The organism is Catellatospora sp. NPDC049133 (assembly GCF_040648455.1).
In the GTDB taxonomy this organism is placed as follows: Bacteria; Actinomycetota; Actinomycetes; order Mycobacteriales; family Micromonosporaceae; genus Catellatospora; species Catellatospora aurea.
The window spans coordinates 115344-172457 of the sequence record NZ_JBEZDT010000020.1; the positions used below are offsets into that span (position 1 = coordinate 115344).

A 57114-nucleotide genomic window follows, 5' to 3' on the forward strand; every position below is an offset into this window, starting at 1 on the left:
TGGCGGACAAGGTCGCCGAGCTGCGCACGGTCCTGGCCACGCTGTCCGTCGAGCGCGTCAAGAAGCACACCCTCGCCCTGCCCGAGAACGCCGAGGCCGCCGACGCGCTCGCGCGGCTGCTGGAGGCGATCCGCGACCGCGCCGCCTCACTGCTGGGCGAGGTCGAGCGCGCCCGCGCCTGACGGCCGACCGGACCGCGGCGGCGGCATCCGTACACTGCCGCCGTGAGCCGGAAGAGCTTCTACGACCTGCGTTTCGGCGTCGCCCCGGGCGGCGCCCGCAAGGACGCCCACTACCTGCGCGGCACCATCGACGAGGTCAAGGCCGACCTGGCCGCCGAGCTCGCCGACGGCGGCAACCTCTACCTGCTCTGCTGGTACGGCGCGGACCTGGCGCTCGACGTCTACCAGCACGGCAGGCGCACCCGGTCGATCGACCTGCACCCGTTCGTCACCATCGAGGTCGAGGGCTATCCGCGGATCACGTTCACCGGGCCGGGCGAGCCGGTCGGGCACGACTTCGGCTCCGATGAGGAGCAGAGCGTCGACGACGGCAGCCTGTCGGACCTGTTCTTCATGGGCGCGGTCGAGCAGGTGACCACCGTGACCGTCGACTGGGCCGCCGTCGACGTGCCCGCGCTGCGCGGAGAGCCGGCCCGCCCCGGCGACCTAGTCATCATGGACGAACGGATGATCGAGGACGCCGAGGCCGACGCCGTCTGCGACGACGCGATGCCCGAAGCCGAAATGCGGTACGGCTACACCGACTTCGAGGCGTGACCCGGGCTCAGCAGGAGCCCCCCGGCGAACCCGGGGGCGGCGCGTTTTCAGCAGCCGCCCACGCCGCCGGCGGGTCACCGGGTGACGGTGACCGTGTACCTGCCGCTGGCGCAGCCGGTGACCTGCCAGCCGCCGGGCACCCGCGCCGACGCCGCGTCGGTGACGCCCTGGGCGTCCAGCCGCAGCGGCGCTTCGCCGGGCACCCAGATGTCGAGGCGGCAGTCGGACTCGGTGTCGGCCGTCGCGGTGAAGGTGAGGGTCCCGCTTGCGGGGTCGGCGGTGAGCTTGTCGAGACGGCCGGGGAACGCCCGCGGGTACGCCCTGGTCAAGGGCTGGATGAAGCCGGTGGGCGGGGCGATCGCGGCCCCGGTCGCGCAGTCGATCCGGGCGAGGTTGCCCGACGTCTCGGCGTCGGGGCCGGTCTCCGGCGAGCCGCAGCCCTGCTTCCACACCCAGAACGCGCCGCCGATGCCGAGCCGGTCCTGGGCCGCGCCGAAGCGGGTCACCTTCGCCCCGTCGACCGCCGGGTCGCCGAACCAGCCCCACTCGCCGGGCCAGTACGCCGCGCCGTAGGCCGCCGCGGCCCGCGCCGACACGGTCAGGTTCCGTTCGATCGAGGCGATGGTCAGCCCGAAGCCCTGGTCCATCGTGATCGATTCGCTGTAGGGGTGGGGTGCGAACACCGGCTGCCGGTCGTCGGTGAAGCCCGGCGGCGGTGTCACGTCGAAGGCCAGTCCCGACCAGAGCACGCTCGGCTCGAAGAAGACCAGGTGTGCGAAGCCCTGCCCGGCCTGCTCGGCCTCGCGGATCGCGGTGATCGCCGCGGCGTAGTAGCGGCCGAGCAGCAGCCCGGAGCTGATCGGCGGGTTCGCGCCGATGCCGGGCTCGTTGAGCAGGTCGTATCCGGCCACGGCCGGCTCGTTCGCGAACGCCCGCGCCACGAGGGCCCAGGTGCGGACGAGTTCGCTCTGGATGCCGTCCCGGTCGGTGTAGAAGTTGCCGAACGCGGTCGCGACCGCCGGGGCCAGGTCACGGGCCAGGAACTGGCAGTGCGCCGTCCCGTCGGTGACGGTCGCCCAGGCCGGTGCGCCGTCCCAGCCGGTGGTGGGGCTGGTGCCGCCGCCGCACTGCTCGTCCGGTTTGGCCAGGGCGTTGCCCCAGGCGTCCTGGTGCATGTCGAGCACGACGTAGACGCCGTGCGCCTTGGCCGACGCCACGGCCGTGCTGATCTGCTGCAGATACGCCTGGTCGAACTCCCCGCGCCGGGGCTGCAGCCGCGACCAGGACATGCCCAGGCGTACGACGTTGAAGCCCATGGCGGCGATCTGCGCGAAGTCGGCGTCGGTGAGCGGCTCGGTGGCCGGGATCGCGGGATCGCGCAGGTGGTAGTCGATCAGCTGGTTCACGTTGACGCCGCGCAGGATCACCTGACGGCCGGTGACGTCGCCGATGACGGGCACCCCGTCCGCACCCGAGGCCGGGAGCAGGTGCAGTCGCTGCATGCCCGCTGCCGCCGCCACCGGCGCGACCGGCCGCGGCGCGGGTGCGGTGTACGACCCGATCAGCAGCGGCAGCGCCGCCAGCAGCACCACGGCCGTCGCGACCACCGGCCGCCGCCGGGCCGGGCGGGGCACGCCGGCGAGCGCGGACCGCCACCGCTGGGCCGTGCCCGCGCCGACGGCGGCGATCAGCCCGACCGTGGCGCCGTAGCCGACGCCGGTTCCGGCGCTGAGCAGCGTCGTGCCGATCCACCAGCTGTCCGGGCCGTCGGCCGGCCCGGCCGGGGAGGACAGGGCGGCCGCGACAGCGCCGGCCACGCCGATGCCGAGTCCGGCCACGGTCGCCGCCGACCAGACCGTCACGGCCACGGCCGACGGCCTGTGGGCGGCGAGCCGACGCTGCAGCGCCCAGACCGTCACCCCGAAGACGCCGAGGAACACGACCAGTCCGCCCAGGTGGCCGACCGGCCCGGCGGACGCGCTGGGGGCGAGCAGCACGCCCGTGAACGCATACCCGGCCGGCCCGCCCCGCCACCACGACGCGCCGAAGGTGACCGCCGCGAGCGCCACCACCACGAACATGACCGCCACGGCCGTTGCGGCGGCGGGCGCGGACCGGTCCGGGTCGTCGGCGATGGCCTCGTCCTTCGGGCCGAACCGGTACGCGAGCGCTGCCGCGGTGGCGACCAGCGGGCCGACGAGCAGGAACTTGAGCGCCGCGAACCCGCTGGTGGCGAACGCGAACCGCAGCACGAGGCCGAACGGCAGGTGCGGACCGGTCAGCGGCGCGGCGGCGGCCAGACCGGTGACGGCGGTGGCCAGCGCGGCCGCGCCGACGACCGAGGTCCAGGTGAGCAGGAAGACCCACCATGCCGACCGCTTCGCCCGGCCCGCACCGGTCACGAGGATCGGCACGGCCGTGGCGGCGAGCAGGACCGGCAGCCCGACCAGCAGCGGAGCCCAGCGGTAGACCGCGCCGGTGCCCAGCGGCGGCAGACCGCGACCCCCCACCGGCGCCAGCAGGCCGGAGGGGTCCCATACGGCTCCTGCGGCGACGGCGGCGGCGAGCGCGACGGCCGCCGCGACGCTGGCACGGCGGGCGGGATGCGGCAGCTGCGAGCGCCGCGTCGTCGCGCTCGTCGGGGTGAGGTCGGTCATAGTGATCGGGAAGCGTAGTCACCGGAGATCGTCCGGCCTGCCCTCGATTCGGCCGGTCGCCGGGCACCGTCACGTCCGGCTACGCCACCGAACGGCTGAGGATCTTGTCAGCGTGCGGGGCCGACGCCGATCACACGCCTCGGCTCACCAGACCCCACGGCGAATCCGTGCCCGCCGGGCCCCGGGCCTGGCAGACCGACCCGAAACGTTCGTGGTGGTAGTCGAGGCGGTCGTTACGCTCGGCCTGCGGCACCCGCTGCCATGCGCCCTGGCTCTCGGTCCACCAGCTGCCGTCGGTCTTGGCGATGGTGTTGATCGTCGAGGACATCGGCGTGACGAGGCCTTGCTGCCACCGCGCCACCATCGCCTCGTGTGTCATTTCGGTCAATGCACTCATATCGGAACGCGAGGGTGGCAGGTTGTCGGCAGGCACTGTGGCGTTCCTTACGCAGGGGGCGGGGTTACCTCGAACTATGCGCTGCGCAGCGGCGAATGGGCAAGCGTTCCCAGGACGCGATGTGGTCTCACCTGCCGAAGACGGTCATCAGGGCCGAAACCGTTCCCTTCGTCGTCGCGTTCAGGAAAGCACGAGGGTCACGTGTGCGCCGGAGGCGTCGTGCACGAAGGCGACGGTCCCGCAAAGCCCTGCCAGCTGCCCGGTTCCGGAGCCGGGCACGATGTGCCCGAAGGCGTACGGAGCGTCGCCGTCGTCGAGCCCGCAGTGCTGGAAGACCAGGGTTCCGGTCCGGCCCTCGACCGCGCCGACGAACCGTTCGCAGGCCACGTAGCCGCGGCCGGCCGGGCCGGCCGCGGTGAGGACCTCGGCGACGCTCGTCCCGTCGACGACCCCGCGAAAGGTCTTGCGGACGACGACCCGGGCCAGGGCAGGGCCTTCGCCGGGCTCGTCGTAGACATTCGGTTCCCACCCGGTGACCTCGAACTGCGCGACAAGCGTCCGGGCGGCGGGAGCGGGGCTGGTCGACTTCGTCATGCCCGGACCGTACGGGCCGGTCACGTGGGCGTATTGAACAATCGCGCCAACCTTCGCCGGCGTGCTATGACGCGCGCAGCATCCAGTGCCCATCCGTGGTCCAGCCCAGCAGCCGGCGGCCTGTGCCGACCCGACCGTCCCGGTCGAACCTCGCGCCGCCGATGACCTGCGCGAGCCCGGTCACCGCCGGAGCGAGCCGGGCCCGGACGTGATCGGGCTGGGCGGCCAGCCGCTCGGCGGCGAACGCGGCGAACGCCGCCTGCTCGTCCCCATCCGACAGGGACAGGAAGAACAGCATCTGCCGCCACGCGTACGCCGCGTTCTTGACGGTGCCCAGCGGTCGCGGGTTGTGGTGCAGCCGTGCCGTCAGCCGCAGCACCGTGTGCAGGCACCGTCTGGCCAGCTCCGGCCAGGGCAGGTCCAGGTCGAGCTCGACGATGGTCGCCAGGTTGTGCGTGGTGAGGATCTGCGCCTGCTCGATGACGGTCCCGTTGGCAGCGACGCTGTGCCCGCCGGGGCGGCCGGCCCTTTCCCGGCACAGGTCGTCGAAGGCCCGCGAGGTCCGCGCGCCCTTGGCCGACCGGTCGCCGGCCTCGCCGAGCGCGGCGACCGCCGGATAGTCGACGTCGTAGTACCGCGCGTACAGGCTGCCTGCCAGCAGGCGGTCCGCGGCCTGGGTCGCCTGGAGGAACTTCGCCGAGAACCTGCCCATGAAGATGTCGGCCGCGAGCTCCTCGACCCAGGGCAGGTTCAGCTTCGCCTGCTTCGACAGCGCCGCCAGCTCACCGACGAGCGGGTTCGGCACGACCGTGGCCGGGAACCCGGCCACGGCGGCGCGGGCGAGCCTGGCCAGGGTGCGGCCGGCCTGGTCACGGGTGTCGCCGGTGTCGATCCGGGCGGACGCGACCGCCTGGACCCAGGGCAGCTCGGTGATCCGCACCTGGTGCTGCAGGTTCAGCAGCAGCAGCGAACGCCGGGCACGGAAGGCGTTGTGGGTGGCGTCCATCAGCACACGCAGCGCCGGATCCGGGTACGCCGAGGCCGCGGTCGCTGCCGCGAGCCGGGTGGTGAGCCCTGCCAGCACCTCTGCCGAGGCGATGACCCCGCGGTCGATCAGCTGCTCCGGGGTTCCGGCGGCGGCGCGGGCGACGATGCGGGCGATCGGTCGGGGCACCGGCCAGTCCGCGACCAGGCCGGCGAGACGGGCCTCGTCGGCGTCGACCGGGCGCACCGCGTGGTCGACGTCGCCGATGCCGCTGCCCTGGGGCAGGTCGGCCAGGCGCGAGGCGACAAGCTGCGCGAGCTGGTGGTGGCGGGGCAGCGCCGCCTCGCGGGCCTGCTGGTCACGCAGCGCCGCGTGTTCGGGACTGCCCGGACGGCCCCGCTTGCGCAGCATCCCGTCCACCACGACCTGGAGGCGACCGTGCTCGCGGGCGGTGAGCTCCTGCCCGGCGACCCGTCGCTGCAGCGCCGTGCGCATGGTGCCGATGCTGCTCTTGGCGCGGCGGTGCCTGGTGCACAGGGTGTGCTCGGCGGCGAGGTGCTCGTAGCGGTCGAGCAGCTGCGCGGCCCGCGCCGGCCAGTCCTGCGGGGTGACCGCGCCGACCGTGCCGCCGTCGGTGGTTTCGCACCACAGCGACAGCAGCTCGTCGGCGAACGGGTTCCACACCGTGAGCGCCTCGCGCATGGCCTCGATCGGCCCATTGGGTCCCCGCTGCTGCAGGGCGTGGCGGGTCTGCCCGGCCGTCTGCCGGAACACCACGTCCGGATCGGCGGCCCGCCGGTCGCTGGGAGCGGGGGTGAACTGGAGCCGGTCGGCGAACGGCGCGATCGTGTCCAGCACGTCCAGGGCGGCCTCGCGGTCTCCGGCGCGCAGCAGCCACACCACCACCGGCAGCGCCGCCTGCTCGGCGTACTCCATGCGGTAGCGGCCGCCGTCGAGCAGCTCCCCCAGCTCGGCCAGCCCGTCGTCGGTGAGCCAGGTGCCGAACAGCGCCCCGCGCTCGGCGGGCACACCCCACCGCTGGGCACGTTCGGTCTCGTCGGGCCGCAGCGGGCCGCCGGCCGCCGGCTGCCCGGTGGCGAAACCGCCGTGGACGACCTCCGGTGTCACCCATGCGGGCAGGCCCTCCACGGGCGTCCGCGAACCGATGTCCAGGCGGTCCTGCGCCATCCCGGCGAGCACCTCCTGCCAGCGCCGGACCCGCTGCTCGGCCCGAAGGCGGGTGGCCGGGTCCTCGTGCGTGCGGGCAGTGGTCAGGGCACGCGCCAGTCGGCCCAGCGGATAACCTGCGCCGATGCGGATGTCGGTGTCGCTCACGCCAGCGTGACGGGTCCTGCCCCCGCGCCCTCCGGGAGAAGCCCGGTGCTCTGCCTACTGAGCTACACGCCGATGCCGCGACACTCTACGCAGCTCACCGCGCTGCGCGCAGCCGAGATAACCGACGTGGTGCGCACCATCTAGGTTGGCTGCGTGCCAGGAGTCCGCGACTTCCCCATCGAGATCGAACACCCGGTCACCGACGTGCAGGCGTACCTGTCCAGCGCCGGCGGGGTGCGGCCGTATGCCCTGGCCGCTGCCGACTTCGAACCGCTGCCGGTCGGCGAGGACCGCACGGACGTGCTCGCGTTCGTCAACGAGGTGCCCGCCGACGAGCTGCCACCGCGGTTCGCGGTGGCGTTCGGCGAAGGCGCCATGGCTCAGCTGCGGCAGTGGTCCTACCGGGGTGTTCCGCCGTATGCGCTGCGCATCCGGCTACGCGACGCGCGCTGGCGCGAGCAGGAGTCCAGCGAAGCCGGATTCGGGTGGGCCGGCCGGCGGGCGGCACGCGAGGCTGCCCGGTGCATCGAGAACGACGCCCGACCGCGCGCCTATGTCAAACGCTGGCCGGCGCCCCGTACCGCCGCGTTCTCGCCGCCCGGACACTACCTCCCGCAGGGCTGGACGAGCCCGGTGTTCCACCCGGTCCGCGATGTGCACATCCGCCTCGTCACCGCCTCCGCCTGCGGTGTCTTCGCCATCGCCACCGCCGACTTCGAGCCGCTGCCCGCCGGATCGGACCTGCTCTTCGAATTCGAGTGCGAGCTCACCGACAGCCGCCTGCCCCACGAGTACGCCGAAGCCTTCGAACTCGGTGTGCACGAGACGCTGTGCGCCGCGGGCACCGGCCGGTTGCCGACCGCGGCGGTGCGCGTGCGCCTGCACGACGCGAAGTGGCACCCGGTCGATTCCAACGAGCGCATCTTCATCGAAGCGGGCCGCCGCGCCGCGGCCGAAGCGTTGCGCTGCCAGACCGAAGGCGGCTCCCCCGTCCCCGTGGACCACTGGCCGATCCGCGGCCCCAGACCGGCCGAAGCGTGAGCGGTCAACGGCCTTCATGGCGGGTACCCGGGTCGAACACGGGCCGCTACAGTGCCCGATCATGGACGCCCTCATCGTCTGCCTGTGGGTCTGCGCCGGCGTGTGCGCCGCGACGTGGCTCGCCTCCCTGATCACCGACGAGCACTCGTGGGTGGACCGGATCTGGTCGATCGTCCCGGTGGTGTACGTCGCCGTGTTCGCGGCCGCGGCCGACTTCGCCGACACCCGGCTGAACGTGCTCGCGGTGCTGGTGCTGCTGTGGGGCGCCCGGCTGACGTTCAACTTCGCCCGGCGCGGCGGCTACGCCCCCGGCGGTGAGGACTACCGCTGGGCGATCCTGCGCGCGCGGCTGTCGCGGTGGCAGTTCCAGCTGTTCAACCTGCTGTTCATCACGGTGTACCAGAACATCATCCTGCTGCTGATCGCCCTTCCGGCATACACGGCGCTGACGCACCCGAGCCCGTTCGGTGTGCTCGACGCCGTGCTCGCCGTGGTGTTCCTGGGGCTGCTCGCCGGGGAGACCGTCGCCGACCAGCAGCAGTGGGACTTCCACCGGCGCAAGCACGCCGAGCTCGCCGAAGGCCGGCAGCCGCGGTCGCGGTTCCTGCGCAGCGGGCTGTTCCGCTACTCGCGCCACCCCAACTACTTCTTCGAGCAGGCGCAGTGGTGGGTGGTGTTCGGCATCGGCGCCGCCGCGGCCGGTTCGGTGCTGCAGTGGACGGTCGTCGGCCCGGTGCTGCTCACCGCGCTGTTCGTCGGCTCGACGATGTTCACCGAGAGCATCACCCTGTCGCGGTACCCGGAGTACGCCGACTACCGGGCGGTCACCTCGCCGATCGTGCCCTGGCCGCCGCGCCGCGTCGGCACGTCCAGCGCTGCCGATCGGGCTTGACGTCAACCGGCGATGCGGACCCGCGCCACCGATCGCGCAGTCCTGGATCTAGATGATTTGTTGCCGCCGGGACGACAACAAATCATCTAGATCCAGCAACGGGCGCTGCTCCCGTGGCTCGCGGAGTCGTGTCCGGTCAGCGGAGACGTCGAGCCAGGACGATCACCAACGCGACGAACAGGACCGCAGCGCAGACGGCGACCAGGCTGAGGCCGCCGGTGAACGCGGCGTGCGCGACGTCCCGGAGCCGGCCGGCCGGTCCGGCGGGAAGCGTGGCGGCCGCGGCCGCGGCTCCGGCAACGGACTCGCGTGCAACGTCCGGCACTTCGCCGAATCCGGCCAGCCGGGCGTGGTAGACCCCTGCCGCGACCGTCCCGAACAGGGCGATGCCTACTGTGCCACCCAGATAGTTGCTGGTCTCCGACAGCGCCGCGGCCGACCCGGCCTGCTCCGGCGCGACAGAGCCGATCACCACGCCGGTGCCCAGCGCGAACAGCGGGCCGGTGCCGAACGCGATCACCGCGGCCCCGGCGACGACCGTCACCGAGCCGTCGGCCAGCGCCACCGGCAGGAAGCCGAGCGTGGAGGCGGCCAGGCCCGCGACGATCGCCGCGCCGGGAGACAACCACCGCCCGGTCAGGGGCGCGAGCGTGCAACCGGCGGCCATGGCCAGTCCCATCGGCGCGAACCACACGGCCGACGCCAGCGGCGAGAACCCGCACACGAGCTGCAGGTACTGCGTGGTGAGCAGGCCGACGCCGGCCAGCCCTGCGCCGGTGACGACCATCGCCGTCAGCACCGCGCCGACGGTGCGGTCGCGCAGCAGGTCGAGCCGCAGCAGCGGATCGCGCAGGCCGCGCTGGCGGCGGACGAACAGCACGGCGAACAGCGCGCCGACGGCGACCGCGGCCAGGGCGGCGGGCGCGTCGGCCAGGTCCGCGCCGAGCTGCTTGACGCCGTAGGTGAGCGGCAGGATCGCGGCCAGGGACAGCAGGACACTGGTCAGGTCGAGCCGACCCGCGTCGGGGTTGCGGGAGTCGGGCAGCGTCAGCGGGGCGGCGACCAGCAGCACGGCCATCGTCGGGGCACCGATCAGGAACACCGACCCCCACCAGTAGTGCGTGAGCAGCACCCCGCCGAGCACCGGCCCGAGCGCCGCCCCGGCGAACACGCACGTGGACCATGCGGTGATGGCCAGGCCGCGCTGCCGGGCGTCGGTGAACATGGCGCTGATCAGGCCGAGCGTCGACGGCATCAGGGTCGCGCCGGCAACGCCCAGCAGCAGCCGGGCCGCGATCAGCATCGCCGGGCCGGTCGCGTAGGCGGAGGCCACCGACAGCACGCCGAACGCCGCGGCGCCGATCATGAGCAGTCGTCGCCGGCCGATCCGGTCGCCGAGGGTGCCCATGGTGACGACGAACCCGGCCACCATGAGCCCGTACCCGTCGGCGATCCACAGCTGCTGCACCGCGCCGGCGCCGAGGTCGGCGCTCAGGTGCGGCAGCGCCAGGAACACCGAGTTGATGTCCAGCGCGACCAGCAGGGTGGGCAGCGCGAGCACCACCAGGCCCAGCCATTCGCGCAGGCCAGCCCGTCGGGCTCGGTCCAGGGACGTTATCGTGGCCATGGCGGCTCCTCCTCGTCGAAGCGATGTCGCGAGGAGGTCGGCACCGGGCGCGGATTCTTGCGCCCACGGCACGCAGAAATTTCTCCGGCGTATGTCAAGAACGCGCGGTGTGCTCCGACTGCGGGGTGACGGGACCGCCACGGACCCGCGGACCCCAGGAGGCCAGAAGTGAAGTTCCTGCTGCTGCTGCACAACAACCCGGCCGTGCTGAACGCGCTCACCGACGACCAGCGCACCGCGATCATGAACGGCCACGGCACCTTCATCAAGACGATCCAGGAATCCGGCGAGCTGATCGTCACCCAGGCGCTGGCCGATCCGTCCAACAGCGCCGTGGTGCGGGTGCGCGACGGTGTCCCGGCTGTCACCGACGGCCCGTACCTGGAGGCGAAGGAGTTCCTCGGCGGCTACTACCTGGTCGAATGCGCCGACCGGGACCGGGCGCTGGAGCTGGCCGCGATGATTCCCGACGCGGCTGTCGACGGGCTCGGCGTGGAGGTGCGGCCCGTGATGTTCTCCAGCGGGATGGAGATGTGACCGCCCGCACCGAGGACCTGCTCCGGGAACTCGCCCCGCGGGTCCTCGGTGCGCTCGCGCGCCGCTACGGGGAGTTCGACGCCTGCGAGGACGCGGTGCAGGAGGCCCTGATCGCCGCGTCGCAGCAGTGGCCCACCGCCGGGGTGCCGGACAATCCGCGCGCCTGGTTGAGCGCCGTGGCGACCCGGCGGCTGGTCGACCACGTACGCAGTGAGGTCGCCCGCCGCCGCCGGGAGGCGACCGCCGCCGCGCTGGCCGGCGCCCCCGTGGTCCCCGGCGTCGCCTCCGAGCAGGTGCCGGAGGCCGATGACACACTCACCCTGCTGTTCATGTGTTGTCATCCGTCGCTGACCCCGGCTTCGCAGGTGGCGTTGACGCTGCGTGCCCTGGGCGGCCTGCCGACGGCGCAGGTCGCGGCGGCGTTCCTGGTGCCCGAGGCGACGATGGCTCCGCGGATCAGCCGGGCCAAGCAGCGGATCAAGCAGGCGGGGGCCACCTTCGACCTGCCGCCGAAGTCGGAGTGGCACGACCGGCTGCAGGTGGTCCGGCACGTGCTGTACCTGATCTTCAACGAGGGGTACACGGCCAGTTCCGGCACGGAGTTGCAACGACCCGACCTGGTCGCCGAGGCGATCCGGTTGACCCGCTCGCTGCACCGGATCCTTCCCGACGACGGCGAGGTCGCCGGGCTGCTCGCGCTGATGCTGCTCACCGACGCGCGCCGCCCGGCCCGCACCGGCCCCGACGGGATGCTGGTGCCGCTGGCCGAGCAAGACCGCACCCGGTGGAGCGCCGACGTCGCCGAGGAGGGCCTGGCCCTGATCACCCGCGCGATGGCCACGTTCCCGCCTGGTCCGTACCAGTTGCAGGCGGCGATCGCGGCGGTGCACATGGAGGCCGCCAGTGCCGCGGAAACCGACTGGCCGCAGATCGCCGCGCTGTACCGGATCCTGGAAGGGCTGTCGCCGAACCCGATGGTCACCCTCAACCGGGCGGTCGCCGTGGCCATGACCGACGGGCCGCTGGCGGGGTTGGACCTGCTCGACACGCTTGAGGCCGACGAGCGCATGGCCCGGCACCACCGGCTGCCCGCCGTCCGCGCCCACCTGCTGGAGATGGCCGGCGACACCGCCGCGGCCCGGGAGGCGTACCGGCTGGCCGCGAAACGGACCGCGAGCCTGCCCGAGCAGCGCTACCTCACCGAACGCGCCAGGCGGCTCGGCTGAGCAGGTGCGTCTGCGGTGTACCGGCGGGTAGCGGCCGGGCCGGTTACCGTTGCCCGCGTGCAAGGGGAACCGGGAGCTGCGTTCGGATTCTCGGTGCTCGGCTCCATCAGGATCAACCGCGCCGGCGCCGAGCTGACGCTGGGCACCCGCCAGCAGCGCCTGGTGCTGGCGTTGCTGCTGGCCAGGGCGGGTTCACCGGTCTCCCTGGCCGAGCTGGTCGACCTGCTCTGGGACGAGCAGGCCCCGGCCAGCGCCGTGAACGTCGTGCACCGCCACATCGGGGAGCTGCGGCGGCTGCTCGAACCCGGTCTGCCCACGCGATCCACGGGCCGACACATCCTGCGCGAGCTGTCGGGCTACCGGCTGCGCGTCGACGAGCAGTCCCTCGACCTGCTGAGATTCAGGGCGCTGAGCCGCTCGGCTCGCCGGAGCCTGCAGGACGGCGACCCGGAGTCGGCGCTGCGGCATGGCCTGGACGGGCTGGCGCTGTGGCGCGGCAGGTGCGCCGCGGGCCTGGAACCGGCCTCGCGGCGGCATCCGGTGTTCCTGGCCGTGGAGGCCGAACGCGCCCAGACCGTACGCGAGGCCGCCGACGCCGCCGAGCGGTGCGGCCGGCTCGGCGAGGTGCTGGCGCCGCTGCGGCAGGCCGCCGAGCTGCACCCGCTGGACGAGTCGTTACAGAGCCGGTTGCTGCTGGCGCTGGCCGCCGACGGCCGGCAGGCCGAAGCCGTCGAGGTGTACCGGATGGTGCGGCGGCGGCTCGCCGACGACCTGGGCGTCGAACCGGGCGAGGAGCTGCGGGAGGCGTACGACCGGCTGCTGCACCAGCGCACCCGGCCGGTGCCTGCCGGTCCCTCGTCGGCGCTGCCCCGGCCCGCGCAACTGCCGCCGGACCTGCCCGCCTTCCACGGCCGCGACGAGCTGATCGCCGAGGCCCGGGCAGCCCTCGCCCGTCCGGACGGGCCGGCGGTGCTGGCGATCGACGGCATGCCCGGGGTCGGCAAGACCGCCCTGGCCGTGCACTTGGCGCACGAGCTGGCCGCCGGTTACCCGGACGGGCAGTTGTACGTCGACCTTCGTGGCCACGGCCGGGAGGTGGTGATGGGCGCGGACGAGGCGCTGCGCGGCTTGCTCGGCTCGCTCGGGGTGCCCCGGGACGGCATCCCCGCTGAGCTGCACGCCCAGGCCGGCCTGTACCGCAGCAGGCTCGCCGGTCGGCGGCTGCTGATCGTGCTGGACAACTGCCGTGACGCCGAGCAGGTCCGGCACCTGCTGCCGGGCGGCTCCGGCTGCCTGGTGATCGTCACCAGCCGTAGCCGGCTGGACGCCTTGCAGACCACGGCCGGCGCGCACCGGCTGCCGCTGGGCCTGCCGGGCGACGGCGAGGCTCGGGCGATGCTGCTGGACCTGCTGGGCGGGCACGGCCCGGCGGATCCGTCCGCGGTGGACGCCGTCGTGGCCGCCTGCGGGCGGCTGCCGCTCGCGCTGGCGATCGCGGCGGCGCGCGCGGCGAGCCGGGCGCAGACCTCGTCGGCGCAGCTCGCCGATGCCGGATCACCCACCGACCTGGACGGTTTCGACGGCGACGATCCACAGACCGGGCTGCGTGCCGTCTTCTCCTGGTCGTACGAGGCGCTGTCCGCCCCCGCCGCCCGGCTGTTCCGGTTGCTGCCGCTGCATCCCGGCCCCGACATCTCCGTCGCCGGGGCGGCGGCCCTGGCCGGGGTCCCGCCGCGGGTCGGGCGGGCGCTGCTCGGGGAACTGAGCCGCGCGCACCTGATCAGCGAGGATGCGCCGGGCCACTTCGGTGTCCACGGTCTGCTGCTGGCCTTTGCCGCAGAGCTCGGAGAGGACGGCGACAGCCCGGCCGAACGGGCCGCCGCGCGGTCGCGCTGTCTCCTCTTCCATCGTACCGGCGGGTAGGCCACCGACGGTCACGCCGCAGCCCATGGCTGGTGGCGCAGGGGGACGGCACTGAATCGGCTCTCTGCGTCAGTCAGATCACATCGACCGCCCTAGGCTCGTGACGCACTCATCCGTTCCACCTGTCTTTGGGGGTTGGCCGCAGTTCCCAATTCTCTCGGCAACATGGTGATACATGGTCATGTATGGTGACCGTGTGTTGTTTCGCCTGCTGCCCGCCGACCGTAAGGTCGTCTGGTCACGTCCTGCCGGTGGGAGCAGCCGGGCGTGAAAAAGTTCGAGGCGCGGGCTGGTTTCGTGATGCAGGCGTACCGGTTTGCTCTTGACCCGAATGTGGGTCAGGAGCAGGGGTTGCGGTCGCATTGTGGTGCGGCACGGGCTGCCTACAACTGGGCGGTGTCGTGGGTGACGGCGACGTGGTGGCAGCGCAGGGCTGAGCAGTCCTACGGCGTCGCCGAGGAGCAGTTGACGCCATGGCGGCCGATGTCGCTGCCTTCGCTGCGGAAGGCTTTCAACGAGGTCAAGCACACTGATGCTCGTTTCGCCGGCTGGTGGGCCGACAATTCCAAGGAGGCTTACAGCACCGGGCTGGCCAACGCGGCGGCAGCGTTCGACAACTACACCAAGTCCAAGCAGGGTGCGCGTGCGGGCCGCCAAGTGGGCAGGCCCCGGCGTAAGTCGAAGCGTGGGGCAAGGTTGTCGTGCCGGTTCACGACCGGCACGATCCGGGTCGAGGCCGACCGGCGGCATGTGACGTTGCCCCGACTGGGCGCGATCCGCACCCACGAGAACACCCGCAAACTCCAGCGCCGTCTCACCGCCGGTACCGCCCGGATCCTGTCCGCGACGGTGAGTCTCACGCGCGGTCGGTGGTTCGTCTCGTTCCAGGTCGAGGTCATCCGCGACGCGCGCCCCCCGTCCCGGCAACCGGACACGGTGGTCGGGGTCGATCTCGGAGTCAAGCATCTGGCGGTGCTGGCCGACAGCACCGGAAAGATCAGGTATGTGCCGAACCCCGGGCACTACGACAACGCCCTGGCGAAGCTGCGTCGGCTGTCGCGGCGGGTATCGCGCCGTGAGGGACCGGACCGGCGCACCGGGCGCACCGCGTCACGGCGGTGGCTCAAAGCCAATGCCGAACGCAACCGGGTCCATCACCGGATCGCGAACCTACGCGCCGATGCCCTGCACAAACTCACCACCGAGATCCGGGCCGAGTACGCGACGGTGGTGGTCGAGAACCTCAACGTCGCCGGGATGCTGGCCAACCGGCGCCTGGCCCGGAAGATCGCCGACGCCGGGTTCGGGCAGATCAGACGCCAGATTGAATACAAAGGCGAATGGGCCGGCGGTGTGACCGTCAAGGCCGACCGCTGGTACCCGTCCTCGAAGACCTGCTCGGAGTGCGGTGTGGTGAAAGACAAGCTGCCGCTGCACGTCCGGGTGTTCGCCTGCGAACAGTGCCCCCTGGTGATGAACCGTGACGCGAATGCGGCCCGTAATCTCGCCGCCCTCGCGGCGGCTGTAGTAGCTGGTACCGGAGTGGCCGGAGACCAGGACGCGAAAGCGTCGAACCCCCGTGGAGCCGACCGTCAGACCCGCGCCACCACCCGACCGCGCAAGCGGCCGGGTGGGCGGGCAGGTGGCGCAATCCCGCACCAGCGGACAGAAACGGGGATCTTCGCCGAACCGGAGCGGTCACGCTCCGGTGATGGCAAGAACTTTACCGACCGAAAGGTCGGGATTGCTGATGTCCGACTGTGGAATCAGTAACGGAATTGCCGTGCTGCTGGCACACCCCAACCGACCGGCCGAACCCCGCCCCAACCGAGCGCATGACCACGTTGCACGCGGACCACGCCGTGGCCATGCTGCGGCTCCAGTTCGTACTGACACGCGGCCATCCGCGGCCCGCCGACGCGACATCATGGCCGTAGCCGGCCGCCATCCGGCCGCCGGGCTGTTCCGGCTACTGCCGTTCCATCCAGACCTCGATACCTCGTTCGCCGGGGCTGCGGCCCTGGCCGGTGTCTCGCGCGCAGCGGGCAGGCGCTGCTCGGCGAGTTTAGCCGCGCCCGCCTGGTCAGCAAGGACCTACCGTGCTGGTACCGCGCCCACGCGCTGCTGCCGGCCTGAAATTGGCGAGCAGCTATACAGCCCTGCCGAGCGGGCTGACGCACGGCTCCGCAGCCTGCAGTTCCACATGGCCGTCAGGTGGCAACTGCGCCGACCGCTCGAGGGCTGGCGCAGCTCGCGCCGGGTTACGCCGCATCCGTGAGCGATTGCCCAGGGTGACGGCACTGAATCCGCACTTGTACGTCAGTCCAACCGCATCGACCGTCCCTAGGCTCATGCCTGACTCACCTGTCGCGTCTGCCCATGGGGGAACACCGTGCTGCTGGCACCTGACGTTTCCGCCGCCGCCCAGGCCGAGCGCATGACCGCACTGCATGCGGACCATTCCCGTGCCGTGCTGCGGTTGCTTTTAGTGCTGACCCACGGCAAGAGGCAGACTGCTGAGGATCTGCTCCAGGAAACGATGCTGCGGGCGTGGCGGCATCTGGACTCGGTGCCGGTCGAGGCCGACGCCGCCCGGCGGTGGCTACTCACGGTCGCTCGGCGGCTGGTCATCGACGGCGCGCGGCTGCGGCTCAACCGCCCAGCGGAGGTCCACCTGGTTGACATGACCTGGATTCCGGCCGATGACGACACCACCGGCACGGCGCTGGCGTCACACGCGATGCGGCAGGCGCTCGGCCTGCTGAGTCCGGCGCAGCGCAGCCTGCTGTGCGAGGTCTACCTGGTCGGGCGGTCGCCGAAGGAGGTCGCGGGGCGGTTGGGCATGCCGGTCGGCACGGTGAAGTCGCGGACCCACCATGCGCTGTGCGCCCTGCGCAGCGGGCTCAAGGCCGCCTGAGACGCACCCGGCAGGGCCGCGGTTCCGGCGGCCGGCCAAGATCACACCGCCGCGAGGCCGGTACAGGCCATGGTGGGAGCCCTGCCACGCTACGGAGATCGTGACAACCAGCGCCGACCGGATCGCACCGCCATGACCGGCCCGCTCACCTTCGCTGTCCTCGGCCCGGTGCGTGCCTGGCGCGGCAGCTCCGAGATAGACCTCGGCACCAGGCAGCAACGGCTGATCCTGGCGCTGCTGCTGGCCCGTGCCGGTGACGCGGTCAGCGTCGCCGAGTTCGTCGACCTGCTCTGGGAATCCGATCCCCCACCGAGCGCCGTCAACGTGGTGCACCGCCACGTCGGGGTGCTCCGGCGGGCCTTCGAACCGGACCTGCCCGCACGCGCGACCGGGTCGGTGCTGGTCCGCGACGGCGCGCAGTACCGGCTGCTGGTCGACGAGCAGTCGCTGGACCTGCTGCGTTTCCGGCGTCTGGTCGCCGAGGCGGCGGGCATCTCCGGCGAGGCGGCCGTCGAGCTGTACCGGCAGGCGCTCGCGCTGTGGCGCGACCGGTGCGCCTCGGGCCTGCACACCGACGGCCGGGCTCACCCGGAGTTCGTCGCCGTCGACGGCGAGCGTTTCGCGGCGGTGCGGGCGGCGACCGACGCGGCGTTGCGGGCCGGGTGCGTGCACGTGGTGCTGCCGGCGATCCGGCTGGCCGCCGAGTACGAGCCGCTGGACGAGGCGCTGCAGGCGCGGCTGCTGCTCGCGCTGGCCGCTGACGGGCGGCGGGCCGAGGCCCTGGCGGCGTACACCGGCATCGAGCACCGGCTCGCCGACGAGCTGGGCATCCAGCCGGGGGCGGAGTTGCGCGCGGCTCGCGACGGGCTGCTCGACCAGGACGTCGCGGTGCCGGGCCGGGCCGAGCCGCCGGCGCAGTTGCCGGCCGACCATCCGTACTTCACCGGCCGGCGCGAGGCGATCGCCGCCGTGGAGGAGTTGCTGGCCGGTGGGCAGCGGACCACGGCGCTGGTCGTCGACGGAATGCCGGGGGTCGGCAAGACCACCCTGTCGGTGCACCTGTCGCACCGGCTGGCCGCCCGCTACCCGGACGGCCAGTTGCATGCGGACCTGCGCGGGTTCGACTCGGGCGAGTCGGTGATGACCCCGGCGGAGGCGCTGCGCGGTTTCCTGTGGTCGCTGGGGGTGGCCCCGGCGGAGATCCCGGACGAGCTGCACGCCCAGGCGGGGCTGTACCGCAGCATCCTGGCCGAGCGCCGGATGCTGATCCTGCTCGACAACTGCCGTGACTGGGATCAGATCCGGCATCTGCTGCCGGGCACCGGCGGCAGTCTGGTGATCGCGACGAGTCGCCGACGGATCGCGGGCGCGGCCGGTGCGGCGGGTGCGTTCGCGCTGCACCTGGATGTGCTCAGCGACGACGAGGCGCGGGAGTTGCTGGCCCGGCGGCTGGGTGACGCGGTGGCCGCCGATCCCGCCGCCGTCGGCGAGATCATCGTGCGGTGCGGGCGGCTGCCGCTGGCGCTGGCGCTGGTCGCGACCCGCAGCGTGGGCCGGCCGGGGCTGAGCCTGCCGGCGGTGCTGGGTGAGCTGGCCGAGGCCGACGGCCGGCTGTCGGGGTTCGGTGACGCGCACGCCGACCTGGAGGCGATCTTCTCGTGGTCGTACCGGGCGTTGACGCCCGCGGCGGCGCGGCTGTTCCGGCTGCTGCCGCTGCACCCGGCCGGTGGGCTGAGCTCGGAGGCGGCGGCGGCGCTGGGCGGTTTGCCGCTGCGGGCGGCGCGGGGGCTGCTCGCCGAGTTGGGGGCGCAGTTGCTGGTCGAGCCGGGTGAGGGCCGGTGGCGGATGCACGATCTGCTGCGCGCGTACGCCGCCGAGCTCGGCGAGGAGCACGACAGCGCGGCCGAGCGGGCCGCCGCGGTGGCGCGGCTGTATGACCATTACCAGCTCAGCGCGTACGCGGCGCAGCTGCTGTTGCTGCCGCAGGTGCCGTTGCCGGAGCCGGAGCCGTCCGCGCATGGGGTCACCGGCCGTGGTTTCACCGGCCGGGCCGACGCGATGGCGTGGTTCGCCGCGGAGCAGCGGGTGCTGACGGAGGTCGTCGCGCAGGCCGCGCGGCGTGGCCGGCCCCGTGCGGCGTGGCAGATCGCGCTGGCGATGCAGAACTTCTTCCAGGACACCGCCCAGTTCAAGCAGTGGACGGCGGTGGCCGGCGCGGGCCTGGCCGCGGCCGGCGACGATCCGGCCGCGCGGGCGCTGCTGCACCGCAGCCTGGCCGGGGCGTGCTACTTCCTGGCCGATCTGGACGGCGGGTTGTCGCACCTGGAGCAGGCCAGGGAGATCTTCGACCGGCTGGGTCTGCATGCCGAGCAGGGTCATGTGGAGAACAACATCGCCGAGATCCGGTTGGAGCAGCGGCGTTACGCCGAGGCGGTCCGCCATGCCGAGGCGGCGCGGGAGCTGTTCCGGGCCGAGGGCAACGTGCGGGGTGCGACGACGGCGCTGCTGGCGATCGCGCGGGCGCAGGGCTGGCTGGGCCGGCACGCGCAGGCGCTGGGCATGTTCGCGCAGGCGCAGCGGCAGTTCGAGGTGCTCGGTGACCTGCACGGGGTGGGCACGACGCAGGCGTGGATGGCGCACACGTACTCGATGATCGACGACCTGCCGCACGCGATGGCGATCTGGGAGCAGGCGGTCGACACGTTCCGGGGCGCCGGGGCCGCGCACCACACCGCGCAGGTGCTGGTCGCCGTCGGTGACGTGCACGCCGGCAACGGCGAGGCGGCGCTGGCCCGGCGGACGTGGCGGGAGGCGCTGGCCGAACTCGACGGGACGGACTCGCCGGTGGCCCGGCGCATCCGCGACCGGTTGGCCCGGTGACCCGGACGCGGCGCTGGCACGGCGCCGCGTCCGGATCGGTTTCTCAGTACCGGTAGGCGCGGATGACGGTCTGCTTGACCGTGTTGCCGCTGCTGTCGGTCGCCGCGGAGCGCAGCGACACGAAACCGGTGCCCTTCGGGTGGCAGATCCAGGCCGTGGCCTGCTCACCGAACCGCATGACGGGCAGCTTCTGCCAGGTCTTGCCGTCGTCGAAGGACGCCTCGACCGTCAGGGACCTGGTCCGGCCCGGTGCCGCGCCGACCTGCCGGTCGAGCGAGATCGGGATCGCGAACAGCCGGCCGGCCGGCGCCTTGTTGTCGACGTCCAGGGCCGGGGTGTATCGGATCGCGGTCAGCGGCAGCTTGACGAGTTCGCCGTCGGCCACGTGCCCGGACTTGAACGTCCACTCCGCCTCGACCACGGTCGACAGGGTGAACGCCGGGTCGCTGTGGAACGTCGCGGCCAGCCGGTAGTCACCGGTCTCGGCGGGCACCTGCCACACGTAGGGGACCTCGCTGGCGGTGCCGATCTCGACGCCGTCGCGGTAGAGGTTGACCTGCGCGCTGCCGCCGCGCACGTGCCGGAAGCCCATGTGCCCGGCGCCGTCGCCGTGCAGCGGCCCCGGCCCGCCGATGTTGTCGCCCCAGTAGCGGGTGGCGTACTGCTGGCCGAAGTTCGGCTGCGGGAACACCGGCCCGGCGACCGCGTTGGCCCACTTCACCGTGTACGTGCGGCCGGGCTTGAAGCTGGTCCAGTCCGACTGGTAGTAGGTGTAGCGGAACTGCGCCGAGGTCGACTGCCACTGCGCCTGCTTGTCCTGGTTGTAGTACTCGGTGACGGTGCTGGGCACGTCGTAGGTGAAGGTCGGCTGGACGTTGCGGTCGTCGCGGTACACCGGGGAGTTGCCCGGCGCGTGCGCGACCGCGTTGCGCCCGACCGGCACGCCGGCCACGTCCGCGCCGATCTGGGACCGGACCTTGGCGAAGTCGCTCGCACGCAGCCTGCGGTTCAGGCCGGCCATCATCTTCTGCGGCTCGTACAGGTAGACGCGGTAGACGTACGGGCTGTTGTGCAGGCCGCCGTCGGGGTCGACCTGGCCCCAGATGCCGTGCACGTAGGACACGAACCCGGGGGTCTTGCCCGTGCCGATCGGCGCGGTGCGCACGTGCTGGAAGCCGACGTTCATGAGCACGCCGAACGGGTCGTTGCTGCCCCAGATCTGCGGCTGCTCGGTGCGGATCGTCCACCCGGACTCCGGGTGCACCAGGGTCGCCTTCGTGTTCGGCACCGACACCGCGATCGGCTTGGCCTGCCGGGTGTCGACGGTGAGCGCCTGGTCCCTGGTCAGGTCGAGGGTCGGGCGCACCATGGTGGTGATGTCGGGCTCGCCGGGGTCGCCGGTGACCAGGTAGGTCTGGACCAGGTAGCGGCCCGCGCGGACCCGGTGCGTGGTGGCCGACGGGTCGTCCAGCACCAGCAGGACCTGCCGGTCCAGGTCCATCAGGACGGTCACCCAGCCCTGCTCGGCCTTGGGCGCGCCGCCGTCGGGGCCGACGAGCTTGAGCGACAGCTTGCTGCGTACGACGTCGAGCGCGACCGGGGTCTGCACCTGCGCGCCGCCGCCGGTGGCGGTGACCTCGCCGCCGAAGTAGCGGTCGGAAAGGCCGGTCGCGGCCTGCACGGTGACGTCCACGGTGGCGGTGCCGCCGGCCGGGACGGTCACCGAGGAGGCGCTGAGGCTGAACAGGCCCGCCGGCGCGGGCGCGCCGTCGGCGTCCTTGGCGTCCAGCGACAGGGCCAGGGTCAGGGCCGCGTTCCCGCTGTTGGTGTACGTGATGGTGCGGGTCTGCGCGGCGGCGGTGCGCTCGAAGGCGACGCTGACCGGGCCGGCCGTGACGGTCTGCCCGATCGCCCGTGCCATGTCGAGGAAGCCCGCGCCCTGCTCGTACACGCCGATCGTGGCACTGGGCTGGGCGGAGGCCATCAGCGTCGACTTGATCCGCTCCGGGGTCCAGTCGGGGTGCTGCTGGATCAGCATCGCCGCCGCGCCGGCCACGTGCGGGGTGGCCATCGAGGTGCCGGACAGGCTGGCGTACTGCGGGTTCTCGTCGTTCGGGTACAGGTCGGAGGTCGCGCTGCGGGCGGCGAGGATGCCGACGCCGGGCGCGGTGAGGTCCGGCTTGATGCCGGCGTCGTTGGCGCGCGGGCCGCGGCTGGAGAACTCGGCCAGCTCGCCGGTCTTGCTCACCGCGCCGACGGTCAGCGCCTCGGACACGCTGCCGGGCGAGTTGACGGTGGACTCCCCGCCCAGGCCGGAGTTGCCGGCGGCGACGACGAACAGGATGCCGTACTGGTGGGTGAGGTCGGCCACGGCCGCCTCGATCGGGTCGGTCGCCGCGCTGTCGGGGCCGCCGAGGCTCATGTTGGCGACCTTGACGCCCTGCTGGGCGGCCCAGGTCATGCCGGCCAGGATCGCCGACTCGGGGCAGCCGTCGATGGTGCAGACCTTGGCGCTGTACAGGCTCGCGCCGGGCGCCATGCCCTTGAAGCGGCCCTCGGACGCGGCACCGGTGCCGGCGATGGTGGACGCGACGTGGGTGCCGTGCCCGACGAGGTCGAGGGCGTCGGGCTCGGCGGTGAAGTTCTCCGCCGCGGCGACCCGGCCGGCCAGGTCGGGGTGGGTCTGGTCGACGCCGGTGTCGATGACGCCGACCTTCACGCCCGCACCGGTCAGCCCGGCCTGCCAGGCCGTCGGGGCGCCGGTCAGCGGGACGCTGACGTCCAGGGTCGGCTTGCGCAGACCGTCGAGCCAGATCTTGTCGTATCCGGCCCGCAGCCGCCGCTCGGCGCCGGCCTCGGCGGTGAGGCCGTTCCAGAACGACACCGCGTCGGCGCGGTTCTGCGCGACGGCGCTGATCCCGTCGAGTTCGCGGGTGGTCCGGCCGCCGGTGAGCCCGGCGGCGGTGCCGCTGTGCTCGATGAGCAGGGGCAGGGTGGCACGGGTGTCGTCGTAGCCGAAGCCGATCAGCGCCGAGACGTCGAACAGGCGCTCGTCGAGCTTGCCCCGGTTGAGCAGGCCGACGGCGTCGGCGGGGATGACCCGCACGTCGTCACCGGCGCTGTGGGTCAGGAACGGGATCTTTTCCCGGCCCTTGCCCGGCACCACGCTGACGGCGGTCTGGCCGTCCACCTTGCTGACGTGAACGGTGTCGCCGGTGAGCAGAGTGACCGTTCGGGGCTTGGACGCGACCTGGGGTGTGGTCGTCGGCTGCGGCGACTGGGGCTGGGCCGCGGCCGGTGACCCACCCGGGGCCACCGCCGAGACGCCCAGCACCAGCAGTGCCAGCGCCGATAACTTGCGAACTGACGGCATCGTTCTCCTAGACCATCGCGAGAGGTATCCGGGTGGTGATCCAGACGTGTCCGGCGAACGAAAGTTCGGATAAGTGACCTGGATCACATCCGCTGCCGCGCTCTGCCCACGATGGAGGTGGTCGGGTCACTCCCAGCGCGCGAACGGCATGTTGTGAACGGCCGGTCCGCGGCGCACCGCCCGGCACGTGCGCGATCGTGCGACAGGTCCTGCGGGAACCGGCGTCGCCGGTGGCGCGGCCAACTGCGACAAGGGCGTGTCGGGGCGGCTCGCGGCCCTGGCGGCCAGCACGGCGAGGCTCAGCGGCAGGCGCCCGCTGCCGGCGACGATCTCGTCGACCGCGGCCCGTTCGGCGCGGATCCGCTCGGGCCCGAGCCGCCGGATCAGGTACTGGCGGGCCTCGTCGGGTGATGGCAGGTCCAGCGGCAGCGGATGGGCGCGGCCGGCGGCGAGCAGCCCGGCGAGCGGGTGGCGGCTGGTCACGACGGCCAGGCAGCCGGGTGTGCCGGGCAGCAGGTGCCGTACGTGTTCGAAGTCGCGGCCGTTGTCCAGCACGACGAGGATCCGCCGCCCGGCGAGGATGCTGCGGTACAGCCCGGCCAGCGCGTGCAGCTCGGCGGGCAGGTGCTGCCGGGCGACGCCGAGTGAGCTGAGGAATCCGCGCAGCGCCTCGGCGGGGCTCATCGCGCGCCCGTCTGCGGCCGATCCGCGCAGGTCGGCGTACAGCTGCCCGTCGGGGTACGCGGCGGCGAGGCGGTGTCCGAGATGGATCGCCAGCGTGGTCTTGCCGATGCCTGCGGTCCCGTCGACGGCCAGCGCCATGGCGCGCCCGTTGCGGCGGTCCTGGTCGAGCAGCTCCTGCGCACGGGCGAGGACACCGGCACGGCCGACGAAGAACGGGTGGTCCGGTGGCAGTTGCGCCGGGATCGGCGGCACCGGCCACAGGTGAGCCGGGTCCGGGGGCGATGACACGGCAGCGGCGTGCTCGCCGTCGTCGGCCAGGCCGAACGGACCGACGGGGTCGGGTGACGAGCCGCGCTCCGGACCCGGCGTGATGCGCTGGTGCAGCAGCCGGTCGTAGGCGTCCAGCAGCTCGGGGCCGGGGTCGATGCCGAGCTGGTCGCACAGCCACCGGCGCACGTCCTGGAACGTCTCCATCGCCTCGGCCTGCCTGCCGTCGGCGGCGAGCGCGAGCATGAGCCGGGCCTGCAGCGCCTCGTCGAGCGGGTGCAGCGCGGCCGCCTGGCGCAGGGCCGGGATGACCAGGCGCGGCTGCCCGCAGCGCAGGGCGGTGTCGGCGGCGTCGCGTACGGCGTGGGCGCACTCGGCGTCGATCGCGGCGAACACCGCGGGCCTGCGCGCGTCGGTGTCCAGGCCGATCCCGCAGGGGCCGCGCCGCAGCGTCAGCGCCTCGGCGAACAGGCGTGCCGCCGCGGCGGGTTCGCTCGCCTGCCGGGCCTGGGCGACGAGGCGGCGCAACCGCAGCAGGTCGAGGGACTGCTCGTCGACCTTCAGCCGGTAGCCGGCGGCGTGGCGGATGAGGTGGCTGCCGACGGCGCGTACCGGCAGGTCGGGTTCGATGAGCCGGCGCAGGGTGCCGATGTAGCGGTGGACGACGTTGACCGCGCTGGCCGGCGGGTCCTGGTGCCAGATCGTGTCGACGAGTTCGGTGAGACTGACGACCGATCCGGCGTGGGCGAGCAGCAGGGCGAGCACGAGCCGCTGCTGGCGGCCGCCGAGTTCGAGCTCGACGCCGCCGCGCCGGGCCGCGACCGGGCCCAGGATGGTGAAGCGCACCGCCGTCGTCGACTCAGTCATGGCCTGCCTTCGCTGTCGGGTCGCGGTCTCGCACGGACCGGCTCGGCCCTCCATGCAACCAGCGGATCTGGCCGTCTACCAGGCAGAAGTTACGCAGAATCGGGTGGTGCACGTCCGGGGTCGTGTTCGCCGTTCGCGGCGGGATCGGCCCGGCGGCCGTCATCGCACGCCAAGGCGGCCGCAGTGCGGATCCGGTGGCATTCGAATGCCACGAGGACGACCCGCACTGCGGCCGCGACACGGGTGGCGGGTGAATCCCCCGATTTCCACCACCCGACACGGTTGGCAGGTGAGCCCCCCGGCCCCCGCCACCCGCTGCCCACCGCCCCCCTCAGCGCGGTCGGCTGTTTTCAGGTCAGTCGGTCTCGCGGGCCGCCCGCTCGATGAAGTCGGCGGTGTCGTCGGCCCGGGACACGAACACCGCGTGCGAGGCGCCCTTCTCGCGCTGCTTGACGCCGTGGGCGCGTTCGGCGCCGAAGTGCTGCAGCTTCGCCGGGATGGTCTTGTCGTCCTCGGCGATGAGGTGGTAGCTGGGGATGGTGCGCCAGGCCGGCTCGCCCGCCGCCGCCTCGTTGAGCGCCGCCGCGGTGGCGGGGCGCTGCGTCGCCGCCATGAGCGCGGCGTCCTTGGTCGGGACGTCGGCGGCGAACTGCTGGCGGAACATCTTCTGGTCCACGTACAGGTCGACGTTGCCGTCGGGCAGCGGGACCGGCCGCAGTGTCTGCGGCAGGGTGCTGCCCTCGAACTTCGACGCCAGTGTGAAGGCGCTCTCGCCGGTGTCCGGGGTGAACGCGGCGATGTAGACCAGCGCCTTGACGTTGGGGTTGCCGGTGGCCGCGGCCGAGATGACCATGCCGCCGTAGGAGTGGCCGACCAGGACGATCGGGCCGTCGATCTGCGCCAGTTTGGCCTTGAGCTGTGCGGCGTCGGAGGCGACACCGCGCAGCGGGTTCGGGGCGGCCACGACCGGGTAGCCGTCGCGGAGCAGTTCGCGGGTCACGCCGTTCCAGCCGCCCGAGTCGGCGAACGCGCCGTGCACCAGCACGACCGTCGGCTTCGGACCGCGGTCGTGGGTGGCCTGCGCGGCGCTGGGGGCGATCGCGGTGACGCCCGCCACGCCCAGCACTGCCGCCGCGGCCACACCGACAGCCAGGAACTTCTTTCTCGGTGACACGTGTCTTTCCTTCCTGAGGTCGGACCGCACCGCGGTAGCGGATGTGGTCCGGGTTGGTCCGGCCGCGGCGGGCCCGTTCGCGGGCCGGTCCGCCACCTGGGGCGACGCGATTCGTGTCGTCCCTGTCTGCTTCGACGCTAGGCGGGCCCAGTGCCGAAGCAGTGGCACCCGAGTGCGTTCACGAGTCCCGGCCCGCGCTCCCGCGTCACTCAGGCGTAAGCCCCCTGAACTGCGGGTACGTTGCCTCTTCCGTCGAGGGCCGCCAATGCGGCCTGCGCCACACCGATCGACGTGGTGCGGTGCTCGGCGCAGTGGACGCCGATGTGTGCGTGCTGTGCGATGCCCCGGTGCCAGGCCCATACCGGGATCTCCACCTCGCACAGCGCTCGCGTGCAGGACGGAGCCCGGCTCCCGGCCGTGCCGTGGCCGGAGTCGTGGCTGCCGAGCAGGTCGATCGCACGGGTGAGGTGCGCACGCGCCTGCTCGGTGGCCCCGAGCGCGGAGTGTGACCGGCCCAGCGTCAGGTGGACCCGGCCCGCGAAATGGGGTCCGTGCTCGCCGGCCAGCGGCAGCGCTCGCATCGCCTCGGCCAGCGACTGCGGCCAGCGACGCACGTCGCCCAGGCACCGGGCCAGCGCCGCGCGGGCCGTCATCGCGGCCATCCGCGCCGCCGCCGGATCGAGCGCACGCGCGTCGAGTTCGCGCAGCACGCCCCGGAACTCCTCGATCGCCTCGGCCGGCCTGCCGAACTCGACCAGCGCCTGCGCCAGGCCCATCCGGACCTGCACGTACCCGTCGTGGTCGCCGGCGGTGCCGGCCAGGTCCAGGGCGAGCCGGTACGCCGCCACGGCCCGGCAGGCGTCGGCGCCGAGCCGCCACGCGTGGGCGGCATGGTGCATCGCCGCGGCCTGCTCCCTGGTGTCGCCGAGGTCCTCGGCCAGCCGGTAGGCCTGCATCGCCAGGTCCACGCCGTAGGTGTGGCGGCGCTGGCAGACCGACACCGCCCAGCCGTGGTAGGCCAGATGGGCGATCTCCTGCCTGCGGTCGGGCAGCCGGGCCGCGGCCGCCCGCGACAGCCCGAACACCTCCGGCCACCGCCCCGTGTGGACGCACCGTTCGGCGTGCCAGTGCAGTGCCTCGCCGACGTCGGCGACCTGCTGGTGCCGGCCGTCGGCGGCGGCCGACCGCAGCGCGGGCAGCCAGTTGTCGGCCTCGGCGCGCAGCCAGGCACGCGCCTGCTCCGGCGAAGCCGGCGCGGGCAGACCGGGCCGGTCGTCCGGCCCCGGCCCGCCGCGCGCGCCGGCATCGGGTGCGAACCGCAGCCCGGCCGCGACCGCCGTGTCCAGCAGCCAGTCGACCATCCGCCGCCCGGTCCGCGCCCTGGCCTGCGCGGACTCCTCGCAGCGCAGCCGGTCGGCGGCGTAGAGCCGGATCAGGTCGTGGAACCGGTAGCGCTCGCAGCCCTCGTGCTGCAGCAGCCCCAGCTCGGTGAGCTCGTCCAGCCTGTCCTCGGCGTCGGCGGTGTCGACCTCGGCCAGGACCGCGGCGTGCGCGGCGGCGAAGTCCGCCCCCGGCACGTGGGCCAGCCGCCGGAACAGCACCTTCGCCGGGCCGGACAGCTGGGCGTACGACAACGCGAACGCCGCGGCCACGCCCAGGTCCCCGACCTGCAGGTTCGCCAGCCGCCGATCGGCGTCGGCCAGCCGCCCGGCCAGGTGGCCCATCGTCCACCCGGGACGGCTGGCCAGCCGGGTCCCGGCGATGCGCAGCGCCAGGGGCAGGTGCCCGCACAGCCGGGTCACCGCACCCAGCTCGTACCCGGGTGCCTGGTCGAAGGCCCGGCCCGCAACCGCCCGCAGCAGCTGCGCGGACTCGGCCGGGGTCAGCGGCGTCAAGCCGATCCGCAGCACCCCGGCCAGCCCGCCCAGCAGCCGGCGGCTCGTCACGACCACCATCCCGGCGCCCGCCCCGGGCAGCAGCGGCCGCACCTGGCCCTCGTCGGCCGCGTTGTCGAGCACCAGCAGGCAGCGTCGCTCACGGGTGATCGCGCGCAGCTGCCCGGCCCGCTCCTGCTCGTCTTCGGCGATGCCGCGGGATTCGACGCCTAGCGCACGCAGCAGCCGCCGCAGCGCCTCACCGGCCCCCATCGGTTCGGGGTCGGTGCCGCGCAGGTCGAGGTAGACCTGCCCGTCGGGGAACAGGTCGCGCATCTGCTCGGCCGCACGGATCGCCAGCGCCGTCTTGCCCAGCCCCGGCTGGCCGTGCACGAGCGCCACCGGTGTCCGGCCGCCGCCCGATGCGGCGTGGCCGCGCAGCTCCCGCAGCTCCTGCTCGCGGCCCACGAAGTCGCCGATCCCGCGGGGCAGCTCGCCGGTGCGCGGCCGGCCGACCCGGCTGCCCGCCCGCTCCGCGCGCACCAGCGCGACCAGCCCGGCACGGTCGGGGTCGGCGAGCCCCAGCGCGCCGGTCAGCGCGGCGAGGGTCCGTTCCTGCGGGGCCCGGCTGTGTCCGCGTTCCATGTCGCTGATCGCCCGGCCGCTCACACCCGACGCCGCGGACAGCTCCTCGATGGTCATCCCGGCCGACTGCCGGATCTCCCGCAGCCGCTCGCCGAACGCACAGCCGGTCATCACACGCCCCCATTGCCTCGTCGCCCACCCCCACCGAAGATCGCTTCGGTGTGCCGGGCAGGTCACGGTCGCGGTCAATCGTGGGCCGGTCAGGCGGCCGATGCCCAGCGAAGGGCCGGTCGCGGTGAGATCTTCGGCGGGCTGTCACAGATCCGGTGTCCGGGCGGTCTGCACTGCTCAGCGGAACGCCGAAAACGCCCAAGTAGGCACCGGACCGGCGATGGCTCCGGAGTTGCAGGTCGCATCCCGCACCACGCTGTCGACGACGAGGGCCGACTGCCGCGGGCGCTTCCGAAAAGCCAGCCTGGTGGCCGCCGGGCGCACGGTGGGGAGGGCGTTCACCGCGCTCGCGGCCGGCGGGCCGCCAGGCTGGGGCTTAGGGAGCAAGGTCAGTGCAGGGCCTCCAGCGCGGGCAGCACCGCCCGGTGGAAGGTCGGGTAGGCGTAGATCATGTGCTGCAGGCTGGTGACGGGGACCTGCGCGTGTACGGCCACAGCCAGCCCGTACAGCACCTCGCCGCCCGCCGGGCCGGCCGACGTCGCCCCGACCAGCACACCCCGGTCGACGTCGGCGACCAGCTTGACGAACCCGTCGTTGCCCGGCCCGTGGATCCAGCCCCGGGTCGACGAGTCGATCGGCACCAGGCTGGTCCGCACCCGCAGACCCTGCTCCCGGGCCTGCTGCTCGGTCAGGCCGACCGCGGCGATCTCCGGGTCGGTGAAGGTGACCCGGGGCAGCGCCCGGTAGTCGGCGGCCGGCCCCGGGCTGCCCAGGATGTCGCCGACCGCGATCTGCGCCTGGTACATCGCCATGTGCGTGAACGCGCCGACACCCGTGATGTCGCCGACCGCCCACAGCCCCGCCCCGGCGCGCATCCGGCTGTCCGTCGGCACCGACCGCGCCGCCGCGTCCAGCCCCACCGCCCCGACGCCGATCCCGGCCAGGTCCACGCCCCGGCCCGCCGCCACGAGCAGCCGCTGCCCGCGCAGCGGCTCCAGTTCACCCGCCAACCACACCGCGAACCCGGCACCGTCGTGCTCGACCCGCTCGGCCCGGACGCCGGTGAGCACCGACACCCCGTCGGCCCGCAACGCCGCCGCGGCCAGCTCACCTGCCTCCGGTTCCTCCCGTGACAGCAGCCGCTCACCGCCCTCGATCACGGTGACCGCGCAGCCGAACCACGCGAACACCTGGGCGATCTCCACCCCGACCGGTCCCCCGCCCAGCACCAGCAGCGACGCCGGCAGCTTCTCGACCTTCATGACGTCGCGGTTGGTCCAGTACGGCGTCGCGGCGAGCCCGTCGACCGCGGGGAGCCGCGGCCGGCTGCCGGTGGCCAGCACCACGCCGCGGCGTGCCTCGTACACCGTCTCGCCGACGGCGACCCGGCGCGGGCCGGTCAGGCGGCCCGTTCCCCGGACGAGCCGCACGCCCTTGGCGGTGAGCCGGTCGGCCGCCGCCCGGTCGTTCCAGCCGTCGGTGGCCTCCTCGCGGATCCGGTCGGCGACGCGGCCCCAGTCGGCGGTCACCTCGACGGTGCCGGCGAGGATCGCCGCCCGGCGGGCCTCGGCCAGCGAGTTCCCCGCCCGGATCATGATCTTGCTGGGTACGCACGCCCAGTACGGGCACTCCCCGCCGACCAGCTCCGCCTCGACGCCCACCACGTCCAGGCCCGCCTCGCCCAGCGCACCGGCCACGTGCTCGCCACCCGGCCCCAGACCCACCACGACGACGTCGGCCTGCTCGCCCATCCCGACTCCTCCACTCATCCCGCGACCAGGTCAGTGCGGCCGGGACCGGTGCCGCACGATGGCCAGCGGCGCATGCGCGTGGTGCAGCACCGCGTGGCTGACCGAGCCGAGCAGCAGCCCGCCGAGCATTCCCCGGCCGTGCGCGCCGACGACCACCAGCTGGGCGGTCTTCGACTGCTCCGCCAGCACGTGCGCCGGGGTGCCGCGCACCAGCAGGTGCTGGACCGCCACCTGCGGAAAGCTCTCGGCGTACCCGGCGACCGCCTCGGGCAGCACCCGGTCCAGTTCCTCACCGAGCCCGTCGACGTCGTGCACCCGGGGCACCGAGCCGTCGCGCAGCGCGGGCGTGGCGAACAGCCACGCGTGCACGGCGACCAGCGGGGCGCTGCGGTTGGCGGCCTCCTCGAACGCGAACCCGACCGCCTCGATCGACAGTTCCGAGCCGTCGACGCCGACCACGACCGGCCCGCGGGCGCGGGGCTCACCGCGTACCACCAGCACCGGGCACAGCGCCCGGGCCGTGACCTGCACGGTGACCGAGCCGATCAGCAGCTCGGCGAAGCCGCCCAGACCGCGGTTGCCGAGGACCAGCAGGGCCGCCCCGCGCGACTCGTGCACCATCACCGGGGTCGGCGCGCCGTCGACGACCACACCGGTGACCGGCACCTCGGGGGCGACCTGGCCCGCTTCAGCCATCGCCTGCTCGACGTACCGCTCGGCCTGGTGGCGCAGCCCGCCGTCGGCCGGGCCGCCGGGAGCGGGGCCGACCGGCACGTGCATCAGCGGCCAGATGAACGCGTGCACGATCCGCAGCGCACGCCGCCGGTGGGCCGCCTCCCGGGCCGCCACGCGCACCGCGGCCAGCCCTTCGGCCGAGCCGTCCACGCCCACCACGACAGGGGCCCCGGCATTGATCGTCATGGGATGTTCCTTCGCTCGTCCTCGGGCGACGCAGCGCGATACCGGCCGAACCGGCAGCAGCCGCCGCCCTCGTGCACCGACGACGCTACGGACGCCGAGTGCGCGGGCAGTGGCAATCGAGTGCGTGCTCGGCGTCACCCGGCCAGGTCGGCCGCGCACAGCCAGAAGCCGGCCGCGGCACGGCCGGCCCTTCGGTGTCGCGGCCTCGGACCGGTGAACCACCGGCCACGGCCCGATAGGATCAGAGATCGAAGGTCATGGTCTGCGGCGGCGAGGCGTGCTCGCGACGGCCCCGGCCATCAGGGAGGTGCCCGATGGACGAAGCCTCTCGCGGCGTCGGCACGACCGGTTCCGTCGACCTAACGCCCCTGGTGGACGCGCTGCCCGCCGACTGTGTCATCACCGACCCGGACAGCATGGACGCCTACCGGTGGGACCGCGCCAACGACCCGCTCGCCGGGGTGCCGCTCGCGGTCGTGCGGGCCACCTGCACCGCCGACGTGCAGGCCGTGATGCGGTTCGCCACGGCGCACCGCGTCGGCGTGGTGACCCGCGGCGCCGGGTCCGGCCTGTCCGGCGGCGCCTCGGCCGTGGCGGGGTGCCTGGTCGTCTCGACCGAGCGCATGCGCGCGATCACGGTGGACCCGTCGTCGCGCACCGCCGTCGTCGAGCCCGGCCTGCTCAACGCCGAAGTGAAGGCAGCCGCCGCCGAACACGGCCTGTGGTATCCGCCCGACCCGTCGTCGTACGAGTTCTGCTCGATCGGCGGCAACGTCGCCACCAACGCCGGCGGCCTGTGCTGCGTGAAGTACGGCGTCACCGGCGACTACGTCCTCGGGCTCACCGTCGTGCTCGCCGACGGCACCGCGGTCGAACTGGGCGGACCCCGGATCAAGGACGTCGCCGGGTTGTCGCTGACCAAGCTGTTCGTCGGCAGCGAGGGGACGCTGGGCGTCATCACCCGGATCGTGCTGCGCCTGCTGCCCGCCCAGCGGCCCCGGGCCACCCTGGTCGCCACGTTCGCGTCGCTCGACGACGCCACCGGCGCCGTGGTGGCCGTCACGCGTGGCCTGCGCCCGTCGATGCTGGAATTCATGGACCGCACGTCGATCAACGCCGTCGAGGATCTGACCAGGATGGGTCTGGACCGCGACGCCGAAGCCATGCTCGTCATCCAGTCCGACGAAGCCGGAGCGCACGCGGCGCAGGAGATCGCGCACATCGGCGAGTTCTGCCGCGCGAGTCACGCCGTCGAGGTGTTCACCACCGACGACCCGCAGACCGGTGAAGCGTTCACGGTCGCTCGGCGCATGGCGATCCCGGCGCTGGAGAAGAAGGGTTCGCTGCTGCTGGAGGACGTCGGCGTGCCGGTGCCCGCACTCGGTGCGCTGGTACGCGGCATCGAGGCGATCTCCCGGGCCCGCGATGTCCTGATCGCCGTCATCGCCCACGCCGGTGACGGCAACACGCATCCGCTGATCGTGTTCGACCCGATGGACGCCGGCCAGGCGGCGCGTGCCCAGCGCGCCTACGGCGAGGTCATGGACCTGGCGATCGCTCTGGGCGGCACGATCACCGGCGAGCACGGCGTCGGCCGGCTCAAGAAGGCGTGGCTGCCCGACTACCTCGGCCCGGATGCGCTGGAACTCAACCGTCGCATCAAGGACTGCCTCGACCCGGCGGGAATCCTCAACCCGGGGGCGGTCTTCTGACCCCGGCGGTCGCTGTCGGCCGATCCGTTCACCTGATCGTCGCCGTCCTGCGGAATACGGATACCTGAGCACACCGGATAGGCTGACCTATGTGGACGATCGCACCAGCCCCGTCACGCAGTTCTGCGCCAACCTCCGGGCCTTGTGGCAAACGTCGGGACGTGACCTGCCGAGCATCGCCCGGCAGGTGCGCATCAGCCGGACCCAGCTCTACGCGATCCTCGACGGGCAGATCAAACGGCCGCCGGACTTCGAGACCCTGGTGCGCCCGTTCGTGCTCGCCTGCGGCGCGAGCGAGGCCGAACTCGCCGAGTGGCGCCGCCGTCATGACGTGCTCGTCGGCGTCCACGAGGGACTGCGGCAGCGGGCCGGCGCCAAGACCGCCGGACCCCATCTGCTGCCCGCGATGGTCGGCAGCTTCGTCGGTCGCGCCGCTGTGCTGACCGCGCTGGACAACGTTGTCCAGCCCGTCACCGTGGTGTCCGGACCACCCGGCATCGGCAAGACCACGCTCGTCGTGCACTGGGCGGCGGGCCAGGCCGCGGCCTTCCCCGACGGCCGCCTGTACGCCGACCTGCGCGGATACGCTCGCGACGGGGACGTCCTCGACCCGGCCGACGCGATCCGCGTCTTCCTCGACGCGCTCGGCGTGCCCGCCCGGGACATCCCCGCGGACCCGGCCGCGCAAGCGGCCCGTTTCCGCGGCCTGGCCGCCGAGCGCCGGCTGCTCGTCGTGCTCGACAACGCCCGCGACACCGACCAGGTGCGCCCGCTGCTGGCCGCCGGCCCCGGCGTACGCACGATCGTGACCAGCCGCAGCCCGCTGACCTCGCTGGTCGCCGAGTACGCCGCCGTGCCGGTGCCCGTCGACCTGCCGAGCCAGGCCGAAGCCGTCGAGCTGGTCCGGTCCCGTCTGCCCGGCCCGGCCGACGACACCGCGGCCGCCGACGCCGTCGCCGTCTGCGGACGGCTGCCGCTGGCGCTCGCGCTGACCGCCGCCCGGGTGGCCCAGACGGGGTCGCCGCTGGCGACAGCCGCCGCCGACCTGCGCCGGGCCGGCTCGCGCAGCCACGACGGCCTGCACGCCGTGTTCTCCTGGTCGTACGCGGCGGTCAGCCCGGCCGCCGCGCGGCTGTTCCGCCGGCTCGGCCTCACCGCCGGACCCGACATCGCCGCCGACGCGGCCGCAGCCCTCGCCGGGGTGCACGACGCCCGTCCCGAACTCGACGAACTGGTCGACGCCGGCCTGCTGGTCGAGCACCGACCGGGCCGCTACCAGCTGCACGACCTGCTCCGCGACTACGCCCACGAGCTGGCCCGCACCGCCGACAGCGGCGACGAGCGCCGCGACGCGCTGACCAGGCTGCTCGACCACTACACGCGCAAGGCCCATGAGGCCGACCGGGTCCTGAACCCGATCCGCCCGGCGATCCCGCTGCCGGTGCCGCCCGCCGAGGGCAGCCACCGGCCCGACTACCGCACGGCGCTGGCCTGGCTGGAGGCCGAGCGTTCGGTGCTGTTGGCGACCTTGCGCCAGGCCCGCGACGACGGCCAGGACCAGTACGCGTGGCAGCTCGGCTGGGCCCTGGACACGTTCCTGTACGAGCAGCACCGCTGGCACGACGAAGGCGCGGCGTGGGCGGTGGCGCTGCGGGCGGCGACCGCGTCGATGGACCACGCGGCGGCGGCGCACGCCCACCGGTTCCTCGGGGCCGTCGCGGGGCGTCTGCGGCGGTTCGCCGACGCGTACACGCACATGCACGAGTCGATGCAGCTGTGCCGGGACGCCGGGGACCACCGCGGGCAGGCCGAGACCGAGTTCGTGCTGTCCTACGTGTGCTTCCTGCAGGGTGACCTCGGCAAGGCGCTGGCCCACGTCGAGCGGTCCCTGGAGCTGTGGTCGGGCCTGGACGACCCGAGCTGGGCGGGCCGGGCCGCCAACGCTGTCGGCCTGTACCTGGTCTACGGCGGGGACCCGGCGGCGGCGATCGGGTTCTTCCAGCGGGCCGCCGCCGACCAGCACCTGGCCGGTGACACCGTCAACGAGGTGGTGTCCCTGGACAACATCGGCCAGGCCCACCACGCTCTCGGCGCGTACGCCGCCGCGGTCGAGCAGTACGACATCGCCCGTGACCTGGTCCGGGAACTGGGCGATCCGATCCTGGACGCGCAGCTGGCCAACCATGCCGGCGACGCGTTCCAGGCGCTGGGCGATCACGCCACGGCCCGTGAACGCTGGGAGCACGCGTACAAGCTGTACGCCAACGCCGGTCATCCGGTCGCCGACGACGTCGCCCACAAGCTCGCCGTGCCGCAGCCGGATTCACCGCGTCGCTGACGACCCGGCGTCGCCTGCCATGTCGATCCGGCAGATGCTCAGGTAACGCAACGACTCGTCGTAGTCCACGAGAAGCACCTGCCGACCGTGCACACGCCAGCGGGGAAGGTCCACGGCGGCTGCGGCCCACAGGCCGGTGCAGGGCATGCCGTCGGGGGCACGTCGAGCGTCCGGCGGGATGGTGTCGGCGTTGGCGAACCAGCCCGCGCTGCCGATCACGTCGACGTGGCTGCCGTCGGCCGCCGCGTCGGCCACCGCCGCCGCGACGCGGGCGGCCACCTCGTCCGCGGGGACGTCGGTGGCCTGCTCGACCAGCATGCGCCCGGGTCCGGGCCCGGTTTCGAACACCAGCACGGCGACCGCGTCAGCCGTGGGGGTCACCGAGGCCGGCACCGCGCCGCGGTGCAGGCGCGTCTTCTGGTCCACGACCAGGACGAGGGCCCGCCGGACCGGGCCCGGCAGGATGTGCTCCGCGGCCAGGCGCAGTGCGGTGAAAGGAGCGGCCGTTCCCTGGTCGGACACCGCGAAGGTGAAGGCCTGGCCGCCCACGTGTTCTGCCAGCTGCGCCATCGGGAAGACGGGATCGGTGTCGGGCGTGGTGCCGGCCAGGATCGCCAGCTGGAACGGCGCTGCCGTGTGCCCGCTCATGGCCAGCAGGTCGTGGAAGGTGTTGCGCTGGACCGCGAACAGGTTCTCCTCCCAGGGCACGCCGTACATGCCCCACAGGTCCTGGAAGTAGCCCCGGCAGAAGTCGTCGAACGGCCGCCCGCCTGTCGCCACATGGTGCTCGACGTGCGTCAGTCGCAGGACGGCAGCGGCGGGCTCGTCCGTGTCCCGGTGAGGGTTCACGGAGCGCGATGTGACGTACATGGCACCCTTTCGCCAGGGGACGGAGCAACGGCTGCGGTCAGCAGGACAGCACCATTGCGGAGAAGGTCGCACCGAGCCCGACGGACGTCATCACGTAGCGGTCGCCGCTGCGCAGTCGGCCCTTCTCGCCTGCCGTCTCGCGGTTGAGGAAGGGGTCGGCCGCGAAGCAGTGCCCCGTCGACGCCAGGTTGTCCAGGAACAGCCGGTCGCCGCCGCGGATGCCGAGCTTGCGCAGCACCCGCACCCATGACATGCGGTTGACGTGGTGCGGAAGTATGAGCTTGATGTCGTCGATGGCCAGCCCGGCGCCGTCGAGCGCCGCCCGGATCACTTCGGCGAGTGCGTCGGCATACCCGTCGGCGAACTGGTTTTGCAGCTCCGCGGGCATCCGCGGGCCAAGATAATAACGTCCGTGTATCTGTGAGGCGTAGCTCAGCACCGTGTCGGGGCCGTCTCCTGGGGCGACCAGCACCGCCGCCGTGCTCTCCCCCATCACCGCGGTGAACGACAGCACCTGCGCGGACGAGGTGAACGTCTTCTCACCGACGAAGATCAACGCCAGTGCCTCGGGATCGCCGTCGCGTTCCAGCAGTCGTCCGGCGACCTCCACCGCCAGCAGGCCGGACGCGCATGCCTGCTGGTTCAGGCAGAAGGCGGTCGCGTGCGCCAAACCCAGCGCCGACCGCACGGCGTGCAGCGGATTCGTCGGGTAGGGCGCGGCGATGGGCATGGTCCGCGCCTGGATCACGTAGCGGATCCGGTGCCGCACCCGCGGCAGCTCCGCCAGCCGCGCGGCGGCCGCCAGCATCTGCTCGGCGAAGCCCATGCCTTCGGCGATGCGTATCTCCGAGAAACCGTAGTACCGCTCGTAGACCTTGGTCTGCGCCTCGTCCACCCCGTGCCGGGACAGGTAGTCCGCGATCGATACGCGGTGGGGCGGGTGGAAACTCGCAATCGCCGCGAGCGAAGTCACTGTCCCTCCCAGGATGCGGCACGGTGATGTCACGTCGAATCCCCGCCCGTTTCCGGCAGGCTCGACCCGGCCTGGGGCCGCACCCCCGCCTCGACCAAATGTGCCCGGCCGCGGGCCGGCGCAGAAGGGTCGCCCGGCCGCCCGGCCGCCCTGATCGAATGGGCGTGCCCGAAGGGCGTCACGGTGCCGCCGGGTTCCGAGCCTGCCCGCGTGGCGCCCGATCAGCACGGGCCCAGCCGGTCATGCCCGATCGAGGCCGCGACAACCCCGTGCCGCGGCGTAAGACTGGACCCGTCCGCGCACCACCGACAACGCCTGGCCGGCGGCCACCGCGCATCCGGGACGGCGGAAGGAGCCGTCTGACCGGCCATGAAGACCATCGTGACAGGTGGAGCAGGCTTTATCGGATCGCATCTGACCGCGCTCCTGCTCGAGCGCGGCCACCAGGTGATGGTGGTCGACGACTTCTCCACCGGGCGCGCCGAGAACCTCGAGGCGATCACCGCCGCGGGCGACTTGACGATCGCCGAGGCGGACATCGCCGGGCCCGAAGCCGCGCGGCTGGTGGACCAGGTGCGCCCGGACGTGGTGTTTCTGCTGGCCGCCCAGTCGACCGTCCAGGTCTCGATGCGCGACCCGGTGCTCGACGCGAAGGCGAACGTCGTCGGCCTGGTGAACATGCTCGAAGCGGCACGCCTGGCCGGCTGCCGAAAGATCGTTTTCGCGTCGAGCGGCGGCACGATCTACGGCCAGGTGGCCGCCGAGCGGCTTCCTGTGGCGGAGGACCACGCGCACGCCCCGCTGTCGTTCTACGGCGTCACCAAGGCGGTCGCGTCCGAATACCTCAGGCTGTACCGCACCGAGTACGGCCTGGATTACGCCGTGCTCGCGCTGGGCAACGTGTACGGGCCGAGGCAACGGCCGGACAGCGAGGGCGGCGTGGTCGCCACATTCGCGCATCGGCTCCTGCACGGCCTGCCCTGCCGGATCAACGGCGACGGCGCGACCACGCGGGACTACGTGCACGTGTCCGATGTGGCGGAGGCGTTCGTGGCGGCCGCCCGCAGCGGCACCGGGGTCTTCAACGTCGGCACCGGCGTGGAGACCTCGCTGCTGGAACTGCACCGTCTGCTGACCGAGCGGACAGGCTCGCACCTCGCGCCGGAGTTCGGCCCGCCCCTGCGAGGCGAAGTCCGCCGGATCCGGCTGGACGTCGCCCGCAGCGGCCGGCAACTGGGATGGCATCCGTCGATCGGTATCGAGGACGGCGTCGGCTCGGTCGTCGACTGGCTGCGGTCGGGTTCAGAAGCCCGGCGCGTGCCGGACGACCTGGAATTTCCCGCACGAGGGAGGCGTCAATGAGCTCGGTGCCCGAGCAGCGGCCGCAGCCGTTCGACGGCGGTTGCCCGCATCGCAGGTACGCGCGGCTGCACGCGAGCGGACGCCCGGTGCACCGCATCAGGACGCCTGACGGGCTGCAGGCATGGCTGGTCACCGGTTACGACGAGGTCGAGCAGTTGCTGGCCGACTCCCGGCTGGCGCGCAACATCACCCGGGCGGGCACCCGTGAACAGGTCGCCCGCAGCCGCGCGATGCCCATGCCCGCGCAGTTCACGACCCGTACGGTGGCGAGTCTGGACGGGCCGGAGCACACCCGGCTGCGGACGTTCCTGAACCGGACCTTGGCCCTGAAGCGGGTCAGGGCGCTGCGCCCGCGTTTGGAACAGGCCGCGGCGGAGGTCCTGGAGCCGTTGGGCGCCTCCGGCGCCGTCGACCTGATGACGGCGCTGGCGATCCCCTACCCGATGGTCGTGATATGCGACGTGCTCGGGATCCCGGCGGCCGACCGCGCCCGGTTCCAGCACTGGACCAATGTGATCATCGACATCGACCCGCCCGAGAGCCTTCCCGGCGGCAGGCGTGCGGCCGGGCGGGAGCTGCTGGCATACCTGGGCGATCTCGTCGCCCGGCGAAGGCGCGAGGACCCGCAGGACGACGCGGTCTCCGAGTGGGTCCACTCCCGCGACGAGCACGGTGTCCCACTCGACGACCACGAGCTGGTGGGGCTCGCCTTCGCGCTGCTGCTGGGCGCCTACGACACGTCCATCGGCATGATCGGCGCCGGTATACGCGAGTTGCTGCGCAGGCCGGAGCTGTTCGCCGCGCTGCGCAGCGACCCGGCCCTGATCCCGACGGCGGTGGAGGAGCTGCTGCGCAACTGCGGCGCGCTGCACACCGCCCGGCGGTTCGCCACCGAGGAGATGGACGTGGCGGGGGCACGTTTCGCGCGGTCCGACACCGTGCTGCTGTCCATCGCCGCCGCCGGACTCGATCCCGAACGTTTCGCGCACCCGGAGCAGCTCGACTTCAGCCGAACCGACATGCGGCACCTCGCCTTCGGCCGGGGGCGCCACTTCTGTCCCGGTGCGGAACTCACCAGGATCGAAATGGCCGTCGTCATCGAGCAGGTGACGACCCGGCTGCCGAACCTGGCACTGGCCGTGCCCGCCGACGAGGTGAGCTGGCGTCGGTCCTCCTACGTCGTCCAGGTGCCGACGGCGCTGCCGGTCACCTACTGACGGCATGCCGTCCGCCCGGCCGGGCGGGAGCGAATCAGCCTTGGTCGGAGCTGCGGGCTGCTGCGCCGGCCGGCGGTACGCCGCGGCGCAGCAGATCCTTGAAGACACCCAGCCGCTGGATGGTGCTGGTGCCTTCCATGTACTCCACCGCCCGCGCATCACGTGCCAGCTTGTCCAGCAGGGGATGCTCGAACCGCGCGCCCGGACCGAGCATCTGCAGCGCCGCGACGGTCACCCGCTCCGCCAGCCGGGCCGCGCTCACCTTCGCCACCGAGGCGAGGTGCCCGTCGTCGGCGTCGCGGTCGACCGCCTCGGCGCTGCGGCGCGTCAGCCGGCGGACCGTCTCGATGTCATGTGCCATGCGCGCGAGCCGGTCCCCCGCGTCGCCCCGGGCTGTCGGCCGCTGCGCCAGGACGTACTCGTAGGCCGCGCGCGCGACACCGACCCCCATGGTGGCGACGACCGGTCGCAGCAGGTTGAAGGTGCGCAGCCAGCCCAGCGCACCGCGGCGGGTCGCGGGCAGGTGCCGCCCCAGCACCTGCTCGTCGGGCACCGCCACCCCGGTCAGCCGGAGGGCTGCCAGCTGGGCTCCGCGGACGCCCAGCGTCGGGATCGGCTCGGCCGAGTAGCCCGGGGTGCCTGCCTCCACCAGCACGGCGCCCAGGCCGAGCGGGCCTCCGCCGATCCTGGCGAACACCACACCCAGGTCTGCCCGAGCCGCGTTGCCGACGTATCGCTTGTCCCCGTGCAGCCGCGCGGGCCCGCCGTCGGCCGGGCGCTCCAGCCGGCACTGCAGGTGGCCGGCGTCGGAGCCGCGGTCTGGTTCGGTGAGCGCGAAGAACGTCCAGGTCGGGCGGTCGAGCAGCCGGCCGAAGAAGGACTCCTTCTGTGCGGGGTCTCCCATCGCGTCGACCACGACGCCGCTCATCGGCGCGCCGGGCGAGGCGAGCGTGATGCCGAGGTCGCCGTATGCCGTCTCCTCGAGGAACACCACGCGTTCCAGGGCGCTGGTCAGATAGAAGCGCTCACCGGACAGCAGCAGCGGACGCGGGTTGTACTCGGCCGGGATCTGCAGTGTGCCCAGCCGTGAGAGCACCGCCAGGTGGGTGAGGGTCGAGATCGCATCGGGGTCGCGGTCCACCCGCAGGGCGTGCGGGCGCATCTCGTCGGCCCACTGGCGGGCCTCGGCCTGGAGCAGCAGCAGCCGACGGTCGAGTTCGCTCATGCCGGGACCGCCTCACTGCGCGCGTCGCCGTAGGCGTCGGCCAGCAGCTCCGACACATAGCCAGTGGCAGCGGGCCCGTCCAGCTCGTAGCCGTGCGCCCCGAACAGGTGCAACAGGCTGCGGTCGGCCCGGGTGATCCGGCGGTGCAGGTCCGCTGCCGCCGCAGGGTCGAGGCCCTCGGCCGAGTCGAGTTCGCAGCCGATCTCGAGATGTTCGATCACCAGGTCGGCGACGGCGACCTGCAGCGCCTGGTGGCGCAGCAGCGGCTGGCCGCCGGTGCTGCGTCGGCCGAGGTGGGCGACGGCACGGTCGAGCAGGCCCTGGGACAGACCGAGCCGGAGTCCGGCCAGGACGGTCGCCCACGGATACGGGTCGGCCGCGGCGGGCCGCGTGCCCACCCGCAGCGCCACCACGCCGGTGACCGGCACGGGCAGGGCCTGTTCGCGGGCCCGGTCACGCGCCAGGAAGGTCGTCCCGACGCGCAGCCGCACGGCGGTGCGTGACGCCTGCGGGCACAGCACCGCGTGGCCGGCGGGGCCGACCAGGATGGTTTCGGCGCCCGCCAGCGCGTGCAGGCGGGTCAGAGCCACTTGCCAGCCATGTTCTCGGCCCGCCTTGAGCAGCACGTGCCCGGGCTGTGCCGGTTCGGGCGCGGTGGCCGTGGGCCGTCCTGTCGTCATCGCTTGCCTCTGCGCGCGCGTCGGGCGGTGAGCAGCGGGCCGATCCGGTCGAACATGGTGAGCGCGGATCCGATGGCCATGTGCATGTCGAGGTACTGGTAGGTGCCGAGCCGCCCGCCGAAGAACACCGCTTTCTCCTCCTGGGCGCGTTTGCGGTAGCGCAGCAGCCGCTCGCGGTCGCGCGCGGTGTTGACCGGGTAGTACTGCTCGTCGTCGCGCGTGGCGAACCGGGAGTACTCCCGCACGATGACGGTGCGGTCGCGCGGGTAGTGGCGGCGTTGCGGGTAGAAGTGGCGGAACTCGTGGATCCGGGTGAACGGCACGTCCTGGTCGGGGTAGTTCATCTGGGAGGTGCCCTGGAAGTCGCCGATCGGCAGCACCTCGCGTTCGAAGTGCAGCGTGCGCCAGGCCAGCGGACCTTCGGCATAGTCGAAATAGCGGTCGATGGCACCGGTGTACACGATCGGCACTTTGCCGGCGAAGTCCGCTCGCACGTCGAAGAAGTCGACGTCCAGGCACACCTCGATACCGGGATGGTCGGCCATCCGTTCGAGCCATGGCGTGTATCCGTCGACCGGCAGCCCTTCGTACACGTCGTCGAAGTATCGGTCGTTGAACGTGTATCGGACCGGGAGGCGGGTGATGATGTCGGCGGGAAGCCGTCTGGGATCGGTCTCCCACTGCTTGGCCGTGTACCCGCGGATGAACGCCTCGTAGAGGGGCCGTCCGATCAGGGACACCGCCTTGTCCTCCAGGTTCTGCGGGTCGGTGACGTCGCGCGCCTGGTCGGCGATCAGGCGGCGGGCCTCCTGCGGCGACATCGCCCGGCCGAAGAACTGGCAGATGGTGCCGAGGTTGATGGGCATCGGATAGACGCGTCCACCCGCGAGGGAGAACACGCGGTGCCGGTAGTCGGTGAAGGAGGTGAACCGGTTGACGTAGTTCCAGACCCGCTCGTTGGAGGTGTGGAACACGTGCGTGCCGTAGCGATGCACCTCGATTCCGGACTCCGGATCGATCTCGCTGTAGGCGTTGCCGCCGACGTGTTTTCGCCGTTCGAGGATCAGCACGTTCAGACCGAGTTCGCTCGCGCAGCGTTCGGCGATGGTGAGACCGAACAGGCCTGACCCGACCACCAGCAGATCGGGGCTCATCTGCCGCGGCCCGTTCCGGTGGCCAGGTGCCGCTGTGCCCGCCACGCGCGCGCGTCGTCGCGGTCGGGTGGAGCTGCCGGGCATATCACGTACGTGTGTGGAGTCATGGTGCCCGACAGCGCGGGCAGTGCGGCGACGCAGCCCAGGTGGACCGTCTCGGGTGTGAGCGTGGCCGTCGGGTCGGCGACGAAGCCGACCAGCCGGGTTCCCTCCGCCTGGTCGTCGGCGGTGACCAGGCAGTCCTCGCCGACGACACCGGCCAGCAGGCGCCGCACCGTGCTCAGTTCCACCCAGCCGGAGTCCACGAAGCGCCAGCCGTCGCCGCGCACGGGCGCGCTGATCCCGGTCACCGTCGCCAGGTCGGCGAACCCGACCTCTCCGTCACCGGCGGCGATCAGCAGCTTCTCCACGGCTTCGGCCATCGCGACCACGTCCGCGGCGGAGAAGCAGCGGGGGTCGGCCCACAGTGCCGCGGCGAGCTCGCCCTCGACGGCCAGCAGGTCGAAGGAGAGCCGGGAGACGGCAGGCTCATCGGCCAGCCAGGCCATGCCGACGCCCAGGCGTCCGCGGGCGGGTGACGGGTCGTCGTGCCGGCCCACTTTCTCGATCAGGCCGTACCTGGTCGCGCTGAGCTGGTCCGCCTCGTCTGCGGGGGCGGCGCTCAGGGAGCTCATGTCGTTGAACACGAACTCCCGGGCGTGTGCGCGCACGCCCCGTTCGTGGGCGATCTCGTCGAACAGGCTCCACAGCCGGCCGGTGTCGAACCAGCCGTGCCAGTAGGCCCGGATCGTGTCGCGGGCGACCAGCCGCGCCGCGGCGTCGAAGGTCTCCGCGGTGCGCAGGTCGAGGCAGGCGAAGGCGTCCGAGGCGAGCTGGCCCACATAGTGCTGCATGCCGGGCAGGAAGCGGTTGGCGGTGGGGCTGGTGACCGGGCATCGCCGTTGTCCGGACTGGTGGGCGATCACCATGGACACGGCGGTGAGCACGACCGTTCGACTGCCGACCCCGATCCGCCGGGACGCGGCCTCGACCGCGGCGGCGGCCGGTGCTGACCGGACCAGCAGTCCTCGGTGAAACGGCCGGCCGGTGGCCGGGCCGGGCGGGAACAGCGAGTGGGCGGTTCCGCGCAGCTGTGCGCGCCAGTAGTTCAGGCTGTTGCGCTGCCGGCGCCGCAGTGCCGGTGTGTTCTCCAGCGCCAGCAGGTCCACCGGCTGCGGTCCGGCCGGCGGCAGCTCCCGGGCGGCCAGCAGTGACTCGAGTTCCGCCAGGATGATCATCAGTGCGGCCATGTCTGCCGCCACGTGGCAGATCGCCAAGATCACATGCGAGACCTCGGGACCGGCGCAGACCGCCGCCACCCGGAACGGGGGCCTGGTCGCCAGGTCCGTCCAGGGGGCACCGCGCACCTCGTCGCGTACCCGCGCCAGTTCGGGCTCGCTCAGCGGTGTGTCGCTGTCGTAGATCGCGATGTCCAGGTGGCCGCCGCCGTTGACGACCTGCGTCGGCCGCGTGCCCAGGCGGTACGTGGTGCGCAGCGAGTCGTGGCGCGCCATGAGCGCCGCCGTCGCCACGCACAGGCGGGCCAGGTCGGTGCCGGCGGGGGCGGCAAGTGTCGCACTGAGCGTGACGGCTGCGCCGTCGAGCAGGACGCTGAGAAGGTTCGCCTGGCCTCGCGTCAGGTCGTGGCTGCCCCTGTCCTGGCCGGTGAAGGGGGCCGCAATGTGTCGGACCTCGCGCATCCGCCAACTCCTCCCACGCGGTCGACGGCGATCGCGACGCCACACCGGCGACGAGGGGATCGGGACCGGGCCACCGCGATCACCCGATTCGCCCGTGGGCTCCGGGCATCTGCCATTCAAGCGGTCCGGATCGGGCCCGCCAACGCCTCCGTCAGACCATGCCCATTTGGGGGTCCGTCGGCGCGCGCTCGTTCGGTGCTTTCCAAACCCCATGGCCGTCGGCGAATACTGCCCGTACACCACGCCGTCGGGTTCGCCCCGGCGTCGGCAGGCAACGGCAAGGGAGGACCTTCGTGCACGCCATCGTCATGGTGGGAGGCAAGGGAACCCGGCTCTTGCCACACACGCGCAACACGCCGAAGGCGCTGCTGGGGGTGGGTGGCCGGCCGATCCTGGAGATCCTCGTCGGCAGGCTGCGCCAGGCCGGCGCGGATCGTGTCACGATGTGCGTGTCGCATCTGGCCGACGCCATCCGCCAGCGGTTCGGCGACGGCAGCGAGTTCGGCGTGGCGCTGGACTACGCGTTCGACCGGGAGCCGATGGGCACGGCGGGTCCGTTGCTGCTGGTCCGGGACTGGCACGAGGCCGCGCTGATCGTCAACGGGGACGTGCTCAGCACCATCGACTTCGCCCACCTGCACAAGGTGCACCGGGCCGGCTCCAGCCTGCTCACCGTCGCCGCGCACGCCCACCGCGTGCCGGTCGAGCTCGGGGTGCTGGACATCGTCGACGGCCAGGTCATCGGGGTGCGCGAGAAGCCGGAACTCCTGCTGGACGTGGCGGCGGGGATCTACGTCGCCGACCCTGCGGTGCGCGAGCACATCCCGCCTGACAGAGCCACCGACATGCCCGCACTCATCACCACGCTGACGCGGCTGGGCGCCCACGTCGACGCGTACCGGTTCTCCGACGAGTGGCACGACATCGGCACCCCGCAGAAGTACGCCCTGGTGCAGCAACGGGTTTTGGATGATCCCATCTTCGGGGCCTGAGCGGTGCGCCCCGCCGCCGGCAGCGCGATCTGAGGAAGGCACGGCAGTGGACGAGTTGCACTGGTGGTCGGCCCGGCGGGTGGCGGCCGCCGTCGCGGCGCGCACGTTGTCCGCCCGCGAGTACCTGGCCGCGCTGCTGGCGCGCATCGAGCGGCACAACGCGGCGTTGGGGCTGGTCGTCACGATCGACGAGCGGGCGTCGGAGTGGGCCCGGCAGGCCGATGAGGCCGCGGTCCGGGGCCACCGGCTGGGGGCGCTGCACGGTGTCGCGATGACGGTCAAGGACAGCCTCGCGACCGAGGGGCTGCGCACCACCGGTGGCCTGCCGATGTTGGGCGGGTTCGTGCCGCGCGAGGACGCTGCCGCGGTCGGGCGGCTGCGCCAGGCCGGCGCCATCGTCTTCGGCAAGACGAACCTCGCGGCCGCGTCGGCCGACATCCAGTCGTACAACGATGTCTTCGGCACCGCCCGCAACCCCTGGCATCCTGAACACAGCACCAGCGGCTCGTCCGGCGGCGGCGCCGGCGCGGTCGCGTGCGGGTTCACCCCCGTCGAGCTCGGCTCCGACGTCGCGGGCTCGATCCGGCTGCCGGCCTCGGCGTGCGGGGTGTTCGGGCACAAGCCGAGTTTCGGGATCGTGCCGATGCGCGGGCACGTCCCGCCGATGCCGTTCCAACCGACCACCGTCGACCTGGCGGTGGCGGGCCCCATGGCGCGCACTGTCGACGACCTGGAGACGGTCCTGAGGGCCACGGTCGGCCCGCACCCCTGGGACGAGCCGGCGTGGCAGGTGAGCCTGCCACCGGCGCGACCTGTGCGGCGGATCGCGGCCTGGATCGACGACCCCTACTGCCCGGTCGACGCGGAGGTCGCCGTCGCGTTGAAGACGGCGATCGACGCGTTCTGCCGCGCCGGGGCGCAGGTGGAGTACGCGCAACCTGCCGGCGTCCGGCTGGGCGACAGCGACCTGGTGTTCCGGCAGCTGTTGGCGGGTTTCGCCGCGACCGCCGACGCCGGCAGCGGCGACGTGGCAAGGCTCGGCGGCGAACTGGCCGACCGGCCGCTGCCGGACTGGGTTCGGGCGGACGCGCAACGGCAGCGGCTGCGGCTGCATTGGCGGGAGTTCTTCGCCCGGTACGACGTGCTCCTGCTGCCGGTCGCCGCCAACCTGGCGATCCGGCATGATCACCGGCCGTTCGCCGAGCGCCGGGTCACCGTCGACGGCGCGGAGCGGCCCTACTGGCAGCAGACGGTCTGGGCGGGTCTGACCGGCGTGGCCTACCTGCCCTCGACGGTGGTCCCGGTGCGGCTGGACTCGCACGGCCTGCCCGTCGGCGTGGCGATCGCCGGACCGTATCTGGGCGACCTGACGACGCTCGCCGCAGCGCGGCTGCTCGCCGGGGCGCTGGACCCGATCGGCCACCCGCCCCTCGACGGTGGGCGGGACTCCCGTGACTGAGGTCTTGGCCCGGGACGGGCACGCCGCCTGCGCGGTGGCGTGCCCGTCCCGGCTCGCTAGACGAGACCGCTCTTCATCGCCGTCACCACGGCGGCGGTCCGGTTGGGAGCCCCGAGCTTGAGCAGCACGGCACCGACCAGACGCTTGGCTCCGTGGGTGGAGATGCTCAGGGCCCGCGCGATCTGCTTGTTGCTGAGCCCGTCGGCGAGCAGCGCGAGCGCCTCCGATTCGCGGAAGGTCAGCGACACCGGGCGCGACTCGCGCCCCTGCCCGATCCGCCGTGCGCCGGTGAGAAGGTGGCGCGCCAGCGACGGGGGCATCGGCATCATGCCCGAGACGGTGCGCGAGAGGCTGTCGTCCAACGACTCGGCGGACAGGTCGGTGATGAAGACGAAGCCGTCCGCCGTGGCGCTGGCCGACTTGAACGCCTTCCTGATCCGCACCTCGTCACCGGCGACCAGGATCCGAGGCAGGCCGTCACCGGCCAGCGCAGGCTCCTCGGCCAGCGAGGGCCACTGCTCCACCGACACGATGACCACATCGCATGGGTGGGAGGCGAGCAGGCGGCCCAGGTCCTCGGTGTCGGCGGCGCGGTAGACGCGGCCGACTCTCTCGACGTTGCCCAGCAGTACTTCCAGTCCCTTGCTCAGTACCTCCCCGCCCACGCACAACGCCACGTCGACCGTGGCGTCGTCTGCTTCGGAACTGTGTTGGGCATGGTGATGGTCCATTCGTTCCTCCCCCGTGAAGTCATCAGTTTGTATCACTATAAAGTTACTTTACACAAGCCATTCGGGCGGCTGCCCGTTTCAACCGGCCGATATGGCATGGACCGTACGGATGGCACGACGACCTGCCGACCGGCTCCGCTCGCAGCGGAACCTGCCGGCTTGCACGGCGCACGTCGCGCTATCCCGGATAGCCGGCGTCGACGGCCTGCGCGACGCGCTCCCAACTCATCTCGGCCCGCACCCGCAGCCGGCCGGCCCGGCCGAGCGCGAGCCGTCTGGCGTCATCGGACAGCAGTTCGCGCAGCCGGCCGGCGACCGCTTGCGCAGCGTGTTCGGTGACCAGACCGTCGACGCCGTCGCGGACCACGTCGGCGATCCCGGGGAAGCGTCCGGCGACGACCGGCTTGCCCAACGCCCACGCCTCGGCGAAGACCAGCGGGAACACGTCCGCCCGCGTCGGCAGGCAGAACACGTCGCAGGCGGCGATGGCGTCATGCTTCAACTGGTCGTCGACGATGCCGAGATCCACGATGCGCGGGTCGGTCACGGCGCGGAACGCCTCCACGGCGGCGGACTCGCCGTAGGGTCCGGCGAACAGGAAGACGACGTCCGGGTGCGACGCCCACACCAGCGGGGCGGCGTCCAGCAGGGTGGCGTACCCCTTCGCGGCGACCCGGCGCCCGACGAACAACACCGACCGGCCGGACGGCACATACCGTGCGCGGAAAGCGGCCGGGTCCGGCGTGCCGACCAGATCGGGCGCCGACGGCAGGTGTCTGAGCCGGTCCCGGTCGACGCCGAGCGCGCTGAAACGGTCCGCTTCGGTGGCCGTCAGCACGTAGACGACGTCGGCTTCCCGGCACAACCGCGCTCCCGCCGACAGATCCGGCCAGCACTCGGGGGCGGACGCGGGGGTGAGCGCGAACCTCGCTCCGGCGCGGTCGGCGAGTTCCTTCGCCCGCTGCACGGCCGCCGGCTGGGCCAAGTCGTAGGCGTGCACGACGTCCGGGGCGAACGCCTGCGCGGCTGCGCCGTCCAGGTCGAACCAGTGCCACCGGCCGCCGTCGGCCGGCGGCCGGGCGTCCGTCATCACGGCGGTCCGGTGGCCGAGGCGCGCCAGGGCAGCCGTGGTCCGCCATGCCATACGCTGGGCGCCGGAGGTCTGCGCACCTTCGACACAGCCGAAGACGGTGAGTATCCGGCGCACCCGTCAGCCCCGGCCGAGTTCGAGGTAGTCGATACCCTGCGCGTCGCGCAGCCGGTCGGCCAACACGCCCCACATGTCGAACACGACCGGGTCCGGGCGCATCGCGGCGCGCAGGTGCTGCGCCGTCAGGTCCGCATATCCGGGATGGTCGTTCAGCAGCAGCAGGCCGTGGCTGTCGCGCAGGCCCTCCTCCAGGCCGACGGGCTTGAACCCGATCGACGCGGTCCGTTCGGCCGGAACCAGGAAATCGTGCGCGACCAGGAGCCCGACCTGCGCGCCGAGCTCGCGGGCGACGACCTCCGACGCGGCGCCGCGCACGTCGTCGGTGACCGGCCGCCCCTTGTAGGCGACCCCGCAGACCAAGATCTTGCACTCCCCGACCGGAGTACGCCGGGCGGCCAGTGCGCGCAGCATCCGCCGGGCCGCCCGGACGGGCACGTTCTCGTTGACCGCCCGCGCGGCGGCGACCATGGGCGGCCGGTAGCCGACCGACTCACCGCTGTGTATCAGCAGGTAGGGGTCCTTGGTCAGGCAGCTGCCGCCGACGAATCCCGGCCGGGCGATGTCCGGGCGCGGGTAGCGGGTGTTGGCGCCGCGAATCACCTCGTGGGCGTCCAGCCCCAGGTGCTCGGCGAGCTCCGCGAGCTCGTTGCCGAAGCCGTAGATGAGGTCGGTGTGCGCGTTGCACGCCAGTTTGACCAGCTCGGCGGCCTCCAGGGAGGAGACGTGCACCTGGTCGGGTGCGATGCGGTCGAAGAGCTCACGGGCGCGGTCCCGCGACCTCGCATCGAGCGCCCCGATGACCTGCGGCAGGGAACGGATCTCGGTCAGGGCGCGGCCCTGGATGGTGCGCTCCGGGCAGAAGGCCAGCAGTGGCTCGTCCACGAATCGACGCAGGATGGGCAGCACCATGTTGCGGCAGGTGCCGACCGGCACGGTGCTGCGCACCACCACCAGGGTCTGCGGGCCGATGTGTGCGGCGACGGCGGTGACCGCGGCTTCGAACTGGCGCAGGTCGGGCCGGTGCGCGTGGGCGTCGAACGGGGTGCCCACGCAGACCACCACGGCTTCCGACGGCGCGGGCGGCAGTTCCCCGGCGTACGTGAGGATGCCCGGCGGCAGCGTGCGCAGCTCGTCGCTCAGGCCGGGCTCGAAGAACGACGGTCTGCCCGCCGCGGCCGCGGCCCTGGCCTCGGAGTTGGTGTCCACCCCGAGCGTGCGCACGCCCGCGGCGGCGAAACAGGCCGCCAGCGGCAATCCGACGTAACCTAGGCCGACGATCGTGACGGCGTGGCCGTCCCCGGTGTCGGCGCGGTGCTGACCTGACATCCGCCGTCCTCGCCTCATGCGCCTCACCCGTCGGAATGGCGCTTGTCGTTCACCAGCCTCGCGCGCGCAGAGCCTGTGCGGCACCCCTTGGCAGACGGTCGATGGACCTGGACAACCAGCTATACCCGTTTTCGACCGTTGCCCGTGGCGCGTACGCCGTCCTAGCGTGACGCCTTGACGTGGGCGGATCCGGCCCGGACCTGGCCCGCACGGCGCGGCCGGCGCTGCCGGACGCGCCGGGACCGCGGACGGGGTGACCGCCCGACCTCCGAGGGTTAGTGATACGGGGCAGTGTGAGAACCGAACTGGGCAGTGCGTTGCGGGCCAACGCGGAGCGCCTCGGCGGGCGGACCGCCCTCACCGTGTACCAGGGGCGGCACCGGACCTCGCTGTCCTGGGCGGAGCTGGCGGAGGCCGCCCAGCGCGCCGCCGCCCGCCGCGACGAGCTCCTCGGGCAGGAGCACACGATCCTCTACGCCCTGGACAACTCCGCCGCCGGAGTGTCCGGGTTGCTGGGCGCGCTGCTGGCGGGTGTCGACGTGGCCGTCTTCGAGTCCGGCAGCCGCCAGCTGCGCGATCCGGGTTCGGTGTTCCACACGGCCGGGACGCGTACCCTGGTCGCAGGCGACACGGCCGGACGCCCGGACGCGTACCGGGTGGTCCCCGTCGACCAGCTCATCGCGGCGGGCGCGAACACCGCGCCGGCCGGCCCGCGCCCGGCCGGCGGCGAGGTCCACGTCTGCCAGGCGACCTCGGGGTCGACGGGAGAACCTCGGCTGGCCCGCCAGCCGGTGTCGAACCTGCTGCGCGGCGGCGCCCTCTACCGGGACCTCTACGGCCTCACGCCCGACGACGCCATCGTCGCCGCGGTGCCGGTCGCCCACTCTTTCGGGATGGTCGGCGGGCTGTTCGCCGCCGTCGTCTCCGGTGCCGCGCTCACCGTGTTCACCCAGTTCAACCCCCACGGGTTGCGCGCCGCCGTCGAGGAGGGCGCCACCGTCGCGCTCGGCACCCCGCTGGTTTACGAGCTGGTGGTGCGTACCGTGCACCCCGCGTCGAGCCGGCTGCGGGTGGCGCTGTCGTCCGGTGGCGCGATCGCGGCCGAGGTCGCCGCGGCCGCCGGACAGCGCCTGGGCGCCGCCGTGCTCCAGGTGTACGGCAGCACCGAGACCGGGCTCATCGCCTGCCAGCTGCCCGGGGAGCAGCCGTGGCCCGCGGGCTGCGTGGGGCGGCCGGTCCGCGACGCCGAGCTGCGGTTCGACGACGGGCGGCTGCTGGTGCGCACCGCCACGATGTTCCGCGGCTACCTCGGCGACCGGTCACCGGTCGCGGACTTCCACGACATCGGCGACCTGGCCTCGGTCGACGGGGCCGGGCGACTCGTCCTGCACGGGCGGCGCAGCGCGTTCATCAACGTGGGCGGCCGGAAGGTCAACGCCGCCCGGGTCCAGCGGGTGGTCGCCGAGTATCACGGGCTGGCCGAGTCCGCCGTGTACGGCGCCGACTCCCTCGGCGGGCAGGAGGTCCATGCGGCGGTCGTGCTGACCGGCGGCGGTTCGGTCGCCGAACTTATCGCGCACTGCCGCTCCCGGCTCGCCGACTACGAGGTTCCGCACCGGGTGCACGAGCTGCCCCGGCTGCCGCGTACCGGGATGGGAAAGGTCGATGTCAACGGCCTGCCTGGCAGGTCCCAGGGGAAGGACGGGTGAACGTGCGAAGGGCGTTGGTCACCGGTGGCGCCGGTTTCATCGGCCTGCATCTGTGCCGTCGGCTGCTGGCCGACGGGTTCGAGGTCGTCGTCGTGGACAACATGTCGCGGCACGGAACGGACGACGAGGTCGTCGCGTTGCGCCCGCACGTGCGGATGATCGACCACGATCTGACGAGAGGGATGCCGTCGAAGCTGGCCGAGCAGTACGACCTCGTCTTCCATCTCGCCGCGTGGGTCGGCGTGGACCGGGTGGCCAGGGAGCCGTTCCGGGTGCTGCACGACAACGTCGCCGCGACCATGACACTGGTCGACTGGTGTGCGCGGCGCTCGGTCGGCGCGCTCTTCCTCAGCTCCACCAGCGAGGTGGCCGACGGCGCGGCGGCCGCGGGGCTGACCGGCTTCCCGGTGCGCGAGGACGGCGCGTTCGTCCTGCGGAACCCGCATGAGGCACGCGCCACGTACGCGTTGAGCAAGCTGGTCAGCGAGTCGCTGCTGCTGCATCACGGCGGGTTCCCGATCCGGATCGGGCGCTACTACAACGTGTACGGGCCGAGGATGGGACTCAACCACGTCGTCTCCCAGTTCGCCGACCGCGCGTTGCGCGGCGTCGATCCGTTCCCGATCTACGGCGGGGTCAACACCCGGGCGTTCTGCCACGTCTCCGACGCGGTGGAGGCCACCATGCGCCTGGCGGCGCTGCCGGGTTCGGCACCGGTGACGGCGAACATCGGCGACGACACCACCGAGCTGAGCATGCAGGAGCTGGCGATGCTGGTGATCCGCGCGGCGGGCGGCGCGCCGCGCCTGGAGGTCCACGCGGCTCCGCCGGGTTCGCCCGCGCGGCGGGTGCCCGACCTGGGACGGCTGCGGGAGCTCACCGACTACCAGCCGCGGACGCCACTCGCCGACGGGATCGCGGAGACCGTGCGCTGGTATGCCAACCGCTCGGTGCGGGAAGCGCGATGAGCGCGGCCGACACCACGCCATGGCGGGTGACACTCGGCGCGACGACGCTCGGCGAGCGGGAGATCGCGGCGGTGACGCAGGTGCTCACCGGCGGATGGCTGTCCATGGGCCCGGTCACCCGGACGTTCGAGCGGGAGTTCGCGCACGCGCTGGGTGCCGCCGACGCCGTCGCGGTGAGCAGCGGCACGGCGGCGCTGCACCTGGCGCTGCTGGCGCTGGGCATCGGCCCCGGCGACGAAGTGATCATGCCGGCGCTGTCGTTCGTCGCCGCGGCCGCGATGAGCGTCGCCGTAGGCGCCGTGCCGGTGTTCGCCGACGTGCGTTCCCCCACCGATCTCACGCTCGATCCCGACGACGTCGAGCGCCGCATCACCGCCCGCACCAGGGCGGTGGTCGTGATGCACTACGCCGGATACGCCGCGGACCTCGCCCGCCTGCGTCGGCTGACCGCGGACCGCGGGCTCAGTCTGATCGAAGACGCCGCTCACGCACCCGCGGTGCGTGAGCGCGACGGCGCGTTCCTGGGCACCGTCGGCGACGTCGGTTGCTTCAGCTTCTACGCCAACAAGAACATGACCACCGGCGAAGGCGGCATGATCGTCGCAGCCGACCCGGAGGTGCTGGCCCGCTGCAGGTCGCTGCGCTCGCACGCGATGAGCACGTCGCCGCGCGAACGCGACAACGGCTCGGGATACGACATCGCCGCGCTGGGCTTCAACTACCGGCCGACCGAGATCGGCGCGGCCATCGGCCGCGTCCAGCTGGAACGGCTGGCCGCCGACCGCGAGATCCGAGCCGGTGTCGTCGCCGACTACCGCGAAGCGCTTGCCGGTGTCCCGGGGCTGGTCCTGCCGTTCGCCGACCGGGCCGGCGCGGACACGGCCGACCATCTCTTCGCGGTCCTGCTGCCTGCCGGAGCGGCCAGGGCCGCGTTCCGGACGGCGCTGGCGTCGGCCGGGGTGCAGACGTCGGTGCATTACACGCCGACCCATCACCTGACCTACTACCGGCGACGGCTGCCCGACCTGCGGCTGCCCGTGACCGACGCGATCGCCGGGCGGCTGGTGTCGCTGCCGCTGCACGCGTGCATGTCAGGCGATCAGTCCCGTGCCGTCACCGACAGCGTGCTCACCGCGCTACGCGCAAACCGCCTGGAGAAAGGCCGAACCTCCCATGTCCGATGAGGATTTCCTGCGCCGGTTGAAGGTCGCGCTACGAGGGGACGCCGATGCCCCGCTCGTGTTCCTGGGCAACTTCGAGGTCGAGGACCGCTGGGCCGAGGACGAGCCGGGGCTGCCGAGATTCTCGATGCGATCGGCCGGCGCGGTGGTGGACCGGATGGACGAGTTCGCCGTGCTGCTGGCCGGCGAAGACGATCACGTCATTCTCAAGGGCCGACCCGACGAGGACTATCTGACGTACCTGTCCGATCTGGGTGTCGGCTTGCCCCGGGTGCTCGCGGTCGGCGAGCAGCGGCCGGGCCGGACGGTCACGCAGGACGTCCTGGCCGATCCGGCGTTGGTGGCCAGGCTCGGCGAGCTGCAGGCCGAGGGCGCGTGCCTGCTGCCGCACGGAGTGTCCGAGCAGGAGGAGTCGCTCGCGTCGGCGAGCGGGATGGCCGTGGCCGGCAGCTCCGCGAAGATCTGCAAGGCGGTCAACAGCAAGATCTACAGTCGGCTGCTGGCCGACGAGGCCGGACTTCGCCAGCCGACCGGGTGGACGTGCCCCGATGTCGACTCGTGGGATGGGGCGGTACGCGGCGCCCGCGCTGTGCTCGCCGACGGTGGCACGATCGCAGTCAAGGACGCGTTCGGTGTCTCCGGCAAGGGCATCATGGTGATCCGCGATGAGCAGGTGCTGCTGCACCTGGACCGGAAGCTGCGGCGCCGCGCGGAGCGGACCGGCGACGGCAGGCTGACGCTGACCGTGGAGACGTGGGTCGGCAAGCGGGCGGACCTCAACTACCAGCTGACGGTGGGCCGCGACGGCTCGGTGGGGTTCGATTTCGTCAAGGAGGCGATCACCGTCGACGGCGTGCACAAGGGTCACCGCATGCCGGCCGATCTGTCGGCGGCCCAGCATGAGGAGATCCGGGCCGCCGCGCAGGCCGTCGGCCGGCGGCTGGCGGCGGACGGCTACCTGGGTGTGGTCGGCGTCGACGGGCTCGTCGGGACTGACGGCCGGCTCTTCCCGGTGATCGAGATCAATGCGCGCAGCAACATGTCGACCTACCAGGTGCGTCTTCAGGAGGCGTTCCTGTCGGAGGGCCGGCACGCGATGGCGGCGCAGTACCCGTTGCGGCTGGGTGGGCGGCTGGAGTTCTGGCGGCTGCGCGCCGCCCTGGGTGAGCTGCTGGCGACCCGGGTCCAGGACACCGGTGTATTGATCAACAATTTCGCGACGGTCAACGCGGCGGCCGACGAGGGCCCCGCCCCGTTCCACGGCCGGCTGTATGCGCTGCTGGTCGCGGGCTCGCCGGACGAACTGGCGGTGCTCGACGAGCAGTTGCGGCACCGGTTGGCCGGCGTGGCCGAAGCGACGGCGGCGTGAGTCGCCGACCTGTGAGGAATCCCGATGAAGGAGGGTGAAGCCATCAGCGCAGAGTTCACGGTGCAGGGCATCTCGGCGTCCGAGCTGGCGGAGCAGTTCGGTACGCCGCTGTACGTGTACGACGGTGCGGCCCTGCGACAGCAGTTCCTGAGGCTGCGGGCCGCGCTGCACCCCGCCGTCGAGATCTTCTTCTCCCTGAAGGCGAATCCCAACGTGTCGATCTGCGCGCTGCTGGGATCGCTGGGGGCGCGTGCGGAGATCTCGTCGCTGGTGGAGCTGGCGACCACACGGCTGGCGGGCATCGCGCCCGAGGACGTCGTGTTCCTGGGACCGGGCAAGAGCAGCGCCGAGATCACCGAGTGCGTCCGGGACGGGATCGCGGCGCTGGTGTGCGAATCGTTGGGCGAGCTGGACGCGATCGACCGGATCGCGCAGGCGGAAGGCGTCGTGGCGCCCGTCGTGCTGCGGGTCAATCCGACCTTCACGGTGAAGGGCTCCGGTCTCACGATGGGCGGCAAGCCCCGCCAGTTCGGCATCGACGAGGCACAGCTGCTGGAGCTCGAACCCGGCGCGCTGCGGCGGCCGGGGGTCCGGCTGATCGGCGTGCAGGTCTACATGGGCACCCGCATCCTCAACGAGGGCGTGATCGTCGAGAACACCCGGCGCATCTTCGACCTGGCCGAGCGGGTCGCCATCCGCCACGGGTTCCCGCTGGAGCTCGTCGACATCGGCGGCGGGCTGGGCATCGCGTACTTCGACGGTGAATCGGACCTGGACGTGGACGTGCTCACGGCAGAGCTGAACCCGGTCGTCGACGACTTCGCGACCCGTCATCCGGGCACGCGGCTGCTGCTGGAGTCGGGCCGCTACCTGACCGCGTGCGCAGGCACGTACATGGTGCGGGTGTCGTATGTGAAGTCCTCGATGGGCGAGCGGTTCGCGGTGGCCGACGGCGGCACCAACCATCACATGGCCGCGGTGGGTGTGGGTTCGTTCGTGAAGCGCAACTTCCCGATGGCGCTGCTCAACCGTTTCACCGAGCCGGCCACCGAGCGGTGGAACGTCACGGGGCCGCTGTGCACACCGAACGACACCATCGGCAAAGGTGTGCAGCTGCCCGAGTTGCGGCCCGGGGACCTGGTCGGCGTGCTGCGTTCCGGGGCGTACGGGCCGACCGCCTCGCCGGTCCTGTTCCTGAGCCACGGCAGCCCTGCCGAGGTGCTCGTCGACGACGGCCGGGCCCATCTCGTCCGGACCCGCGACACCGTCGACGATCTGCTGCGGCCACAGCGGCTGTTCACCCAGGCGCAGGACGCCGCGATGCCGGAACCGGCTGTTTCGGGCTGACGCCACGGGCCGGGTCGGCGCCCGACCGCCGGGGGGGGGGGGGGGCGCGGCCCGCGGCGCGCGGGGCGGGGCGGGGCGGGGCCCCCCCCCCCCCC

The 57114-nt window shown here is 72.8% G+C and carries 41 protein-coding genes and 1 tRNA gene (1 of these 42 cut by a window edge); 21 read left to right on the top strand and 21 right to left on the bottom strand.

Annotated elements, in window-relative coordinates; translation table 11 throughout:
• Together AB0B35_RS23105 and AB0B35_RS23110 are read left to right on the top strand one after the other, a co-directional pair.
• Positions 1-182, top strand: the end of a protein-coding gene (locus AB0B35_RS23105; protein WP_361048772.1) for a hypothetical protein. Its footprint begins 421 nt before the window's first position; the window shows 182 of its 603 coding nt (coding positions 422-603); the start codon falls outside the window, past its left edge; its stop codon occupies positions 180-182.
• Between the two features lie 42 nt (positions 183-224).
• On the top strand, positions 225-779 hold the full coding sequence (locus AB0B35_RS23110) for a hypothetical protein (protein ID WP_361048774.1): 555 nt from the start codon (positions 225-227) through the stop codon (positions 777-779).
• A gap of 74 nt (positions 780-853) precedes the next feature.
• Here the strand turns inward: AB0B35_RS23110 and AB0B35_RS23115 are convergent, their stop codons facing one another.
• The 5 genes from AB0B35_RS23115 to AB0B35_RS23135 form a co-directional block, all read right to left on the bottom strand.
• A complete protein-coding gene (locus AB0B35_RS23115; RefSeq protein WP_361048775.1) occupies positions 854-3436 on the bottom strand; it encodes a cellulase family glycosylhydrolase in 2583 nt (860 codons plus the stop codon).
• A 130-nt stretch (positions 3437-3566) separates the two neighbouring features.
• A complete protein-coding gene (locus AB0B35_RS23120; RefSeq protein WP_361048776.1) occupies positions 3567-3869 on the bottom strand; it encodes a hypothetical protein in 303 nt (100 codons plus the stop codon).
• 144 nt (positions 3870-4013) lie between these two features.
• On the bottom strand, positions 4014-4427 hold the full coding sequence (locus AB0B35_RS23125; protein WP_361048777.1) for a DUF3224 domain-containing protein: 414 nt from the start codon (positions 4425-4427) through the stop codon (positions 4014-4016).
• Between the two features lie 64 nt (positions 4428-4491).
• Complete coding sequence (locus AB0B35_RS23130; RefSeq protein ID WP_361048779.1) at positions 4492-6747, bottom strand: hypothetical protein; 2256 nt, start codon at positions 6745-6747, stop codon at positions 4492-4494.
• 1 nt (position 6748) lies between these two features.
• Positions 6749-6819 (bottom strand) — tRNA-Glu (locus tag AB0B35_RS23135).
• A gap of 81 nt (positions 6820-6900) precedes the next feature.
• Here AB0B35_RS23135 and AB0B35_RS23140 point away from each other — a divergent pair.
• Positions 6901-7788 (top strand): hypothetical protein, encoded by an 888-nt coding sequence (locus tag AB0B35_RS23140; protein ID WP_361048781.1) that lies wholly within the window; start codon positions 6901-6903, stop codon positions 7786-7788.
• Positions 7789-7849: 61 nt separating this feature from the next.
• A complete protein-coding gene (locus AB0B35_RS23145; RefSeq protein ID WP_361048783.1) occupies positions 7850-8680 on the top strand; it encodes a DUF1295 domain-containing protein in 831 nt (276 codons plus the stop codon).
• A gap of 136 nt (positions 8681-8816) precedes the next feature.
• Here the strand turns inward: AB0B35_RS23145 and AB0B35_RS23150 are convergent, their stop codons facing one another.
• Positions 8817-10307, bottom strand: coding sequence for an MFS transporter (locus AB0B35_RS23150; protein WP_361048785.1), 1491 nt, complete (start codon positions 10305-10307; stop codon positions 8817-8819).
• A gap of 168 nt (positions 10308-10475) precedes the next feature.
• Here AB0B35_RS23150 and AB0B35_RS23155 point away from each other — a divergent pair, with 168 nt between their 5' ends.
• The 6 genes from AB0B35_RS23155 (at position 10476) to AB0B35_RS23180 (ending at position 19790) form a co-directional block, all read left to right on the top strand.
• Complete coding sequence (locus tag AB0B35_RS23155) at positions 10476-10844, top strand: YciI family protein (protein ID WP_361048787.1); 369 nt, start codon at positions 10476-10478, stop codon at positions 10842-10844.
• Positions 10841-12070 carry a DUF6596 domain-containing protein gene (locus AB0B35_RS23160; protein WP_361048789.1) on the top strand — a complete coding sequence of 410 codons (1230 nt, stop codon included), beginning with the start codon at positions 10841-10843 and terminating at the stop codon, positions 12068-12070. The genes AB0B35_RS23155 and AB0B35_RS23160 overlap by 4 nt, the downstream gene beginning before the upstream one ends.
• 57 nt (positions 12071-12127) lie before the next feature.
• Positions 12128-13993: a BTAD domain-containing putative transcriptional regulator gene (locus AB0B35_RS23165; RefSeq protein WP_361048791.1), complete on the top strand. Its 1866-nt coding sequence runs from the start codon at positions 12128-12130 to the stop codon at positions 13991-13993.
• 267 nt (positions 13994-14260) lie between these two features.
• Positions 14261-15766: an IS607 family element RNA-guided endonuclease TnpB gene (gene tnpB, locus AB0B35_RS23170; protein WP_361048793.1), complete on the top strand. Its 1506-nt coding sequence runs from the start codon at positions 14261-14263 to the stop codon at positions 15764-15766.
• A gap of 619 nt (positions 15767-16385) precedes the next feature.
• Positions 16386-16910 carry a sigma-70 family RNA polymerase sigma factor gene (locus AB0B35_RS23175; protein ID WP_361048795.1) on the top strand — a complete coding sequence of 175 codons (525 nt, stop codon included), beginning with the start codon at positions 16386-16388 and terminating at the stop codon, positions 16908-16910.
• 132 nt (positions 16911-17042) lie between these two features.
• Positions 17043-19790 (top strand): BTAD domain-containing putative transcriptional regulator, encoded by a 2748-nt coding sequence (locus AB0B35_RS23180; RefSeq protein ID WP_361048797.1) that lies wholly within the window; start codon positions 17043-17045, stop codon positions 19788-19790.
• A gap of 43 nt (positions 19791-19833) precedes the next feature.
• On the opposite strand, the gene AB0B35_RS23185 is transcribed toward AB0B35_RS23180, so the two are convergent.
• The 6 genes from AB0B35_RS23185 to AB0B35_RS23210 all read right to left on the bottom strand — a co-directional run bounded on the left by AB0B35_RS23185 (position 19834) and on the right by AB0B35_RS23210 (position 31457).
• Positions 19834-23163 carry a S8 family serine peptidase gene (locus AB0B35_RS23185; RefSeq protein WP_361048799.1) on the bottom strand — a complete coding sequence of 1110 codons (3330 nt, stop codon included), beginning with the start codon at positions 23161-23163 and terminating at the stop codon, positions 19834-19836.
• Between the two features lie 126 nt (positions 23164-23289).
• On the bottom strand, positions 23290-24981 hold the full coding sequence (locus AB0B35_RS23190; RefSeq protein WP_361048801.1) for a BTAD domain-containing putative transcriptional regulator: 1692 nt from the start codon (positions 24979-24981) through the stop codon (positions 23290-23292).
• Positions 24982-25336: 355 nt separating this feature from the next.
• Positions 25337-26155 carry an alpha/beta hydrolase gene (locus AB0B35_RS23195; protein ID WP_361048803.1) on the bottom strand — a complete coding sequence of 273 codons (819 nt, stop codon included), beginning with the start codon at positions 26153-26155 and terminating at the stop codon, positions 25337-25339.
• 209 nt (positions 26156-26364) lie between these two features.
• On the bottom strand, positions 26365-28785 hold the full coding sequence (locus AB0B35_RS23200) for a helix-turn-helix domain-containing protein (protein WP_361048805.1): 2421 nt from the start codon (positions 28783-28785) through the stop codon (positions 26365-26367).
• Between the two features lie 389 nt (positions 28786-29174).
• On the bottom strand, positions 29175-30536 hold the full coding sequence (locus AB0B35_RS23205) for an NAD(P)/FAD-dependent oxidoreductase (RefSeq protein WP_361048807.1): 1362 nt from the start codon (positions 30534-30536) through the stop codon (positions 29175-29177).
• Positions 30537-30566: 30 nt separating this feature from the next.
• Positions 30567-31457, bottom strand: coding sequence for a universal stress protein (locus AB0B35_RS23210; RefSeq protein ID WP_361048809.1), 891 nt, complete (start codon positions 31455-31457; stop codon positions 30567-30569).
• A gap of 314 nt (positions 31458-31771) precedes the next feature.
• Here AB0B35_RS23210 and AB0B35_RS23215 point away from each other — a divergent pair, with 314 nt between their 5' ends.
• A complete protein-coding gene (locus AB0B35_RS23215; protein WP_361048811.1) occupies positions 31772-33169 on the top strand; it encodes an FAD-linked oxidase C-terminal domain-containing protein in 1398 nt (465 codons plus the stop codon).
• 91 nt (positions 33170-33260) lie between these two features.
• Positions 33261-35507, top strand: coding sequence for a tetratricopeptide repeat protein (locus tag AB0B35_RS23220; protein WP_361048813.1), 2247 nt, complete (start codon positions 33261-33263; stop codon positions 35505-35507).
• Here AB0B35_RS23220 and AB0B35_RS23225 read toward each other — a convergent pair.
• Both AB0B35_RS23225 and AB0B35_RS23230 read right to left on the bottom strand, forming a co-directional pair.
• Entirely contained in the window at positions 35493-36356 is an 864-nt protein-coding gene (locus tag AB0B35_RS23225; protein ID WP_361048815.1) for a hypothetical protein, read from the bottom strand. The genes AB0B35_RS23220 and AB0B35_RS23225 overlap by 15 nt on opposite strands.
• 58 nt (positions 36357-36414) lie before the next feature.
• A complete protein-coding gene (locus AB0B35_RS23230; protein WP_361048816.1) occupies positions 36415-37350 on the bottom strand; it encodes a 3-oxoacyl-[acyl-carrier-protein] synthase III C-terminal domain-containing protein in 936 nt (311 codons plus the stop codon).
• A gap of 369 nt (positions 37351-37719) precedes the next feature.
• Between AB0B35_RS23230 and AB0B35_RS23235 the strand changes: the two genes are divergently transcribed.
• Complete coding sequence (locus AB0B35_RS23235) at positions 37720-38712, top strand: NAD-dependent epimerase/dehydratase family protein (protein ID WP_361048818.1); 993 nt, start codon at positions 37720-37722, stop codon at positions 38710-38712.
• The gene (locus tag AB0B35_RS23240; protein WP_361048820.1) at positions 38709-39929 is read left to right on the top strand and encodes a cytochrome P450; all 1221 of its coding nucleotides are present in this window, start codon (positions 38709-38711) and stop codon (positions 39927-39929) included. Before AB0B35_RS23235 ends, AB0B35_RS23240 begins: the two co-directional genes overlap by 4 nt.
• Positions 39930-39963: 34 nt before the next feature.
• Here the strand turns inward: AB0B35_RS23240 and AB0B35_RS23245 are convergent, their stop codons facing one another.
• The 4 genes from AB0B35_RS23245 to AB0B35_RS23260 are packed head-to-tail and all read right to left on the bottom strand — an operon-like array spanning position 39964 to position 44727.
• On the bottom strand, positions 39964-41154 hold the full coding sequence (locus AB0B35_RS23245) for an acyl-CoA dehydrogenase family protein (protein ID WP_361048822.1): 1191 nt from the start codon (positions 41152-41154) through the stop codon (positions 39964-39966).
• Positions 41151-41834 carry a hypothetical protein gene (locus AB0B35_RS23250; protein WP_361048824.1) on the bottom strand — a complete coding sequence of 228 codons (684 nt, stop codon included), beginning with the start codon at positions 41832-41834 and terminating at the stop codon, positions 41151-41153. The genes AB0B35_RS23245 and AB0B35_RS23250 overlap by 4 nt, the downstream gene beginning before the upstream one ends.
• Entirely contained in the window at positions 41831-42988 is a 1158-nt protein-coding gene (glf, locus tag AB0B35_RS23255) for a UDP-galactopyranose mutase (protein WP_361048826.1), read from the bottom strand. Before glf ends, AB0B35_RS23250 begins: the two co-directional genes overlap by 4 nt.
• Positions 42985-44727: a condensation domain-containing protein gene (locus AB0B35_RS23260; RefSeq protein WP_361048828.1), complete on the bottom strand. Its 1743-nt coding sequence runs from the start codon at positions 44725-44727 to the stop codon at positions 42985-42987. Before AB0B35_RS23260 ends, glf begins: the two co-directional genes overlap by 4 nt.
• 308 nt (positions 44728-45035) lie before the next feature.
• Between AB0B35_RS23260 and AB0B35_RS23265 the strand changes: the two genes are divergently transcribed.
• Together AB0B35_RS23265 and AB0B35_RS23270 are read left to right on the top strand one after the other, a co-directional pair.
• Complete coding sequence (locus AB0B35_RS23265) at positions 45036-45719, top strand: sugar phosphate nucleotidyltransferase (protein ID WP_361048850.1); 684 nt, start codon at positions 45036-45038, stop codon at positions 45717-45719.
• 46 nt (positions 45720-45765) lie between these two features.
• Positions 45766-47178, top strand: coding sequence for an amidase family protein (locus AB0B35_RS23270; protein WP_361048830.1), 1413 nt, complete (start codon positions 45766-45768; stop codon positions 47176-47178).
• A gap of 56 nt (positions 47179-47234) precedes the next feature.
• Here the strand turns inward: AB0B35_RS23270 and AB0B35_RS23275 are convergent, their stop codons facing one another.
• From AB0B35_RS23275 to AB0B35_RS23285, 3 genes are all read right to left on the bottom strand, one after another.
• Complete coding sequence (locus AB0B35_RS23275; RefSeq protein ID WP_361048832.1) at positions 47235-47909, bottom strand: LuxR C-terminal-related transcriptional regulator; 675 nt, start codon at positions 47907-47909, stop codon at positions 47235-47237.
• 178 nt (positions 47910-48087) lie between these two features.
• Positions 48088-48999 carry a glycosyltransferase family 4 protein gene (locus AB0B35_RS23280; protein ID WP_361048834.1) on the bottom strand — a complete coding sequence of 304 codons (912 nt, stop codon included), beginning with the start codon at positions 48997-48999 and terminating at the stop codon, positions 48088-48090.
• 120 nt (positions 49000-49119) lie between these two features.
• Positions 49120-50445 (bottom strand): nucleotide sugar dehydrogenase, encoded by a 1326-nt coding sequence (locus tag AB0B35_RS23285; protein ID WP_361048836.1) that lies wholly within the window; start codon positions 50443-50445, stop codon positions 49120-49122.
• 293 nt (positions 50446-50738) lie between these two features.
• Here AB0B35_RS23285 and AB0B35_RS23290 point away from each other — a divergent pair, with 293 nt between their 5' ends.
• Genes AB0B35_RS23290 through AB0B35_RS23310 form a run of 5 tightly spaced genes read left to right on the top strand, consistent with a single transcriptional unit; the run spans position 50739 to position 57019 of the window.
• Positions 50739-52154, top strand: coding sequence for a fatty acid--CoA ligase family protein (locus AB0B35_RS23290; RefSeq protein WP_361048838.1), 1416 nt, complete (start codon positions 50739-50741; stop codon positions 52152-52154).
• A gap of 2 nt (positions 52155-52156) precedes the next feature.
• Positions 52157-53122 carry an NAD-dependent epimerase/dehydratase family protein gene (locus AB0B35_RS23295; protein ID WP_361048840.1) on the top strand — a complete coding sequence of 322 codons (966 nt, stop codon included), beginning with the start codon at positions 52157-52159 and terminating at the stop codon, positions 53120-53122.
• A complete protein-coding gene (locus AB0B35_RS23300; protein ID WP_361048842.1) occupies positions 53119-54306 on the top strand; it encodes a DegT/DnrJ/EryC1/StrS family aminotransferase in 1188 nt (395 codons plus the stop codon). The genes AB0B35_RS23295 and AB0B35_RS23300 overlap by 4 nt, the downstream gene beginning before the upstream one ends.
• Positions 54296-55672, top strand: a complete 1377-nt coding sequence (locus tag AB0B35_RS23305) for a hypothetical protein (protein ID WP_361048844.1) — start codon at positions 54296-54298, stop codon at positions 55670-55672. Before AB0B35_RS23300 ends, AB0B35_RS23305 begins: the two co-directional genes overlap by 11 nt.
• Positions 55673-55696: 24 nt before the next feature.
• Positions 55697-57019, top strand: coding sequence for a type III PLP-dependent enzyme (locus tag AB0B35_RS23310; RefSeq protein ID WP_361048846.1), 1323 nt, complete (start codon positions 55697-55699; stop codon positions 57017-57019).
• Positions 57020-57114: the final 95 nt, after the last annotated feature.

Excerpts from the sequence above, each read along its gene's own strand:
- AB0B35_RS23115 (WP_361048775.1), bottom strand. The coding sequence starts at position 3,436 with ATGACCGACCTCACCCCGACGAGCGCGACGACGCGGCGCTCGCAGCTG.
- AB0B35_RS23125 (WP_361048777.1), bottom strand. The coding sequence starts at position 4,427 with ATGACGAAGTCGACCAGCCCCGCTCCCGCCGCCCGGACGCTTGTCGCG.
- AB0B35_RS23145 (WP_361048783.1), top strand. The coding sequence starts at position 7,850 with ATGGACGCCCTCATCGTCTGCCTGTGGGTCTGCGCCGGCGTGTGCGCC.
- AB0B35_RS23150 (WP_361048785.1), bottom strand. The coding sequence starts at position 10,307 with ATGGCCACGATAACGTCCCTGGACCGAGCCCGACGGGCTGGCCTGCGC.
- AB0B35_RS23180 (WP_361048797.1), top strand. The coding sequence starts at position 17,043 with ATGACCGGCCCGCTCACCTTCGCTGTCCTCGGCCCGGTGCGTGCCTGG.
- AB0B35_RS23185 (WP_361048799.1), bottom strand. The coding sequence starts at position 23,163 with ATGCCGTCAGTTCGCAAGTTATCGGCGCTGGCACTGCTGGTGCTGGGC.
- AB0B35_RS23190 (WP_361048801.1), bottom strand. The coding sequence starts at position 24,981 with ATGACTGAGTCGACGACGGCGGTGCGCTTCACCATCCTGGGCCCGGTC.
- AB0B35_RS23200 (WP_361048805.1), bottom strand. The coding sequence starts at position 28,785 with ATGACCGGCTGTGCGTTCGGCGAGCGGCTGCGGGAGATCCGGCAGTCG.
- AB0B35_RS23205 (WP_361048807.1), bottom strand. The coding sequence starts at position 30,536 with ATGGGCGAGCAGGCCGACGTCGTCGTGGTGGGTCTGGGGCCGGGTGGC.
- AB0B35_RS23210 (WP_361048809.1), bottom strand. The coding sequence starts at position 31,457 with ATGACGATCAATGCCGGGGCCCCTGTCGTGGTGGGCGTGGACGGCTCG.
- AB0B35_RS23215 (WP_361048811.1), top strand. The coding sequence starts at position 31,772 with ATGGACGAAGCCTCTCGCGGCGTCGGCACGACCGGTTCCGTCGACCTA.
- AB0B35_RS23235 (WP_361048818.1), top strand. The coding sequence starts at position 37,720 with ATGAAGACCATCGTGACAGGTGGAGCAGGCTTTATCGGATCGCATCTG.
- AB0B35_RS23240 (WP_361048820.1), top strand. The coding sequence starts at position 38,709 with ATGAGCTCGGTGCCCGAGCAGCGGCCGCAGCCGTTCGACGGCGGTTGC.
- AB0B35_RS23245 (WP_361048822.1), bottom strand. The coding sequence starts at position 41,154 with ATGAGCGAACTCGACCGTCGGCTGCTGCTGCTCCAGGCCGAGGCCCGC.
- AB0B35_RS23250 (WP_361048824.1), bottom strand. The coding sequence starts at position 41,834 with ATGACGACAGGACGGCCCACGGCCACCGCGCCCGAACCGGCACAGCCC.
- glf (WP_361048826.1), bottom strand. The coding sequence starts at position 42,988 with ATGAGCCCCGATCTGCTGGTGGTCGGGTCAGGCCTGTTCGGTCTCACC.
- AB0B35_RS23260 (WP_361048828.1), bottom strand. The coding sequence starts at position 44,727 with ATGCGCGAGGTCCGACACATTGCGGCCCCCTTCACCGGCCAGGACAGG.
- AB0B35_RS23265 (WP_361048850.1), top strand. The coding sequence starts at position 45,036 with ATGGTGGGAGGCAAGGGAACCCGGCTCTTGCCACACACGCGCAACACG.
- AB0B35_RS23275 (WP_361048832.1), bottom strand. The coding sequence starts at position 47,909 with ATGGACCATCACCATGCCCAACACAGTTCCGAAGCAGACGACGCCACG.
- AB0B35_RS23280 (WP_361048834.1), bottom strand. The coding sequence starts at position 48,999 with ATGACGGACGCCCGGCCGCCGGCCGACGGCGGCCGGTGGCACTGGTTC.
- AB0B35_RS23285 (WP_361048836.1), bottom strand. The coding sequence starts at position 50,445 with ATGTCAGGTCAGCACCGCGCCGACACCGGGGACGGCCACGCCGTCACG.
- AB0B35_RS23300 (WP_361048842.1), top strand. The coding sequence starts at position 53,119 with ATGAGCGCGGCCGACACCACGCCATGGCGGGTGACACTCGGCGCGACG.
- AB0B35_RS23305 (WP_361048844.1), top strand. The coding sequence starts at position 54,296 with ATGTCCGATGAGGATTTCCTGCGCCGGTTGAAGGTCGCGCTACGAGGG.
- AB0B35_RS23310 (WP_361048846.1), top strand. The coding sequence starts at position 55,697 with ATGAAGGAGGGTGAAGCCATCAGCGCAGAGTTCACGGTGCAGGGCATC.